Origin of the sequence: Paraburkholderia polaris, assembly GCF_012927345.1 — a bacterium.
GTDB lineage: Bacteria > Pseudomonadota > Gammaproteobacteria > Burkholderiales > Burkholderiaceae > Paraburkholderia > Paraburkholderia polaris.
Genome location: NZ_JABBGJ010000016.1, coordinates 57429 through 111963, shown reverse-complemented (window position 1 = coordinate 111963; position 54535 = coordinate 57429). Strand labels below are relative to the sequence as shown.

The window sequence follows — 54535 nt, the reverse complement described above, 5'->3', positions numbered from 1 at the left end:
TGCCGGTTGGGCAAGCCTTTGATGTTGTTTCGACGTTTCGAACCACTTTAGCTACTTAAGAGCTACTTGGTTGCGGGGGTAGGATTTGAACCTACGACCTTCGGGTTATGAGCCCGACGAGCTGCCAGACTGCTCCACCCCGCGTCCGTCGAAGAAAAGATTATAGGACAAAGCGGCGACCAACGCAATAGCTATTTAAGAACCGGCTTCAATACATGCCAATGCGACGCGGCCTCCACAGCGCGGCGCTTGCCAACGTCGCGGCGCGCATTGCCGGCGTCGCATACCGGAAGGCACTCGTAAGGCGCTGCGCTAGAATCCAGATTCTCTTCGCGCACCGGGATGCATGTGCAACGGCCTGCGCTTCACTTCTTACCTTGCTCTGAACTCCATGGATATCGCTCACGATCTACAGGTGATTGCCGCTCAGGAACATGCGCTGGTGTTCCCGCAATTCGATGCCGACCGCGCATGGCAGGTCGGTGCCTACCTGCACGATGTTGCCAAGGCACGCGGCATCGCCGCCGCCATCGACGTGCGCACGTTCGGCCAGCCGCTGTTCTTCAGCTTGCTCCACGGAGCGACGCCGGACAACGTCGACTGGGCGCGCCGCAAGGGCAACACGGTCGCGCATTTTCGGCGCAGTTCGTACGCGATCGGTTTGAAGATGCAACAGGCGGGTAGCACGCTCGCCGACAAGCACGGCTTGCCGGTCACGGAATATGCGTCCCATGGCGGTGCATTTCCGTTGACGGTAGCGGGCGCCGGCGTGATCGGCTCGATCACGGTATCCGGTTTGCCGCAGCGTGCGGATCACGAATTGGTGGTGGAGGCGCTGTGCGCTCACCTCGGCCACGACTACAGCAAGCTTGCGCTTGCAAAGGCCTGAGGCGATGCGGATGCCTCCTTATGCATTGCTCGCCATTGCGATCGTTGCCGAAGTCATCGCGACCTCCGCAATGCGGGCGTCGGAAGGTTTTTCGCGACTGTTGCCGGCAACAGTCGTGGTGATTGGCTACGGCATCGCGTTCTATTGCCTGTCGCTCACGCTCAAAAGTATTCCGGTGGGCATCGTCTACGCGGTATGGTCCGGCGCCGGCATCGTGCTGATTACGCTGGTCGCGCTCGTGCTGTACCGGCAAGTGCCTGACGTGCCGGCCATCATCGGGCTTGGGCTGATCGTTGCCGGGGTCGCCGTGTTGAACATGTTCTCGAAGATGCAGGCGCACTGAGCGTTACTTGCAGCGCACGATCATCGAACGGTTTTTCACGTTGGCCGAGACGACGTTCGTGACGCTGCCGCCCGCGGCGCCGCCTTCATCGTTGTCTTTCGACACGATGTCGTAGCCGGTCGCGCCACATGCGTTGCCGGCCTGCACGTAGCACGAGGCCCAACTGGAAGCGGCGTCGGCGCCGCTGCAGTTCACAGCAAAGCCCGTCTGACCGTTCGGCAGATTGATCAGCGACGTGGTGTTCGACGATGCGCAGCCGGCGAGACCCGCGCCGAGCAGCATGGCGGCGGGCAGGGCAACAGACAGGGACGCCCTGCGGACGAGAGCAAGCGCGGCGCTGCTAGGTCGGAAGCGGCCGGAGCGGCGCAATTGCGTCATGAAATGCATCGTGATGTTTCCTTTCAAATAGGTATCGAGACTCGCCACGCACACCGGAAGTGTGCCCTACAGGGGCTAAGGCGTTTCGATCGTGATGCCCGCCGCGCTAACCAGTTGGCGGCTTTGCGCGCCGCTTTCGGTTGCCGCGTCTTCCCAGATGCTGATGGCTTTCGGAATGTCGATGCCGTGGCTTTCGGCGTACGCAAACCATTTGTTTGCCGCATCCGGCTCAGGCAGTTCGTGGTTCTGCAGAAAATATTTTCCCATATTGCGCTCGGTGAACTCGAAATGGCGTCACTGCGTCGGCACAGATCGTGCCGGTGAACCGGTTCGACAGAGGCTGGCGGCACAAGTGCAATTCTGCGTATCGATCCGCCTGCAGAACTTATCTGCCCGGGGCGCGCGACATCGAGCAGGAGGGCGAAGGAGGCTGGACCGCGGTCCAGCCGCGCGAGTACTATAGCGGGCATGTCCGGGGGTGGCCGGTTATCGCCGGTGTCCCTTTGCTGCTGGATACTTCTGATGAGGCGACCATGGAAATTCGGTTTCCCGCGGATGCGCCTGCTTACCGCGACTCCAATCTGACGGTTGTGTTTCCCGCGCTCGTGGACGGCGAACCGGTGCCGTGCGCGATCTCGGTCGAGGCGCTCGAGGATCACTTCGGCGCGTACTCAGAGGATCTCGAAGGCTGGATGCGCGCGTTCGACGCCGGGCGTCCGCACATCGAGGCGGTTGCGCGCGAACATTTGCAGATCAGCAATGGCACGCCCGTGCTGCTCAAGAGCGGCCATTTCCCACCAGGCAACGTGGCGGCCTGATCCGGCTCGTATCGCTGACGCGCGGATAACCTCCTTCAAACTCACTCGCTTGCGAAAGCCGTCCTCAGTCAGTCTGTTTTCGCGGCGCCCAGTGCGTGTCGGCGCTCGCCGATGCCGCCTCGCGCGCTGCGTCGAAAGCATGACGGATACCTTCCTCGTATCCTTATTTCCGAGCGCGCCGCTGGATACGGTGGTGGGCGTCGCACTGGATGCCTGGCTGGGCACGCAAGACGCCGGGCAGCCGCGAGGCGTCACGAGTGCTTCCCGCGCGCGGAAAAAAAGTCTGCTGAAGCGCCGGTTGAATCGTACGACGAATGGTACGACGAACCGGCCACGCGGCCATCTCAGCCATCTCAGCCATCTCAGCCATCTCAGCCATCTCAGCCATCTCAGCCATCTCAGCCATCCGCGCCGTCGGGCAAAAAGTCCACCAGGTCGCCTGAGCCATCGGCCGTCGAACCCGCCACCGAGGCGGATACCAACCGCGCCATCAAAGCGGACACCGAACCCGCTACCAAGCCCAAAGCCGCGAGTGCGTGATAACGTTCAGTTCCGACTCATTTCGCGCCATCGCGCTTAGCTCTCCATGTCCATTTCCGCCTCGCCCGCCGTCAGCGACGAAGTCGCGACTTACGTAGCCAACCGCATCGGTTTCATCGAACTGGAAAGACCAAAGGCGCTCAACGCGCTGTCGACCGGCATGATTCGCGCGATGCACGCGGCGCTCGATCAGTGGCGCGAAAATCCGGACGTGCTCGCCGTGGTGGTGCGCAGCGCGCATCCGCGCGCATTCTGTGCGGGCGGCGATATCCGCTTTCTGTACGAGTCGGCACAGCGCGGCGAGCACGACGCGCGCGACACGTTTTTCACCGAGGAATACCGGCTCAATCACGCGATCTTCACCTACCCGAAGCCGTACATCGCGTTGATGAATGGCGTCGTGATGGGCGGCGGCATGGGGATTTCGCAGGGCGCGCATCGTACCGGCGGCCTGCGTGTTGTGACCAATTCGACGAAGATGGCGATGCCCGAGACCCGCATCGGGCTCTTTCCCGATGTCGGTGCGAGCTGGTTTCTGGCGCGCACACCCGGCGCGCTCGGCCGTTATCTGGCGGTCACCGGCGAAACGATCGGCTCAGCCGATGCGCTCTACGCAGGCCTCGCCGACGCCTATATCGACGACGCGGCATTGCCCGCGCTAGTCGATACGGTGCGCTCCGAACTGTTCGAACGTGGCGCAGACGTGGTGGCGTGCATCGAGCGCGAGACGGCTGCGCATCACGTCGTGCCGGCACCCGATGCTTCGCTGCTGGCGAGCGCACGTGCGTTGATCGACCGGCATTTCGCGTTGCCCGACATGACGCAGATTCTCGCTTCGCTGGAGCAGGAACGGGAACATGGAGATGAGGCCGCCGATTGGGCCGAGCAGACGATTGCCGTGTTGCGCGAACGTTCGCCGTTGTCGATGGCCGTGTCGCTGGAAGTGGTGACGCGCGCCGAGGGGTCGATGGCCGATGTGTTGCGCTGCGATCTCGATCTGACGCGCACGAGCTTTGCGCAGGGCGACACGATCGAAGGGATTCGCGCGCGCATCATCGACAAGGACAACGCGCCGCGCTGGCGTTTTGCGCGCATTGAAGACGTGAGCGCCGCCGATGTGGCGAAGATGTTCGAAAGCCCGTGGCCGGCAAACGAACACCCGTTGCGCGATCTGCGGGCTTGAGCAAGACCGGGCAACAGTGACGATAGCAGCAGAGGCTATGCCGGTTGCCGGTTGCCGGATCGCCGGATCGCCGGATCGCCCGATCAGCATAGCTCGCGAGCCGGCGTCAAGACGCTCAGTCCTCGTCTTCGCTCGCCATGAATGCGCGCATGAACACCAGCGCGCCCCAGCCCCACATCGCGTTCGCCGCGAAACCCACTGCGAGGCGCGGCAGCATATTGCCGCTCGGCCAGATGCCGCGCAGCGGATCGACCACGAACACGCTCGCCGCCGTCAACGCAATGCCGCCGAATACAAAGGCGGGCACCCATGGCGCGCGCCGCCCTGGCGCGACGCGCAACAGCCACGCCATCAGTACCGCCCAGCACGCGCTCCAGATTGCGTTCGCAATGAACTCGGGCAGCCCGAGCGGCAAAAACGGTGCGGTCGAAAAACCGGTTGGGTCGATCAGCCCGGCTGCGTGCAGCAGCGCCAGGGTCGATTCATGAAAGAACAGGGAAGCCAGAAAACCGGCGACGAACGGCAGGATGAGTTTTTGCATGCATTGCACCGCGAGAGCTCAGGCGGCGTGGTTCGCGCGGCCTGCACCGGATTATTGGAAACGTGGCGCCATTATATATAGGGGCAACCCGCTTCCAGCGTCGGTGAGGCGCAACATCCGTATGCTTTAGCGTCGGGCTAATCACGAAAGTGGAAAACCTAAGCTAAAAAAAATCGTTCAAAAGCCGCGCCCCGATCCATAGACTGTTTCTCCATGCAGACGGCGTTTGCCGCCGTCGCCTGTTTAATCGAGCGCATCACGCGCACATTTGGTCGAGGGAAGCCGTCGCGATGTCCTGCCTGATGCCGATCTTCAACTGTTCCATGACCCACGCGCGTTCGTGGATGCGCTGTCGGAACTAATCCACAACTAGTTCGCACTTCACCGCGGTAGTTCCGTCCTTCTTAGCGTTTCCATCTCCGGCTCTCGTGCCGGATGGATGTGCGCGACCAGCGGCGCGCGGCTTGCGGCGCGCGACCAGCGTGCGCGCTTTCACTCGACGCACCGTCGTTACACACGTCTCCATTTCAATCCAGTTTCGAACAAGCAGGAGCAGCAAATGAATGTGTTCTGGTTCATTCCGACTCACGGCGACAGCCGCTATCTCGGTACGTCCCAAGGCGCACGCGCAGCCGATTTCGACTACTTCCAGCAGGTCGCCGTCGCCGCCGATACGCTCGGCTACGAAGGCGTGTTGCTGCCGACCGGCCGTTCGTGCGAAGACGCCTGGGTCGTCGCATCGAGCCTGATCGCCGCGACCAAACGCCTGAAGTTTCTGGTAGCGATCCGTCCAGGCCTTTCTTCGCCGGGTCTGGCGGCGCGCATGGCGGCCACTTTCGATCGTTTGTCGAACGGGCGTTTGCTGATCAATGTGGTGACCGGTGGTGCTCCGGCCGAACTGGAAGGCGACGGTATATTCGTCGACCACGACACGCGTTATGAAATCACTGACGAATTCCTGCACATCTGGCGCAAGCTACTGACCGCCGCGCACACCAACGATTCGATCGAATTCAACGGCAAGCATCTGATCTCGAAGGGCGGCAAGTCGCTGTATCCGCCGGTGCAGAACCCGCATCCGCCGCTGTGGTTCGGCGGTTCGTCGGCTGCGGCGCACGATATCGCGGCCGATCACATCGACACGTATCTGACGTGGGGCGAGCCGCCCGCAGCCATCGCGAAGAAGATCTCCGACATTCGCGCCCGCGCTGAAGCGCGCGGCCGCCAGATCAAGTTCGGCATTCGCCTTCACGTGATCGTGCGCGAAACCGAAGAGGAAGCATGGGCCGCCGCCGACAAGCTGATCAGCAAGCTCGACGACGAAACGATTGCTCGTGCGCAAGCGTCGTTCTCGAAGATGGATTCGGAAGGGCAGCGGCGCATGGCTGCCTTGCACGGCGGCAAGCGCGGCGGCCGCGCGGAACTCGAGGTCTATCCGCATCTGTGGGCGGGCGTGGGTCTCGTGCGCGGAGGCGCGGGCACGGCGCTGGTCGGTAATCCCGAACAGGTGGCCGCGCTAATGAAGGAATACGCCGAACTTGGTATCGACACGTTCATCCTGTCGGGCTATCCGCATCTTGAAGAGTCGTATCGCTTCGCCGAACTGGTGTTTCCGCTGCTGCCGGGCCATCAAACCAAGAAGGCCCGTGGCCCGCTCTCGGGTCCGTTCGGCGAGATCGTCGGCAACGAGTATCTGCCGAAGGCGACAAGCTCGAGCTGAGCAGGTTCGCCCGGTTCGTCAACGACGCCCATCGATAGGCAACGAGGAAATCATCATGGCTCAATCCACTGTGCGTGCGGAACGAGGCACGAACGCGGGCGCGGCTCCTGGCGCGGGCCAAGGCGCGGGTCTCGCCGTATTGCGCCGCATCGGTGCGCATCTTGCACCGTGGCTCGCGCCGCTGGCGATTCTGCTGGCGTGGGAATTCGCGGCGCGTAGCGGCATTCTCTCGACGCGTGTGCTGCCCGAACCGCTTGCGGTCGTGAAGGCCGCGTGGTCGCTGATCCAGTCCGGCGAAATGTGGGCGGACGTGAAAGTCAGCACGTGGCGCGCGGTGTCCGGCTTTGCGATCGGCGGCGGTATTGGGCTCGTGCTCGGCCTCGCGACGGGTCTTTTCAAACCCGCCGAAATCGCGCTCGATTCGACCGTGCAGATGGTCCGCAACATTCCCGCGCTGGCGATGATCCCGCTCGTCATCCTGTGGTTCGGTATCGAGGAAGAAGCGAAGGTGTTTCTCGTCGCGCTGGGCGTGTTTTTCCCGATCTACGTGAACACGTTTCACGGCATCCGTTCGGTCGATGCCAATCTGATCGAAATGGCGCGCAGTTACGGCGTGAAGGGTTTCGCACTGTACCGGCACGTGGTCCTGCCGGGCGCGTTGCCGTCGATTCTGGTCGGCGTGCGTTTCGCGTTCGGGCTGATGTGGGTCACGCTGATCGTCGCTGAAACCATTTCCGCGCAGTCGGGCATCGGCTACATGACGATGAACGCACGCGAATTCCTGCAAACCGATGTCGTGGTGGTGGGCATCCTGCTGTACGCGGCGCTCGGCAAACTCGCCGACGTGCTGGCCAAGACACTCGAGCGCGTGTCGCTGCGTTGGCATCCGGCCTATCAACGAGGAGCGAAAGTATGAGCGCAACGACATTGTCGGCGTCATTCGGCGGTATCGTGGGCAGCGACCTCGAAGCCGAACTGGCGCAACCGCGCACCGTCGATCACGACGCAGATGAGGCCGCCGGCTTCGACCGCGCAGATCCGGCGCACGATTACCCTCGCGTGGGCGGCGTGCCCTCGGCGGCGGGTGCCTTGGCGCGCAACGACGCACGCCGGTCCGCCGATTATTCCGTCGAGTTACGCGGCGTCGGCAAGCAGTACGGCGAGCGCAAGGTGTTGTCCGATTTTGATCTGTCGATCGAGCGCGGCAGCTTCGTGGCGATTGTCGGCCGCAGCGGCTGCGGGAAATCGACCTTGTTGCGACTGGTCGCGGGTCTGGAGAAGACCACGTCGGGCGTGCTCGAAAAGCGCACCGAAGACGGTCAGCCGCTCGATACCCGCATTATGTTTCAGGACGCGCGGCTCTTGCCCTGGAAGAGCGTGCTGCAAAACGTGATGCTTGGCCTCGGCCGCAGCGCGCGTGAAGATGCGCGCGCCGTGCTCGACGAAGTCGGCTTGCTGGAGCGCGCCAACGATTGGCCCGCGCAGCTCTCCGGCGGTCAGCGTCAGCGTGTGGCGTTGGCGCGTGCGCTGGTGCATCGGCCGCAATTATTGCTGCTGGACGAGCCGCTCGGCGCGCTCGACGCCTTGACGCGCATCGAGATGCACGCGCTGATCGAACGCCTGTGGCGCGAACATCAATTCACCGCGCTGCTGGTGACGCACGATGTGCACGAAGCCGTCGCGCTAGGCGACCGGATTCTGCTGATCGAAGAAGGTCGCATTGCGCTCGATCAGCCGGTGCCGCTTGCGCGCCCGCGGGCGCGTGCGTCGGCCGGTTTTGCCGCGCTGGAAGAACATGTGTTGCAACGCGTACTGAAGACGGCGCCGAATGACGACGCGCTGTCCCATCGCGCTTACGACGCACGTGACGAGGGCCGCCTCAGGCGGCCGACAGACGTCCGTTGGGCCGTCTGAGATCCCTTGACTGACTGTTTTCAATCGCTTTTCTGGAGTCACTCGATATGACCATTTCCGCAATCAATGTACGCAATCAGTTCAAAGGCAAGGTCAAGGAAATCATCCGCGGACCGGTGGTGTCCGAGGTCGATGTGGACACGCCGTTCGGTATCGTCACCTCGGTGATCACCACACGTTCGGTCGACGAACTCGACTTGAAGGTCGGCTCGGAAGTGGTCGCGCTGGTGAAGTCGACGGAGGTGTCGATCGCGCGTCTGTAAGCCCGACCGCACTATTCGCACCGTTTGCACCATTCGTACCGCCCCGCGCGCCGACGCTATTTTGCGTTGGCGGCGCTGGCGGGCGGCTCGTGCATCATCTTGTCGTTGGTCGGTTTGTCTGGACGCTTGATCGGCATATTGTCGGGATTGCTCGAACCGCCTGAGCCCGAGGCTGCTTCGGGCGGCTTTACCATCGATGCGCCGCCATTCTGCGGCGCTGCCTGTGTCTTTTGCGCCGGACTCGACGCTTGTCCGAACGCCAAGGTGACGCTTGCGCTGAACGCCGCGAGCGCGCCGCATGCCTTCATCGCTGCTATTCTGCTTCGCTCCATCTCGTCCTCCTTTCCGATGCCGCTTGCTGGATTTGCTGCCGCCACGCTCGTGGGATAGACCCAGTGCTGCGCGCAAATTCGCGGATTGCGCTGCGTTCAGATATCGGCTCGCCTAAATACGCCAATGCCGTGCACGCAGCGGCGCGCAAACAATGCCGGCGCGCAACGCCGGGCACGCCCCCATCCAAACGGCACGCAACGTCCATGCCGCGACGCGCCCCTGCGTGCTCCCGCGAAACTTGCTACGATGAATTGAGCATCACGACGGAGACGGCCATGTCGAAGTCATTAAGTCCGGAAGCGGTTGAAGCATTGCGGCGCCTGAACGATGTCGGCGTCGGACAGCCCATGCCGAAGTTTGCGCAATCCGTCACGGCGGAATTGCTGTCGAACGGGCTCGCCGCCGAAGCGAGCGGCGGCGAAGTCGAAATCACCTGCAGCGGCCGGCAGTACCTTTCTGGCGATTGCGACTGATCGTCAGATGAGGGCCGAGCCGGTGCATGCTCCGAGCCGCGACGACGGCCCGGTGGAGAGGTATGGCCGCGGATTTTCGCGAGGAACACGGAGAGACAACAAGGAGGCGATCATGGAGCCGAAGGGCCTCGACATGGGCGACTACCAGGAGCGCTATCAGGTCTACGACATCGAAGTTGCGGTCGAACAGGTGCTCACCGGCGTCAAGGCGCACTTTCGGGTGTTGCGCGACGACGCGGTGGTGGTCGATTGGCGGCTCGTGCACATCGACACCCTGTGGTCCACCGAGCACGCCGCGGCCCAGGCAGGCTTCACGGCGGCGCGCGAAACGATCGATGCCGGCCTCGCCGCATAGTCACAAGCGCGTGAGCTGGCAAGCGCATTCGATTAAGCTGACGATCTTTCGACTTGCTGGAGACCGCTGTGCACCTGGCACCTGCCATTCCGATCATCCGTATCTTTTCTGAAGAGAAAGCCAGGGAGTTTTACGTGGACTTTCTCGGCTTCACCATTGACTGGGAACACCGCTTCGACGCCAATTTTCCCCTCTACGCGCAGGTGCGCCGCTCCGAGCTGATTTTGCACTTGAGCGAGCATCATGGCGACGCAACGCCGGGTTCGACGATTTTCGTGCCGGTGCGGGACATCGACGCGTTGCATGCCGAACTTCAGCGCAAAGACTACAAGTACGGGAAACCGGGTGTTGAAGCGTTGCCGTGGGGAAAAGTGCTGGAGACGGTCGATCCGTTCGGTAACCGGATTCGTTTTTGCGAATCGGCGAAAGAGGATATGCGCGGGGCGTAATGAGCCCGTGGTCGGGGCTTGATACCGTAGGCGCGGCCGCCGTGTAAACGGGACTGGGCGCCGGCATGCATTGCTGCATGCGCGGCGCCCAGTTCGGCTGCCGTCTTGTGGACGGCAACCTTCAACGGCAACAGATTAGTGGCCGAAGAAAACCGATTGCGGGCCCGACGAAGCCGGTGCACGCGTACCCGATTGCGACGACACGTTGTTCACGCCACCGTATGCGTTCGATTCGGCGCTAGCGCGTTCAGCCGCGACGGTTTGCGAGTTCTGGCCTTGTTGCGAAGCCGGTGCGCCGACCGACGGACGATAGAACGGTGCCGGGCCGTAGCCGCTAGCGAATGCGGGAGCAGCGATCGAGGCAGAAACAGCAACCAACAGGGCGGCGATAAGCTTGGTCTTCATGGTGTGACTCCGATAACGTTTCGACTTCATTTCAGGAAGGCGTCGCAGGGGCCGGTGAGGTGTGTCTGCAACGTCGATGGAATGCAGTGTATACCCCTACTATCAAGAATTTGTGCCGATAATCTGAAATTACTGTTCTCGTTATTGAAATAATCGGTCTGACGTATATGGGACAGGTGTTAGCGGTGGACTGACCCCGTCTGTCAAGTGTTTTCGACGTTGAAAGACCCGCTTGGCAGGGCGGGTTATCGGCGGGATTTGCGGGAATTCCTCGCTCGTCACAAGCGTTTCAGGGGCATTTGGCTACTTGCGGTAAAATTGCGGTTTGATTCAAGCCGTCTGGCCGCCCCATGTCTTCAGCTCAAACTCCCAGTCCACGCCGCGTGAGCGTCGCGCCCATGATGGACTGGACCGATCGTCACTGCCGCTCGCTGCATCGCGTGATATCGCGCCATACATGGCTCTACACCGAAATGGTCACGACCGGCGCGTTGCTGCACGGCGATGTGCCGCGCCATCTGGCGTTTACGCCCGAAGAAGCGCCGGTTGCTTTGCAACTCGGCGGCAGTGAGCCTGACGACCTTGCGCGTTCGGCTAAGCTGGGTGAGCAATGGGGCTATGACGAGATCAATCTGAACTGCGGCTGCCCGTCTGAGCGTGTGCAGCGCGGTGCGTTCGGCGCTTGCCTGATGAACGAGCCGCAACTCGTCGCTGATTGCGTGAAGGCAATGCGCGATGCCGTCTCGGTACCGGTCACGGTCAAGCACCGGATTGGCGTCGATGCGGTCGAGGAATATGGCTTTGTGCGCGATTTCGTCGGCACGGTCGCCGATGCCGGTTGCAACGTGTTCGTCGTGCACGCGCGCAACGCGATTCTTAAGGGCTTGAGCCCGAAAGAGAACCGCGAGATTCCGCCACTCAAATACGATTACGCGTATCAGTTGAAGCGCGATTTCCCGCATCTGGAGATCATCATCAATGGCGGCATCAAGACGCTTGATGAGGTGGAGACGCATCTTCAGCACATCGATGGTGTGATGCTTGGCCGCGAGGCTTATCACAACCCTTATGTGCTGGCCGATGTCGACGCACGCTTTTATGGCTCAACGGATGCGCCGCTCACGCGCGAGCAGGTCGAGGCGAAGCTGATCGAATATTGCGCGGCTGAAATGGCTCGCGGCACGTACCTTGGTTCGATCACGCGTCATGCGCTCGGCCTCTATCGCGGTGAGGCAGGTGCACGTGGATGGCGTCGCGTTTTGTCCGATAGCAAACGTCTGGCGGCGCGCGATCTGAGCATCTTCGACGAGGCAAGGCAGCATCTGCGTGAGCCCGTCGAAATTTTTGAATAAAGGACTAGGCAAACGAGATTCTTGTTCGTATAATCTCGTTTCTTCATCGACGAGCCAAGTTTCTCAGCAACGAGTTACTTAGCAAGTCAAGCAGATGTCAGTGGTGGCTGTAGCTCAGTTGGTAGAGTCCAGGATTGTGATTCCTGTTGTCGTGGGTTCGAGCCCCATCAGCCACCCCAAAGAATTCAAGCAGTAAAAGTTTGCGAAAGTTTGACCGAACGGCGTTGTGAGAAATCACAACGCCGTTTTTGCTTTTGCCTTTGCAAAACGCTGCGCGATGCAGCGTCGTCTCGTCAGTCGATACCTGGTTCGATTGGCCTGCGCCTTGCGCAGCGGCGTCAATGCCCGTGCCCGCCCTGGCTGCCGCCACTGCTCCACGAACTGCCGCCACCGCCACCACCGTGGCCGCCACCACCGCCGTGCCAGCCGCCGCCTCCGTGCCACCCTCCGCCGTGCCACCCTTGGCCATGCCAATACCCACCACCCCCACGGTAGTAACAGCACGGGCCACCCCAGCCGCCCCAGATGTTGATCGCACCGTAAGCCGGTCCATACACCGGCCCGTAGGCATAACCGTAGGGGGGGTAATAGGGCTGCGCATAGGCGTAGTCGTAGCCAGGCGCGACCACGCACCCGGTGAGACTTGCCGCCACGGCCAACATCGCGACTGATGCAATGAGCCTGCTCACGATTTTCTCCCGCGTATAAGAATGAGAAAAACGGCGTGCCTCGGAGTTCAGCCTGATTTGTGTCCGCAAATTACGGCTTGGATGCGCCGGCGCGCTTCCATGAGGCCCGCGCGGCGATCCAACGGCATAGCGGCCGCGCATTGCGGCAGCCCTCCAAACTATGACGGATTCATCACGCTGTAACAGTTCGTTAAATCTTCGAAACGTAACTGTAGGGCGCGCCTGATACTTTCCCGTCAGACAATTTCCTTTTGAATCCAGGCCCATGCTTGTGCTGACGCTGGACGAAGAAGAACGCATTCCACATTGCCGGGCCGCCTGAGGCGAAGCCTGCAAAAACCTGGCCGTCAATGAAGCACGATCCACAGCCTGCGACCGCATCAGAATGGTGCGCCAAAGGCGACGCCTGCGCCGCTCGCGGCGAACTCCAGGCCGCACTCCAATGTTTCGAAGCAGCGCGCGCGCTCGATCCCGTCGACGCCGTCGTCCATGAGCGCCTCGCCGCGACGCTCAGCGCGCTGAACCGCTTTTCCGAAGCGGTCGTCCGCTATCACGAAGCAATCGCATTCGATCCGCTGAACGCCGATTTGCGTCACGGCCTCGGCTGGTCGCTTGAGCAGATGCACCGGCTCGAGCACGCAGTAGACGCCTATCGCGAAGCAGTCCGATTGAATCCGAAAGCCGACGGCTCGTACAACAACACGGGCAACTGCCTGCAGGCACTCGGTCGTTTCGATGAGGCGCACGAAGCCTATCGCCGCGCGATCGACGCTGCCCCGCAGGTGCCGCTGTATTACCGCAACTTCGTGCAATCCAAGCGCCTTACCGCCGACGATCCGGTGTTCGTCGCGCTCGAGCAATTCGCCGGCGTTGCCGCTTCGCTCACGCCCGCCAATCAGGCGGAGATTCACTTCGCGTATGGGCAGGCGCTGTCCGATGTGGGCCGCAACGACGCGTCGTTCGACCACTTCCTGAAGGGCAACGCATTGCACCGCGCCGGCGTGCATTATGACGAAGCCGCGTCACTCGGCCTGTTCGCACATTTGCCCGAGCTCCTGAGCTCAGAGGTGCTGGCGGCCAAACGCGGTCTGGGTGACCCATCGGCCGCACCGATTTTTATCGTCGGTATGCCGCGCTCCGGTTCGACCCTGATCGAGCAGATTCTTGCGAGTCATCCGCAAGTTTTCGGCGCGGGTGAGCGCACGGAGTTCGGCGAGGCACTGGTGAATAGCATCGGCCGCAATGTAGGTGACCCGTTGCGTATCAACTTCGAGGCATTGCAGGGCCTCGGTGCCGCGCAATTGCGCACGCTCGGCGCCGACTATTTGCGCCGCATGTATACGTCGCTGCCGGAAATGCAAACCGGAGCGCCGGGCTACACGCGTTTCACCGACAAATATCCGTTCAATTTCATCAACGTCGGGCTGATTCATCTGGCGTTGCCGAATGCGCGCTTCATTCATAGCAGCCGCTCGCCGTTGCAGAGCTGCCTGTCGATTTTTTCTCGAATTTTCCACGACGTGCCGTTCAGTTACGATCTCGGTGAACTGGGCCGCTACTATCGCGCGTACGACGCGCTGATGGCACATTGGCAACGCGTGTTGCCTGAGGGCACGATGATCGAAATCAAATACGAAGAGCTGGTCGAAGATCTCGAAGGCAATGTCCGGCGTTTGCTCGCGCATTGTGGACTCGACTGGGACGAGCGCTGTCTATCGTTCCACCAGACCAGGCGGCAGGTGAACACGGCAAGCGCGGCACAGGTGCGCCGCCCGCTCTACAAGACATCGCTGCAGCGCTGGCAGCCGCAGCAGGCGTTGCTGCAACCCTTGTTCGAGGGGTTGGGACCGGCGCTGGCGCCGGCTGGCAGCTTCAGCGCGCACGAGCGTGCGTCGCTGGCAGATGCCGGCACGGCGACTACTGGCACGGAGCGGAAGTCATGAGCGCCATCCGCGGGGCCGTCATATGGATGACCGGTTTGTCCGGCGCCGGTAAATCGACCTTGGCCGACGCGTTGCATCAGCGTCTGAAAGAAGCCGGGCATGCCTCGATCGTGCTCGACGGCGACGTGCTGCGACGCGGCTTGACCGCGGGCCTCGGCTTCACACCCGAAGACCGCGCTGAAAATCTGCGGCGGGTCGCGCACGTCGCGGCGCTGTTCATGCAACAGGGCTTCATCGCGATTGCCGCGGTGATCTCGCCCGCGCATGAGCATCGGCGCATGGCTCGGGAGATCATCGGCGACGGTTTCGTCGAAGTGTTTGTGAATGCGCCGCTGACGGTGTGCGAAGGGCGCGATGTCAAAGGCCTCTATGCGCGTGCGCGGCGCGGCGAGATTCCCCATTTCACCGGTATTTCCGGGCCGTTCGATGTGCCGCTCGACCCCGATGTCATGATCGAAACCGATCGCGTCTCGATCGAAGAAGCGGTAGACCGCCTGCTTGTGCATCTGACCGCGATGGGTTGCCTGCCGAGGGAAAGCGGGCTCGGCAAGCCTCGACTCGCGAAATAGTCAGCGCGAGACCCATACCGCTTTTCGCGCCGGCGCATTCATCGTGGTGGTCGCGCGGCGCGCCGGCTTGCCGGCGGGCGTCGCCGCATTGGCCGGCGGCGCGGTGTGTGTCATCTTGCGCGTGCTCGCCGTCACCTATGGCTGGCATCTGCCGCAGGCGTCGCTCTCAGCGCTTGCGTAAAGGCTCGATCAGCGACGACAAACCGTTGTGATCGATCTCGTGCATCAACGCCAGCAGACGGCCGATTTCGCCCGGCGGAAAGCCCTGGCTCGCAAACCAGTTCAGATAGTGACCCGGCAGATCCGCGATCAGCCGGCCTTTATATTTTCCGTAAGGCATCACGCGCGTGACCAGTAATTCGAGGTGTTCGGGATTCATCGCAGATGGGTCGACGGAAAATTCATTGAGCGCGGCGGTGTGAGCGCCTGCTGAAGCAGCATTTTAGCCGCGCTGCAGGCATTGCGCCGACATGGTAACGTCAGCGCTTTCCCTTTACACACAACAGGACAGGTTCGATGGAATACCGCAGACTCGGCGACTCGGATGTGAAGGTTAGCCTGATCGGTCTCGGCACCATGACGTGGGGCGAGCAGAACACCGAGCAGGAAGCGCACGCACAGATCGACTACGCGCTCGACCACGGTGTCAATCTGATCGACGCCGCGGAAATGTACCCGGTGCCGCCGCGTCCCGAGACGCAAGGCTCGACCGAGCGCTATATCGGCACATGGATCGCGCAGCATCGCAGCGCGCGCGAGAAGATCGTGCTTGCCACCAAGATCGCCGGCCCGGCGCGTCAACCGCACAATCCGCGCCATATTCGTGGCGAGGGCAACCAGTTCGATCGCAAGAACCTGACCGAAGCGCTCAACGATAGCCTGAAGCGCCTGCAAACAGACTACGTCGATCTGTACCAGTTGCACTGGCCGGATCGCAGCACGATGACGTTCGGCCGTCCCGCCTATCCGTGGGTCGACGACGCATACACGGTGCCGATCGAAGAAACGCTGTCGGTGCTCGCCGAATTCGTCAAGGCAGGCAAGATTCGCCATATCGGCGTGTCGAACGAAACGCCATGGGGCGTCGCGCAGTTTCTGCGCGCGGCGGAAAAGCTCGGCTTGCCGCGCATCGTCAGCATCCAGAATCCGTATAGCCTGTTGAACCGCACGTACGAAGTAGGTCTGTCCGAGTACGCGCATCGCGACAACATCGGCTTGCTTGCGTATTCGCCGCTGGCCTTTGGTTGGCTGTCGGGCAAGTATGAAGGCGGCGCGCGTCCGGCAGGCGCGCGCATTTCGCTGTTCGAGCGCTTTCAACGCTACAGCAAGCCGCAAGCGGTTCAGGCAACCACGCGCTATGTGGAACTGGCGAAGCGTCACGGTTTGTCGCCCGCGCAGTTCGCGTTGGCCTTCGTCAACAGCCGGCCGTTCCTGACGAGCAATCTGATTGGCGCCACGTCGCTCGATCAGCTGAAGGAAAACATCGCCAGCGCCGAGGTGAAACTCTCGCCGGAAGTGCTCGCGGAGATCGACAAGCTGCATGAACTGCAGCCTAATCCAGCGCCTTGACGCAGTTGCTGGGGCGGCAAGGCGAGCTGATCCGCCTTGCCCACATCAAACTCGCTCAGCGAATCTTCAGCTTCGAACGTACCGCATAGAGCGCCAGCAAACTCGCTACCGCGCAGAACATCAGATAAAAGCCGGGCGCGAGTTTATTGCCGCTCGCGTCAATCAGCCAGGTGATCACGAAGGGCGCAAAACCGCCGAACACCGTCACGCCGATGTTGTAGCTGACCGCGAGACCGGTCGCGCGTGTCTGCGTCGGGAAAATCTCCGACATCAGCGCGGGCAGCGCGCCGAAGTACGTGGCCTTCAATACGCCGATCCAGATCAACGCCAGCAGCATCGTGGCGAACGACGGATGCGCATTCATATATACGAAGGTCGGATAGACCGTCAGCAGCATCAACGTTGCCGCAGCCGCCATGATGCGGATCCGTCCCGCGCTATCGGACAAGTGGCCGGCGAACGGCGTCAGCACCGTCAGTACGATTCCCGTTGCGAGCGTGGCCGCGAAGCCGGTCGAAGCGGGTAAGTGCAGCTGCTTGATCGCGTAGGTCGGCATGTACAGAATCATGTAGTTGGCCGCGGTCGAAATGACTAGTGAACCGACCGCGAGCAGCATGCGGACCTTCTGTGTGCCGAACAGATCGCGCAGCGGCGTACGCGTTTTGGGCTCCGTGTTGAACTCGGCGCCTTCGTCCACGTAGCGGCGAATATAGAAGCCCACCGGGCCGATCGCGAGGCCGAACAGAAACGGAATGCGCCAGCCCCACGATTCGAGTTGCGCCGTTGTGAGCTGGCTCGTCAGCAACGCGCCGAAGCCGGAGGCGAGCAGCGTCGCGAGGCCTTGGCTCGCGAACTGCCAGCTGCCCATGAAGCCGCGCCGCTCGGGTGCATGCTCGACCAGAAACGCGGTGGAAGCGCCGAACTCGCCGCCCGCCGAGAATCCCTGGACGAGTCGCGACAGCATGATGCCGGCCGGCGCCCACAAACCGATCGCGGCATACGGCGGCATCACGGCAATCGTCAAAGTGCCGATCATCATCAAGCCGATCGACAGCAGCAGCGACACCTTGCGCCCCGCACGATCCGCGAGCGAGCCGAGTACGAGTCCGCCGAGCGGCCGGATCATGTACGAGATGCCGAAGGTGCCGAGCGTGAGCATCAACGAAATCGCTTCGGTACGGGCAGGGAAGAACAGCTTCGCGATCGTGACCGCGAAAAATCCATAGACGACGAGGTCGAACCATTCGAGCGCATTGCCGATCGACGCCGCGAGAATGATGCGATGGAACTTCGCGGCGGACGGCCGCGCGGCGCTGGCTGGCAGGGTGGACGTGATCATCGTGGACGTGCCTCGTGGCGGATGCGGGTGACGGTGAACTGCGCGCGTGATGCGGGCGTGCTGCGTTGATCGCTCAGGCCGCGGCTTCTGGTGTCGTCGCGCTTGCGTGCGGTGAGTTCTCGCCGAGATCCCAGAACAGTCCCGCCATGATCTGCAGACCCTCGCGCACCACCGGTCCGAGCAGATGCTCGTTCGGCGCGTGTTGCGAGCAGGCCGGGTATGAATGCGGCACCCAGATGGTCGGCAGGCCGAGCGTGTCGGCGAACACTTCGTTGGGCAGCGTGCCGCCGAGATTCGGCAGCACGGCGGTTTTCTTGCCGGTGGTCTGTTCGAGCGAGGCGATGGCCCACGTGACCCACGGGTCGTCGGGATTCAGACGTGTGGCCGGCGCACCGCGCTCGACGCTGATCTCGACCAGCGAAAAACCATGCGCATTCAGATGCGCGCGCAGATGCTGCGCCAGCTTTTCCCAGTCGGTGCCGACCACGAAGCGCAACTGGCAATGCGCGAACGCCGAGGACGGAATGGCATTGACCGGGTTCTCGGGATTGCCCGCCTTGAAGGCCAGCACTTCGAAGCTGTTCCAGCCGAACACACGCTCCGGCGGCGTGAGACCGGGCTCGCCCCAGTTATCGTCGACGGCCGGATCGCCCGGGCCGCCGCCTACCGTGATATCGGCCAGTGCACGACGCACCGCCTCGGGAATCGGCGGCGGACGCAAGCCGTCGACGGCGATCACGCCGCGTGCATCGACCAGACTCGCGAGTGCGTTCGCCAGCACGGTGGCCGGGTTGCGCAACAGACCGCCCCAATTGCCCGAGTGGTGCGCGCCGTCACGCAGATTCAGCGAGAGCTTGAAGTTCACCGAGCCGCGCGAGCCGAGGAAGACGGTGGGGCGGCGCGCGGCGAGGCGCGGACCGTCGGACGCGATCAGCACGTCCGCGGCCAGTTCCTGCTTGTGTGTGTGGCAGATCGCGTCGAGGCCCGGCGAGCCGGTTTCCTCGCCCATTTCGATCAGCAGTTTCGCGTTAAAGCCGAGCTTGCCGCCGCGCGCTGCCAGCACGCTCGCAAGCGCGGCGAGATTGATGGAGTGCTGGCCCTTGTTGTCCGCGGTGCCACGGCCATACCAGCGTTCGCCTTCGACCGTCACGGCCCAGGGCGTCAGCGGCGCGCGCCACTGGCTGTCGTAGCCGCGCACGACGTCGCCGTGGCCATAGATCAGTACGGTGGGCAGACGGTCGTCTTCGTGACGATTGGCGAACAGGAACGGCCCGAAACCTTCCGCCGGGTTATCGACGATGCGCGTGCTGAAGCCGAGTCCTTCGACTTCGGGCGCAATTTCCTCAGTCAGATACGAGAGCAGCGTGGCGGCACGGTCGCTTTCCTGACTCTCGGTGCGAAATCCGACGCGCCGGTTGAGGTTCTCAAGAAAGGCGCCTGATTCGAAATGGTGCGTCGCGTGTTCGATGGCCTGGTTGCGGCTCATTGTTGTCTCCGGTGCGGGGTGCGGGGGATGGCGGCGACGCGGCGTCGCGCGTGGCATGTCTGGTTCGCGGCCATCAGCTTCGAAACGATTCTAGGAGGCCGTTATTTTTGTCACAATGATCGTATTTCGAAGCTTGCGTTGCCAGAAAGGCAAAGCTAGACCCTCCCGCACGCGGCTCCATACGCTCGTAGGTTCACTCGCATAGGCATCGCTTATGGCACTTTCATTACACGGCATTGCATTGCGCTATTTTGTTGAGGTGGCTCGCACCGGCTCGATCAGCGACGCGTCCGCGCGGCTGCATGTGGCCGTCTCGGCGATCAGCCGGCAGATCGCGCGGCTCGAGAGCGATCTCGGCGTCGCGCTGTTCGAGCGGCGCCCGCGCGGCATGTCGCTCTCCGAGGCGGGCGAGCGCCTGCTGGCCTACGCGCAGCGCAGCCTGCTCGAGGCGGAGCACGTGATGAAGGAAATCGGCGGCCTCGAGGCGTTGCACGGCAGCATGATCAAGGTTGCCAGTTCGGAGGGGTTCGCCGCGGACTTCCTGCCCAGTGCAATGGCGGCGTTCCGCAGCCACTATCCGGGGATCGACTTCACGCTCTCCGTCGTGCCACCGGGCGAGGCGACTCGCCGGGTGCGCGACGGCGACGCCGATCTCGCGCTGACGTTCAGTCTTGCGCCGGAAAAGGGTGTCAAGGTCGAACACACCGAGCGTGCACCGGTGCTGGCACTGCTGCGTGCCGATCATCCGCTGGCCGCGCGCGCGAAGGTGTCGCTTGCCGACCTGCAGCGCTATCCGCTGGTGCTGCCGGAGCCTGGTACGACGATTCGGCAGCTGATCGACATCACCTGCGCGCTCGAAGGTGTCCTGCTCGAGCCCGATCTCACCTGCAACAATAGCGGCGCGATGTACCGTTACGCGCAGAAGTCAGGGGCGGTCATGTTCACGGGGCTGCTGTCGGTGCGCGACCGTTACGCCGGCGACGGCTTCGTCGCGATACCGTTGACGCATCCGCAGATGCGCCAGCGCAGCATCCAGGTGCAGACGATGGCCGGACGGGAGTTGCCACCGTCGGTGAAAGCGTTCCGCGACCATCTGATCGCGGAGATCGGCGGCGCGAAGCCCAGCGATGCTGCGTCGCCGAAGCCGGCTCGAAAGCGCGGCCCGACCCATTGATCGCATTGAAAGGCAAATCTCCCTGCCGGACGGCAAATCACGACCTAAACTGTGGGGACGGGGCGGGCTGGTCGGCCTCTACTGCGCGGCTGACGATGCTGCGGCCCACACCAGTGGTAGGATTCAGCCCGAAAAATGGAGAGCGGCACGCGATGAATGGGCGTGCCGTCCACAACAGAGCGATAGGACTCAGGACATCGAATGGCGCAACAAAAAACAAACCCAAAACTTGAGCAGGCGCTGACGCGCGGGGATCTTGCAATTCGCCAGGCCAACTCGGCGCGGGCGACCGCGTTGCTGCGGGCGTTGGGCAAGATGATCATCGACGCGTCGGCGACGATCGGTGTGGAGGCATTCACGCTGATTCCGGACGGCGACAAGATTTACGATCCCACCGATGGACTGTGGCCACAGGAATTGCAGGTTTCGCTCGACGGCCCCGTCGAGGAAGCGGATCCGGACGAAGTTCGAACTGTGCGTTTGATTGCCGATGATCCTGCCACGGTGTTCAGGGTTGAATGGCAGCGGGCAGATGGCAAGATCGGACGTCAGGATGGGGGGCCGTTTGCGACGGTGGCCTTTATTTCTGATGTGGATATTCCCTGGACGGATGACGAGGATTGAGTAAGGGTTTTGCGCGCAGCGGATGAAGGGGTTTGGGGCTTCGCGCAAAAACCCATCCATTCGCCACGCAAAAAAAACCTGGCCAGAGGCCCCCAACCCTATTTCATCATCCTGCGTCGAAACAAAACCGCCGAAACAACAAACCCACCCACCGCATAAGCCACCAGCACGGCAACGTGCAACACAGCCCCGTCGACAGGCCGCCCAAGCATAGCCGGCCGGATCAGATCGACAGCGTGCGCCAAAGGCAAAAGTTCAGTCACGACCCGCGCCGCGGCAGGCAATTGTGAAACAGGAAAGAACACACCGGACAGCAGCAACATCGGCGTCAACACCAACGTCTGGTAAAACATAAAGAAGTCATACGACGGAGCGAGCGCGGTGACCACCATCGCGACACTCGCGAATGCGAGCCCCGTCAGCACGATCACGGGCAACGCCAGCAGCATCGACGGAAAACTCGCGTAGCCCAGGCCCCCCGCGACCAGCATGATCGCCGCGCCCGATAGCATTGACTTGCTGCCTGCCCACATCACCTCGCCGAGCACGATGTCGCCGAGCGTCAGCGGCGTGTGCATGATCGCCTCCCACGTGCGCTGTACGTGCATGCGCGAAAAACCCGAATACATCGACTCGAAACTGGCCGACATCATCACGCTCGATGCCACCGTGCCCGCAGCGAGAAACGCGATATACGACACGCCGTCGACATGCCCGACCATCAGTCCAAGCCCGAAGCCCAGGCCGAACAGATAGATCATCGGATCGGCGAGATTGCCGAACATCGAGGCAATCGCGAGCTTCTTCCAGACCAGATAGTTGCGGCGCCACACCGCCATCCAGTTGACGGCGTTGGCGGGGAAAGCGGCGAAAGTTTCCTGCTTCGGCGGTATCTCGCCGTGGGGTTCGTAAGTGCGTGCGTCCATTGCGTGTCTCTTGCCGTGTCGTTATAGCTGTAGAGGGTTGCGACCGAGCCGATGTCGATTCGCGTCAGTCCTGCATCTCGCGCCCGGTCAGACGAAGGAACACATCTTCCAGATTCGCCGGGCGATGCAGATAGCGCAGATCGGCGCGTTGCTTGAGCCGGGCATGCACCGGCTGGGCGTCGTTCACATAGCAGAAGAGCGTCTCGCCGCTAATCTCGGTGCGCTCGACAAGCGGCGCCAATTCATCACGCAACGCAACCGGATCGGGTCCAAAGATTTCGATCACATCGCAGCCGATCTCGGATGCGATCAACTCGCGCGGCGCACCTTCGGCGATCTTGCGTCCTTCCTCGATCACGCACAGGCGGTGGCACAGCCGTTCGGCTTCTTCCATGAAGTGTGTGGTCAGCAGAATGGTCTTGCCGCGCGCGAGCAGCGAGCGCAGCCGCTCCCAGATCAGATGGCGCGCTTGAGGATCGAGACCGGTGGTCGGCTCATCCATGATCAGCACGTCGGGATCGTTGACGAGTGCGCGAGCCAGCGTGAGGCGCCGCTTCATGCCACCCGACAGTTCGCTCACGCGAGCATCCGCCTTGCTCTCGAGGCGCGCAAATTCAAGCAACGACGGCACCATCGCGCGACATTGCGCGGCGCTCAGACCGAAGTAGCGCCCGAACACCAGCAGGTTTTCGCGGACCGTGAAATCGGGATCGAGATTGTCGAACTGCGGCACGACGCCGACGCGCGCTCGCGCCACGCGCGCGCGGCCGGGAATCGGCTCGCCGCACAGGCGGATCGTGCCGGCGTCCGGGGCGGCGATGCCGAGCAGCATGCGCAAGGTGGTGGTCTTGCCTGCGCCGTTTGGGCCGAGCAGGCCGAAACATTCGCCGACGTTGACATGAAACGACAGTCCGTCGACGACCGTCTTTTCGCCGTAACTTTTTTTAACCTGGTGGAATTCAATGGCGGCTTCAGACATGGATCGATCGAGGCTCCGGGAAAAGACGTAAATGGCCGGTAAGGCCGCTCATTCTATGGCATCGGCAGCGAGGTGTTGATCGCCGCCGGATGTGCCGAACGGCATTTCTTGCGCTGCCGCATAGGTTCACGGGTGACCGGAACCCCGCTTGAATCCAGCACGCACCGGTTTAGGGCGCACTTAGCGTTTTCCATCCCTTGCAACCTGAATTGCGGCGCACCATGATTCATTCAGACCGCGTTCCTCGCGGGATGGGAGAAAAATCATGGCGAGCTACCAAAAAATTCTGTTGTGCTATGACGGCTCGCGCGAAGGCCGCAAAGCGTTGCGTTGCGGCGCCGACCTGGCGTTGGATCTAAAGGCGGAAACGCACTTACTGTCAGTGGTTGACATGCGATCGAGCATCGCGCAAAGCGCGGGCCTGCTGACCGATGTGGCCTGTGGCAGCTTCGAAAAAACAGCCCGCGACATTCTGCAGGAAGGAGTGGACTGGCTCACCGAACGCGGCGTGACCGCGCAAGGGCATTTTGCGTTTGGCCATCCGATCGACGAGATCGCCAACCTCGCCAACGAATTGCAAGTCGATCTCGTGGTGGTCGGTCACCGTTGCCGCACCGGTCTGTCACGATGGTGGATGGGCGCGGGGAATACTCCGCTGCTCGATCGGGTCTCGTGCAGCATTCTGGTGGCGTGTTCTTCCGCGCAGGAGCAGCAGCAAGCGGCGGCTTGACGCACGGCGGGGTGGAAGGCGTGGACGGGGCTTAGTAGGCTGAATGGGCCACATGCGCCGAACGGTCGCTCGTTCAGGGCGACCGCATCAGCCATTCGGTGATTCGCTCAAGTCGATAATGCTCGCCAGACGATCACTCGTTCAGATTGACCGCGGCAAGCTTCCATGTGAACAAACCTTCGCGCCGCAAGATCGCCGAGTAGCGCGCGTCACCCGCACCATGCTGATAGGTGACGACAAACTCATTGAGGCCGCGATAGCCCGCAGTGGTTTGGGGCGGTTGCGGTGGCGTTGCACTGTTCACGCTATTAGCTGGGCCGTTAGCCGTATTGCCGGCAACAGAGGGTGCGGGTTCTGCCGGTGCAGGCGCCGCTGGGGCAGGCGGAACAGGCGGCCGTTCGCCCGGGTTGCCGCGCGGCGGCATGCCGTTCAGCAATGCCGCAACACCGTCGGGTGTCGCATAAGCGTCGACCAGCGGACCAATCAAGGCCACGCCGATCATTGCACCAATCGCCGCGAACGGATTGCCGTTGCCATGCGCGTCGAGCCGACGTGTTAACACGCCGGTGACCTGCTGCTTCAGGCTTTCGCGCAACGCGGGAAAGTCGACGTACTCGTTGACGGTTTGGGTATCACGCGCATCCGCCGCACGTTTGAGATTATTCAGCGCCATGTAGGGCGACGCGTAACCGAACCCCAACGCGGCGATCACCGCAATCACAATTAAAGTGACGATCAGCGGCCGGGTGGCGCTGCGCTTCGTGCGAGTTGAAACTGCCATCGGGTGGGACTCTCCATCAGGTGTGATCTAACGTGGACCACGGCCACGTGAAAACGATCCCAGGCGATGCGAAATCCGAGAAGGAGTAGGCGGCCAAAGACTTTACGTCGGGCGTCGCACGTCGGGCGTCGCCAGTTGCACACCGCCCGGCGCACGCCGCACCACAACCGCGGAGTGCAGCGCACGCGCAGTCTAGCTTATGACTCGAACACCGCGCCGTGCACGTTGGCTTCTTCGGCGATGCAACGATCGATCATGCGGCACACGGCGTCTACTGTGCCGACCATGATCAGCCGCGACGACCCGTGATAGACGCGCACCGGCGCACGACGCGCAGGTTCAGCCGTATTCAGCCCGGAATTCAACGACACGCGAGCAAAAGCTGGCAGCGAAGACGGCAACCCCGATACGGCGGCGGGCGCGTCGAATAGCGATGGAGTCATGGCCGGGGACGCCTCGATCAGTGAGCAGGGCACCAGCTTGCGCAGATGGCGCAAACGACCGAACTGGCGAAAAGGCAGCAGGCGGGCAAGGCGTTCCATGAGTCTCTCCAGGCGATTCAACGTTGGGGCAGCTTTGGGTTGGCGGACAAGCGGGTGGTTAGAACTCGCCCGGGCGGATTAGCCCGACGGCGATACCCTCGAGCGCGAACTCCGCACTGCCGGTTTCAACGAAGATGTTGTCGTAATCGGGGTTCTCGGCGATCAGCTCGATACCGTTGGGCCGGCGCTTCAGGCGCTTGACCGTCACGTCGTCGCCAAGGCGCGCGATGATGATCTGGCCGTCTTTGGCTTCACTTTTCTTCTGCACCGCGAGCAGGTCGCCGTCGAAGATGCCCGCGTCGCGCATGGACAGCCCGCGCACCTTCAGCAGGTAGTCCGGCTTGCTCGAGAACAGCGCCGGGTCGCACGCGTAGTGCTGCGAGATATGTTCCTGCGCGAGGATCGGGCTACCCGCTGCAACGCGGCCGATCAGCGGCAGCGACAGTTGCATGATGCTGGCATGCGGCAGCGTGAACTGGTACGGCGAATCTTCCGGACCCGTCAGCAGGCGAATGCCGCGGGATGCACCGGCCGCGAGTTCGATCACACCTTTGCGAGCCAGCGCCCGCAAATGTTCTTCTGCCGAGTTGGCCGAACTGAAACCCAGCTCGGCGGCGATCTCCGCGCGGGTGGGCGGAAAGCCGGTGCGTTCGATGGCCCGGCGGATCAGATCGAAAACCTGCTGCTGTCGTGCGGTGAGTTTGGTCATGGCGCCACTGTATGTATGAACAGGTGACTGTATTTTTATACAGTATTCCGCGCAATTCAAGCTTTACTTTAAGTTCGTGGCCTGGGGCGGCGTTCCAGCGCCGCAAATGGACGTTCCAACACCTGTTTTCGCGTCGCAACGCCTTATCCGGCCGTCATTACCACTTTTGCGTATTAAAGAATGAGGAAACATTATTTTTAATGATGAAAGCTCTTCGATAGACTGCCCTTCGAGTTGGCGCTCATGTGCACGTGACCGCGACGCAAAACAACACCACACGCTGTTTCAGCGGACCACAACGCGGAGAAAGTTGGCATGAACCATCAGGGCACGGGGCTGGCAGGCAGGACCAGAAAACTCATCGCGGCGCTCGCATTCGGCGCAGTCGGCACGATCACCGCGGTCGGCGTCATGGCGCAGGCACATGCCGCCGAGACGACACTGCTGAACGTGTCGTACGACCCGACACGCGAGTTGTACCAGGACGTCAACCAGGCATTCGGCAAGGAATGGAAGGCGAAAACGGGCGAGGCGATCACCTTCAAGCAGTCGCACGGCGGCTCGGGTGCACAAGCGCGTTCGGTGCTGGATGGTTTGCAGGCGGACGTCGTGACGCTGGCTCTCGCCTACGACATCGACGCGCTGGCTAACAAGGGTCTGCTCGACAAAGGCTGGCAAAAGCGTTTGCCGGACAACGCTTCGCCGTACACCTCGACGATCGTGTTTCTCGTGCGCAAGGGCAACCCGAAGCACATCAAGGATTGGGACGATCTGATCAAGCCGGGTGTGTCGATCGTCACGCCGAATCCGAAGACCTCGGGCGGCGCGCGCTGGAACTACCTGGCGGCATGGGCCTATGCCGAACATCAGCCGGGCGGCAACGATCAGAAGGCCAAGGAGTTCGTTGGCAAGCTTTATAAGAATGCCGGCGTGCTGGATTCGGGCGCGCGTGGCGCGACCACCAGCTTCGTACAACGCGGGATCGGCGACGTGCTGATCGCGTGGGAAAACGAAGCGTTCCTGTCGCTGAAGGAATTCGGTCCGGACAAGTTTGAAATCGTCGTGCCGTCGGTGAGCATTCTGGCCGAGCCGCCGGTTGCGGTGGTGGACAAAGTGGTCGACAAGCACGGCTCGCGCAAGCTGGCGGAAGCGTATCTGAACTTCCTGTACAGCGAGCAAGGTCAGGAAATCGCGGCGAAAAACTTCTACCGTCCGCGTTCGAACAAGGTGCCGGCCGAGCTGACCGCGAAGTTTCCGAAGCTGAAGCTGTACACGGTGGACGATTCGTTCGGCGGTTGGGCGAACGCGCAGAAGACGCACTTTGCCGACGGCGGCGTGTTCGATTCGATTTACTCGCCGCAGTAACGGGCACTCAGCCGGACGAGATGCGTAGTTAGACACGCTAGTCACACCTCGCCAAAAAGCGCGCCCGCGAGGCGCGCTTTTTGGCCAGCCAGGCGGCCGGAAAAAGAGCCGCCGGCCTCAACCCTGAAAGAGTACTGAGCATGACGACGTTGACCTTCCGAAAACCGAGCGCGTTGCCCGGTTTTGGCCTGACACTCGGCATCACGGTGGCTTATCTGAGCCTCGTGGTGCTGATTCCGCTTGCGGCGACCTTTCTTAAGACCGCGACGCTCGACTGGGCTCAGTTCGTGCGCGCGGTGAGTTCGCCGCGCGTGCTCGCGTCGTATCGCCTCACGTTTTTCTCGGCCCTCGGCGGCGCGCTGATCAACGCGGTGTTCGGTTTTCTGGTCGCGTGGGTGCTGGTGCGTTATACGTTTCCGTTCAAGCGTATCGTCGATGCGGTGGTCGATCTGCCGTTTGCTTTGCCGACGTCCGTGGCCGGTATTTCGCTCGCGGCGGTGTATGCGGGCAACGGCTGGATCGGACAGTTTCTCGAACCGCTCGGCATCAAGATCGCCTTCACGCCGGCCGGTGTGCTGGTCGCGCTGACCTTCATCGGCTTGCCGTTCGTCGTGCGGACCGTGCAGCCGGTGCTCGAAGAGTTCGAGCGCGAACAGGAAGAAGCGGCCGCCTGCCTCGGCGCGTCGCGTTGGCTGACATTTCGCCGCGTGGTGCTGCCGGCCGTGTTCCCGGCCTTGCTGACAGGCTTCGCCCTGGCGTTCGCGCGGGCGCTCGGCGAATACGGCTCGGTGATTTTCATCGCCGGTAACGTGCCGATGAAATCGGAAATCACGTCGCTGCTGATCATTACCAAGCTCGAACAATACGACTACGCCGGCGCCACTGCCATCGCGGTCGTGATGCTGGTGGTGTCGTTCCTGATGCTGTTGTTGATCAATACGCTGCAGTGGTATCTGCAGCGTCGCACGGGTCGTGGCGGAGCGGGTCCTGCGCCTGCTGCTGCGAGCGTCGCGGCGATCGGTGTCGGCGGGGGTGCGCAATGAGCCACGATTCCGTGAAGCGTGCCGGTGCTGCCGCGGTCGCCGTGGCCCCACGCGCGCCGCTTAACGCCGCGCGCCGGCCCGATCCGGTCACCGAACCGCCCGTCGTGCGCTGGGTTCTGACTGGCGTCGCGTTGCTGTTTCTCGCGCTGTTCCTCGTCGTGCCGCTCGTCGCCGTGTTCTATCAGGCCTTGGCGAAGGGCATCGGCTTCTATCTGGAGTCGCTTGCCGATCCTGATGCGTTGTCGGCAATCAAGCTCACCGTGATTACGGCCGCGATCGCGGTGCCGCTGAATCTCGTATTCGGTCTCGCCGCGTCATGGTGTATCGCCAAGTTCGAGTTCCGCGGCAAGGCATTGCTGACCACGTTGATCGATCTGCCGTTCTCGGTCTCGCCGGTGATTTCCGGCTTGATCTACGTGCTGATGTTCGGCGCGCAGGGCTGGTTCGGTCCGTGGCTGCAGGACCACAACGTGCAGATCATCTTCGCGGTGCCGGGCATCGTGCTGGCGACGATCTTCGTCACGTTCCCGTTCGTCGCGCGTGAACTGATTCCGCTGATGCAGGCGCAAGGCAACGACGAAGAAGAAGCCGCGCACGTGCTCGGCGCGTCGGGTTGGCAGATCTTTCGGCGCGTCACGCTGCCGAACGTCAAATGGGGCCTGCTGTACGGCGTGATTCTGTGTAACGCGCGGGCGATGGGCGAGTTCGGCGCGGTGTCGGTGGTGTCCGGCCACATTCGCGGCCAGACCGACACGATGCCGCTGCACGTCGAAATTCTCTATAACGAATACAACTTCTCGGCGGCGTTCGCCGTGGCGTCGGTGCTGGCCTTATTGGCCCTCGTGACGCTCGGTCTGAAACTGCTCGCCGAGCGCCATATGTCGGCGGAACTGTCTGCCGCGCGCGATGTGCCGGCGTGTGCTGGGCCTGTCACGCTGACGCCCGCTTCACAGTTCACCTCACAGTCTGTCAATGCAACGCATGTGTCGCAGCAACACCCGCTCAAGCAAGGAGAGCTGTAATGGGTATCACCGTTCGTAACCTGCAAAAGCGCTTCGGCGATTTCGTCGCGCTCGATAACGTTTCGCTCGACTTTCCGCCGGGTGAACTGGTTGCGCTGCTCGGGCCGTCGGGTTGTGGCAAGACCACCTTGTTGCGCGTGATCGCCGGCCTCGAATACGCGGACGGCGGCCAGGTCGTGCTGCAAGGCCAGGACGTCGCGACGGTCGGCGCGCGTGAACGTGAAGTGGGTTTCGTGTTCCAGCATTACGCTTTGTTCCGTCATATGACGGTGTTCGAGAATGTCGCGTTCGGCTTGCGTGTGAAACCACGCAAGGAGCGGCCTTCGGAAGCGGTGATTCGCGAGAAGGTCCATGAACTGCTGAAGCTCGTGCAACTCGACTGGCTCGCGCAACGCTATCCGTCGGAACTGTCGGGTGGTCAGCGGCAGCGGATTGCTTTGGCGCGCGCGCTGGCTGTCGAGCCGAAGGTCCTGCTGCTCGACGAACCGTTCGGCGCGCTGGACGCGAAGGTGCGCAAGGAGTTGCGCAGCTGGCTGCGTCGTTTGCATGACGATCTGCATATCTCGACGATTTTTGTTACGCACGATCAGGAAGAAGCGCTTGAAGTGGCCGATCGGATCGTCGTGTTGAATCGTGGGCATGTGGAGCAGGTGGGCAGTCCGCAGGACGTGTACGACCATCCGCAAACCTCGTTCGTCTACGAGTTTCTCGGCGCGGCGAACCGTCTGCATGGCAACGTGGATGCGAGCGGCTTCGTGGTCGACGGCGCGGCGTTGCCGGTCGCGATCACGGCCGGTTTCAGCGGGCCGGCGTTCGCCTATGTGCGGCCGCACGATCTGCAGTTGTATCCGCAAGCGTCTGGCCACCGCGAAGGCATTGTGGTCGACGTGCGGCGCGTGGTGACGCTCGGCGGCTCGGTGCGTGTGGAACTGGCGGGCCGTGAGGGTAACGTGCTCGAGGCGGAACTCGACCGCGAATCGTGGCGCGATCTGCAACTGGCGGTTGGCGATGGTGTGACGGCCGTGCCGCGCGCGTTGCGCGTATTTCCCGCGCAATAGGTGCGCCACTAGCGCCACTAGCGACACTATAAGTAGCGCGACAACACTCGGCGTTTCAATCAAACTCTAATAACTCAACTCTGGCTCAACCGGAGACATACAGATGAACTTTCAGCAATTGCGCTTCGTGCGCGAAGCCGTGCGTCAGAACATGAATCTGACTGAGGTGGCGAACGTGTTGTACACGTCGCAGTCGGGCGTATCGAAACAGATCAAGGATCTGGAAGACGAGCTCGGCGTCGATATTTTCATTCGACGCGGCAAGCGTCTGACGGGGCTCACCGAGCCGGGCAAGGCGGTGCATCAGCTGATCGAGCGGATGTTGCTCGATGCGGAGAATCTGCGCCGCGTCGCGCGCCAATACGCCGATCAGGATAGCGGCCACCTGGTCGTCGCGACGACTCACACGCAGGCGCGTTACGCGCTGCCGAAGGTGATTCGTCAATTCACCGAGGTGTTCCCGAAGGTGCATCTGGCATTGCGCCAGGGCAGCCCGCAACAGATCGCGCAGATGATCATCAACGGCGAAGCGGATATCGGCATTTCGACCGAGGCGCTCGACCGCTTCCCGGATATCGTCACGTTCCCGTGCTATTCGTGGCACCACATTGTGGTGGTGCCGAAGGGCCATCCGCTGGTTGGGCGCGAGAACCTGACGCTCGATGAGATCGCCGAATTCCCGATCGTCACGTACGACCAGGACTTCACGGGCCGCTCACACATCGACCAGGCATTCGCGAAAGCGGGCGCATTGCCCGATGTCGTGTTGACCGCGATCGATGCCGACGTGATCAAGACTTACGTCGAACTCGGTATGGGCATCGGCGTGGTCGCGGCTATGGCCTACGATCCGAAGCGCGACACGGAACTGGTCGCGCTGGATACGCAGCATCTGTTCGAAGCGAGCACGACGCGGGTTGGCTTGCGCAAGGGCGCGTTCCTGCGTGCGTATGCGTACCGGCTGATCGAAATGTTTGCACCGCAGTTGAATGAGGCGGACATCGCCGCACAACTGCGCGAGGCGGTTTGAGGCACGTGCCCGAACCCAAAAGGAACGGGCATCCGTTTTTTCACGCATGGCGGCGCGCTGCGCATCGCTTACAATCGCCGCCATGAATACTTTGACTTCCTCCTCCCCGGCGCCTTCCGGCGAAGGCGCAACGCCCCAACTACCGCGCATCGCCGTGCTGGCAACCGGCGGCACGATCGCCGGGGCGGCCGCAGACGCTACTAACACTTCCGGCTACCAGGCGGGCGTGGTCGGCGTCGATCAATTGCTGGCCGTGGTGCCGGCTTTGTCCACGGTCGCGCGGATTGCGCCCGAACAGATTGCCAGCGTCGACAGTAAAGACATGGCGATGCCGCTATGGACCACGCTCGCGCAACGCATCAACACGCTGCTCGCTGAAGATGACATTGACGGCGTGGTGGTCACGCATGGCACCGATACACTCGAAGAAACCGCCTGGCTGCTGCATCTGACGATCAAGTCGGATAAGCCGGTCGTGCTGACCGCGGCAATGCGCCCGGCATCGGCGCTGTCCGCCGATGGTCCGTTGAATCTGCTGAATGCCGTTACGGTCGCGGCGAACGCGGGCTCGCGCGGGCAGGGCGTGCTGGTGGCTTTCAACAACAGGATTCACAGCGCACGTGACGTGGTCAAGACGAGCACGTATGCCGTCGATGCCTTCCACTCGCCGGAAATCGGCGCGCTCGGCTGGGTGCAGGACGGCCGCGTCGAATTCCAGCGCAACGTGGTGCGCCCGCATACGCTTGCCACCGAGTTCGTGATCGGCGCGAAGTGGCCGCATGTGGAGGTCGTCGTGAGCTATGCAGGCGTCTCGCGGATCGCCGTGGATGCGCTAGTGGCGGCCGGCGTGCGCGGCATCGTGGTGGCGGGCACGGGTAATGGCTCGATCCACGCTTCCATGCAACAGGCATTGGCCGATGCGGCCTCGCAAGGCGTGGCGGTGGTGCGTTCGTCGCGCGTGGGTTCGGGGCATGTGATGCGCAACGGCGCGGCCGCCGACGACGCACTCGGTTTCATCAGCGCGGGTTCGCTGAATCCGTACAAGGCGCGGGTGCTGCTGATGCTGGCATTGGCCGCGGGCGGCACGGGGCCGGTTGCGTTGCAGAAGACTTTTGATACGTACTGATTGATTTAGCGCGGACGGCCCGGTTCAAAGTCAGAACCGTGTCCCGCATGTGAAGCTTGAATGACAACGCGGCGCCCAGGTCATCGACCCGAGCGCCGCGTTGTCGTTTCAGCTTAAGGTTTATCGCTATCGCCGGAACCAGGCGAGGCTCGCAAGCCGTTAGGAGGCCAGATCCGGAGGCAACTTCCCGCCGTTCGCCGCCAGCGCTTGCATCACCTGTTTGTGCAACCAGATGTTCATGCTCGCCGAATCGTTCGTGTCGCCGGTGTACTTCAACTCCTGTGCGAGCTGCTTGCGATGCTCGAGGCTGCTGTCGACGCCGAGCGCTTTCAGCGTGTCGACGATCGACGTGCGCCAGTTCAACGTTTGCCCGCTTTCACTCACGAACTGGTCCATGACGGCCGCGACGTCGACATCGGCCAGCGGCGGGGGCGCCGGTGTAGCCTCCGGTGCAGCAGCTTGTGCCGCTGCCGGATCCGGTGTCGGCTCAACCGCAGGCGCAGGCTGGTCGGGCTTCGCTTTGCCGAAGAGCTTGTTTACGATGTCACCAAAGATGCTCATTCTGAATCCTTTGCAGATGGGTTACTGGCGCAAGCACATTCCGCTTACGGGTTGAACACTGGTTGGGAATCGGGCGAATGAAACCGAGGACATGCTTTGCTACGATCGGCAAGCCGCTCTTGAACGCTGATACGCCCGCAACCAGACTCAACGAGTGTAGGAGAAAAGCGCGGACCGATGTGTCAAAAAAGGTCGTGCCGCGGGCGCGGAGTTGCAAGCAAATGCAAGCGGACTTGCGAGCGGACTTGCGAGCGGACTTGCGAGCGGACTTGCGAGCGCACGTGCGCGGAGACCTGCAAAGAGACAAGCAGGCAGGCGGCATGCATGATGCAGCCGCTGCGAGAGATTGGCGGAAAACGCATAACTTTGAATCCGACAGCCGGACACCCGACGACGACGTCTGACCGACCAAGGCTTCCCCGGCGCCGCCGGGTGCCGCTGCGGACCCCACTTGCCGCTCTCAGCCCAGAGCGGCACGATTTGCCCTTGGCGCCGTGCATGCTGCACGACGCCAAGGGCGCCCCACCTGCGATTGCCATGACGTTGAAGATGCAACGATCACGGCAACCTATGTTGCTGTTTAAGCTGCCTTCGCTTCGCTATCCGGCGCTTGCGCGACTTCGTAGTTCGCCATGATTTCGAGTGCGCGCACCATGGCCGAGTGATCCCATGCCTTGCCGCCGTTTGCTGCACACACGCTGAACAGTTGCTGGGCACTTGCGGTATGCGGCAGGGCGATGCCCAGCTTGCGTGCGCCGTCCAATGCGAGGTTCAGATCCTTCTGGTGCAGTTCGATGCGGAAGCCCGGATCGAATTTGCGCTTGGTCATGCGCTCGCCGTGCACTTCGAGAATGCGCGACGAAGCGAAGCCACCCATCAATGCCTTGCGCACACGTTCCGGATCGGCGCCCGAGCGCGAAGCGAACAGCAGTGCTTCAGCAACCGCTTCGATGTTCAGCGCGACGATGATCTGGTTCGCGACCTTGCAGGTTTGACCCGCGCCGTTGTCGCCGATTAGCGAGATGTTCTTGCCCATCAGTTCGAACAGCGGCTTGGCGAGTGTGAAGGCCTTTTCCGGGCCGCCGACCATGATCGTCAGCGACGCTTCACGTGCGCCGACTTCGCCGCCGGACACCGGCGCATCGAGGTAGTCGGCGCCGAGCGCGTTGATCTTCTTCGCGAAGGCTTGCGTGTCGAGCGGCGAGATCGAGCTCATGTCGATCACGAGTTTGCCCTGCGTGAGGCCGGCGGCGACGCCGTCGTCGGCGAACAGCACGTTGGCGACGTCAGGCGTGTCCGGCACCATGATGATGACGATGTCGGCGGCTTGTGCGACAGCGGTCGAATTAGCGACGACGTTCGTCGTCTTGCTCAGATCTTCCGGCACCGGGTACGCGCCATTCACGAACAGCGTGTGGCCGCCCTTGATGAGGTTGCGCGCCATGTGCGCGCCCATGATGCCGAGGCCGATAAAACCGATCTTTGCCATGTGTCTAAATCTCCAGTGTTGTTTGGGGTCCCGCAGGGGGACGTCCTTCGGGGCGTGAGCTGCCTGATTCGACTAATGCGTCAATCAGGCAGCGGCGTGGGCTGCGCCGCGCGCTTGCCCGGCCACGCTCTGCACCCAGCCGAGGCCGGCGGCGGTGGTCGTGCGCGGCTTGTATTCGCAACCGATGTAGCCTTCGTAGCCGAGCGAATCGAGCAGGTCGAACAGGAACGGGTAGTTGATTTCGCCGGTGCCCGGTTCATTGCGGCCCGGATTGTCGGCGAGCTGGATGTGCGCGATCTGCGGCAGGTTCTTCTTGATCGTCGCCGCGAGTTCGCCTTCCATCCGTTGCATGTGATAGATGTCGTATTGCAGGAACAGATTGTCCGAACCCACCGCGCGAATCACGTCGAGGCCTTCGCCCGAACGGTTCAGCGCGAAGCCCGGGATGTCATACGAATTGCACGGCTCGACCAGCAGTTTGATGCCGGCTTTCTTCAGTTCGCCCGCGGCGAAGCGCAGGTTGTCGACGATCGTCGAGCGCGCCTTGTCCGCATCGACGCCTGCAGTCGGAATGCCGACGAGGCAGTTCAATTGCGGTACCTTCAGGGCCGTCGCGTATTCGATCGCGCGGCCGACACCTTCCTGAAACTCGCCCACGCGATCCGGCAGGCACGCGATGCCGCGTTCACCCGCTTCCCAGTTGCCCGCGGGCAGGTTGTGCAACACGAGCTTGAGACGGTTCTGCTGCAGACGTTCGCTCAATTCAGCGATCTGATACGGATACGGAAACAGGAATTCGACGGCGTTGAAGCCCGCGTCCGCTGCTGCCGCAAAGCGGTCGAGGAACGGGACTTCGTTGAACAGCATGGTGAGATTCGCTGCAAATTTCGGCATGGTGCTTGTGTCTCGCTGGTCGGTCAGTGGAATAACTTCATGAGGCGATCCAGTTGCGTCGAATTGCTACGCGGCTGAATCGCGCTCATCTACTGCAAAATCAGGAAGCTCAGTCGAGCATGCTGATGGCGGTCGGCGCGTCTTCGCGCTTCTCAGCCAGTTCTTCGAACTCGTTGATCGCGTCGATCTCGGTGCCCATCGAAATGTTGGTCACACGTTCGAGGATCACTTCGACGATCACCGGCACGTTGAACTCGGAGAGCATCGATTGCGCTTTCAACAGCGCCGGCTTCAGTTCTTCCGGTTTGAACACGCGGATCGCCTTGCAACCCAGGCCTTCAGCAACTGCGACGTGGTCCACGCCGTAGCCGTTCATTTCCGGCGCGTTGATGTTCTCGAAGCCGAGTTGCACGCAGAAGTCCATATCGAACGCGCGCTGTGCCTGACGGATCAAACCGAGGTACGAGTTGTTCACCACCACGTGCACGTACGGCAGCTTGAATTGCGCGCCGGCCGCCAGTTCTTCGATCATGAACTGGAAGTCGTAGTCGCCCGAGAGCGCGACGATCGGACGTTGCGGATCTGCTGCACGCACACCGAGCGCTGCCGGAATCGTCCAGCCGAGCGGGCCTGCCTGGCCGCAGTTGATCCAGTTGCGCGCCTTGTAGACGTGCAGGAACTGTGCGCCGGCGATCTGCGACAAGCCGATCGTGCTCACGTAGCACGTATCGCGGCCGAATACCTGGTTCATCTCTTCGTACACGCGCTGCGGCTTCATCGGCACCTTGTCGAAGTGCGTCTTGCGCAGCATCGTCTTCTTGCGTTGCTGGCAGTCGGCGACCCATGCGCTGCGGTCCTTCAGCTTGCCGGCGGCCTTCCATTCCTTGGCCACTTCAACGAACAGTTCGAGCGCGGCTTTCGCGTCCGATACGATGCCGAGGTCCGGGCCGAACACGCGGCCGATCTGCGTCGGCTCGATGTCCACATGCACGAACTTACGGCCCTTGGTATAAACCTCGACGCTGCCCGTGTGACGGTTCGCCCAACGGTTGCCGATGCCGAGCACGAAGTCGGAGGCGAGCATCGTCGCGTTGCCGTAGCGGTGCGAGGTTTGCAAGCCGACCATGCCGGCCATCAGCGGATGGTCGTCAGGAATCGCGCCCCACGACATCAGCGTCGGGATCACCGGCACGCCGACGGTTTCGGCGAATTCGACCAGCAGGTCTTCAGCGGCTGCGTTCAGCACGCCGCCACCCGAGACGATCAACGGCTTTTCAGCGTCATTCAAAAACTTCAACGCGGCTTCGATCTGCTTCCTCGTCGCTTTCGGCTTGTAGACCGGCAGCGGCTCATACGTGTCGATGTCGAATTCGATTTCGGCGAGCTGCACGTCGATCGGCAGGTCGACCAGCACCGGACCCGGACGGCCCGAGCGCATCAAATGGAATGCCTGCTGGAACACGCGCGGCACCAGCGCCGGTTCGCGCACGGTGACCGCCCACTTGGTGACCGGCTTGGCGATCGATTCGATATCGACGGCCTGGAAGTCTTCCTTGTACAGACGCGCACGCGGCGCCTGGCCCGTGATAGCCAGAATAGGAATCGAGTCAGCCTGAGCGGAGTACAAACCGGTGATCATGTCGGTGCCGGCAGGGCCCGAGGTGCCGATACACACGCCGATGTTGCCCGGCTGGGCGCGCGTATAGCCTTCGGCCATGTGCGACGCACCTTCGACGTGACGCGCCAGCACGTGGCTGATGCTGCCTGCCTTGCGCATGGCCGAGTAGAACGGGTTGATTGCTGCGCCCGGAACGCCGAATGCGGTGTTGATGCCTTCTTTTTCGAGCACCAGCACGGCTGCGTCGACGGCTCTCATCTTGGCCATGAATGTCTCCTGAAATGTCTTGGATGGGCGAATGGGTTGGCTAACGCATTCGCTGACGGATGTGCAAACCAAAAGGTGTTGATCGAACTGTAGGCCTCACCTAAAGGTTTGATAAGATCAGTTCGGGTCGCTTATTTCGAAACAAAAAGTATGGAGTGGCGCGTGGCTTGCCTGTCTGGATGGGCGGGTGCGGCGCGTGACGCCTGGGGCGCGGCAAGCAGAGGGCGGCCGGCGCCCGTGAAGCCGGGGCGGGAAGCGCTGAACCCTGAGCCGTTGGCCTCGGGGCGCGAGAGGGGCGCAGCGATGCTGCATGGGGCGGCAGTAAGTGCTCTGCATAGGACCCGAGTAGCGCGCTAAAGCGCGAACTCTGGTCGACTGCTAAAGCGCTAACACCGGTCGACCGCTCTGCATGGGACCGGAGTAAGCGCTAAAGCGCTAACTCCGGTCGACAGGAGACAAAAAATGGACCGCTTCAAACAAATCGAAACTTTCGTGCGCGTCGCCGACGCGGGCAGTCTCGCGGCGGCCGCGCTGGAAGAGGGCGTGTCGCCGGTGATTCTCGGGCGCCGCATCGACGCGCTGGAAAAGCGTCTCGGCGTGAAGCTGATGTACCGCTCGACGCGGCGCCTCGTGGTCAGCGAAGACGGCGCGGCGTTTCTCGAGCGCTGCCGCGGCCTGCTGACCGAATGGGACCAGGCGGAAAACGAACTGAGCGCCGGACGGCGCGCGGTGAACGGCCATCTGATCGTGTCGGCGCCGGCCGCGTTCGGGCGCAAGCACGTCGCACCGCTTGCGCCGGCTTTTCTCGCCGACAAACCGGAATTGCAGGTGTCGTTCAACCTGACCGACCGGGTTGTGGATCTGGTGCGCGAGGGTTATGACCTGTCGATCCGGATCGGCGGCGCAGTCGATCCAAATTTCGTCGCGGTGAAGCTGGCGTCGAACCGGCGCGTGGTCTGCGGCACGCCGGAATATTTCCGCCAATACGGCAAGCCGAAAACGCTGGAGGACCTGCCGCAGCACAACTGCCTCGCATTCAACCTGCAAGGCGGGCAGAACCGCGGCTGGTACTTCCGCCGCAACGGCAAGCTGGCGACGGTGCGGGTAGGCGGCACGCTCGACTGCAACGACGGCGAGCTGCTGCATCGCTGGGTGTCCGAAGGGCTCGGGCTCGGCTGGCGCTCCACGTGGGAAATCCAGCAGCAACTGGCGCGTGGCGAACTGGAAACCGTGCTGGATGAATTCGCGCTGCCCGACTACGACATTCTGGCGGTCTATCCGCAGCAGCGTTATGTGCCGGCCAAGGTGCGCTACTTCATCGACTATCTGAAAGAGGTGTATGCCAGCGAGGATTACTGGAATCGCCCGACTTATTAGCGGCTGGCGTAGGCCGCGACGGCGCCAGGGGGATGCGGCCTGGCAAGTGCCGGCGGCGTGGTTCCTCACTTATATATTCGGATTCAAGGCCCAGGCGGGAATAAACTCGGCATGTGACCGGTTATGCGTGATGAGCGAGTGAAAACGAGTTACACAGCCTAGCCGCAATGCCCTGGAGGGCCCAGGTGGTCCAAACCGATTCAGACGCCGCCCGCGCACACGTCAATGCCGACGCCGATGCAGCGAGGAGCCGCCGTTTCCAGCAACTGGCGCTGCCGCACCTCGACGCCGCGTACAACCTTGCGCGCTGGCTTTGCGGCAACGCCAACGACGCCGACGACGTGGTGCAGGAAGCGTTCATGCGCGCGTTTCGTTTCTTCGACACCTTCCGTGGCGACTCGGCGCGGCCGTGGCTGCTCGCGATCGTGCGCCGCACCTGGTACACGGAGTGGCGGCGGCGCGCGTCGTCGCACGAGGTGGTCGAGTTCGACGACACCATGGACGACGCGACCTTCGAAGGCTGGAGCGCGGGCGGTGCGGATCCGCAGACGCTCCTGATCCGCAACGAGGATACGAAGCTCGTGCACGATGCGCTCGCGCAGTTGCCGGTCGAATACCGCGAGGTGCTGATCCTGCGGGAGCTTGAAGAAATGGGTTATCGCGAGATCGCGATGGTGGCCGATGTGCCGATCGGCACGGTGATGTCGCGGCTCGCGCGGGGCAGGCGCAAGCTGGCCGCGCTGCTGACGGCGAAGCAAGGAGGGGGCGGTTCGCCTCGAGCCACAATGCCGGGCGCCGGCACGACGCCCACGGCGTCCGTAACGCCACTCCGGGCGGCCTCCAACGGCCGTCCATCCAACAACCCCGGCGCCAGCGCTGCCGGCTTAGCTCAGGAGACGCCAGATGGACTGTAACGAAGCGCGGCCGCTCCTCGATGCGAACGCCGACCACGAATTGACCGCGCCGGATGCTCAGCGCGTCCAGCAGCACATCGAGAGCTGCGACGCCTGCCGGCGCGAAAGTGAAAACCTGCATGCGTTGAGCGAGTCGCTGCGCATGGCGCCGTATCACCGCGCGCCGGCGTCGCTGCGGGCCCGTATCCTCGCGGGACTGCCTGGAACGGACGATGCCGTCGCCGAGACGCAGGCTCCGGCCGGCGCGGCCGTTAAACCGCCGCCACGTCAGCGGCGCTGGCTTGCGTGGGTCGATAGCTGGCTGAACGGCTGGCGGGGTCCGCAGGGCGGCTTTGGCGGCCTGGGCGCCGCCGTCGGCTCGAACAGACTGATTGCGCAAGGCTGGCTGGCCGCACTGGTCGTCGCGCTAGGCGCCGTGGCCGCGGGCGTCACGCTGAGTCTGCATCGCCCGGCGGAGTTCCCGCCGTTCGCCGACGAACTGGTCGAGAGCCACGTGCGCGCGCAGGTGTCGGGGCGCGATATCGACGTGATTTCGACCGACAAGCATACGGTCAAGCCGTGGTTCAACGGCCGGCTCGATTATTCGCCGCCGGTCGAAGATCTGGCGGCGAGCGGCTTCGCACTGGAGGGCGGGCGGCTGGATTACCTCGCGCATCAGCGGGTGGCCGTGCTGGTGTACCGCTACCGCAAGCATGTAATCGACGTGTACGTGTTTCCGGAGGCCGGCTCGGGCGGAACGGGCCGCAGCGCGGATGGCGCGGTCCCCGCGACACTTGCCCGCGAAGGCTATTCGATCTCGCACTGGAACGCGGAAGGCATGACCTGGTGGGCGATCACGGACGCTGCGCCTGATGCGCTGAGTGGGCTGGAAGCGGCGCTGAAGGCACGCCTGCAAGGCGGCAGCGAGCGCACGGAAGGCGGCTGACAGATTCGGGAATGCCGCGCTCTGTCGCGGCTCGAGAATGCGGCCGACAGGGTCTCGAAAGGCTCCGGAGGGGCCGTTACGACCGCTAAATGGCCTGCCAACGGCAGCGCAAAGAGAAGTCGCGGCGGCGGCCATCACGTTTTCGGTTCTGGCCGCAGCCTAAACCCTTGAAAACACACCCGATTCACGTGCCGCATTAACGGGATATCTTGCAACCCGGCCCTAATCGGGTTACACTCTTTGGCTTCTCACTTGCCACACCGGTTCCGACGCCCGGGTGGCTTTAATCCACAAGGAGTGAATATGCGTCATTACGAAATCGTATTTATCGTGCACCCGGATCAAAGCGAGCAAGTGCCCGCAATGATCGAGCGTTACAAGTCCACGATCACCTCGCACGGTGGCCAGATCCACCGTATCGAAGACTGGGGCCGTCGCCAACTGGCCTACATGATCGAGAAACTCGCTAAGGCTCATTACGTCTGCATGAACATCGAATGCGACCAAGCCACGCTCGACGAGCTGGAACACGCATTCAAGTTCAACGACGCTGTTCTGCGTCACCTGATCGTCAAGATGAAGAAGGCCGAAACGGCCCCGTCGCCGATGATGAAGGAAGTGCAGCGCGAAGAAGCCAAGAAGTCGGCTGCTACGCAACCGTCCGAAGCGCAGGCTTAAGACACACTATTTAAGCTACCAGATCAAGCGTCGCTTTCGCCAAAGGCTACATGAATCGGCTGCAACTTACGGCCAGCGTCGTCGAACGCGAACCGGTGCGGTATACCCCCGCCGGCGTTCCGATTGCAGGCTGCACGTTGCACCACCGCACGGAAGTCGTCGAAGCCGGCATTGCCCGGCAAGTCGAACTGACCATGCAGGCGGTGGCCGCGGGCGAGGTGAGCGGTAAGCTGGAAGGTCGTCAGATGGGCGTGGAAACGCTCTTCACAGGCTTTCTGGCAAAAAAGCACCGCAACGCAAGAACTCTGGTATTTCACATCACAGAATTGCAGGACATTGGAAAGGACTGAACATGCCCCGCCCGACTGGTAAGAAATTCGACAAGCGTCGTCAGCAACAAAATCCGCTCTTCAAGCGCAAGAAGTTCTGCCGTTTCACGGCCGCTAACGTCGATCATATCGACTACAAGGACCTCGAAACGCTGAAGGACTTCATCGGCGAAAACGGCAAGATCACGCCGGCGCGTCTCACGGGTACGAAGTCGCACTATCAACGCCAGCTGGATACGGCAATCAAGCGCGCACGTTTCCTCGCGCTGGTGCCGTACACCGACCAGCACAAGGCCTAACCCGACGACGCGATAAGGAGTATCCGAATGCAAATTATTCTTCTGGAAAAAGTCGTCAATCTGGGTAACCTGGGCGACATCGTGAAGGTCAAGGACGGTTACGCACGTAACTTCCTGATCCCGAACAAGCAAGCTCGCCGTGCAACGAAGGAAGCCCTGGCTGAATTCGAAGTTCGCCGCGCTGAACTCGAAAAGACCGCCGCTGAAAAGCTGGCTGCTGCTCAAGCTCAAGGCGAAAAGCTGGCAGGCTCGACGGTTCAGATCAATCAGAAGGCTGGCGTTGACGGCCGTCTGTTCGGTTCGGTGACGAACGCGGACATCGCTGACGCACTGGTTAAGCAAGGCTTTGCAGTGGAAAAGGCGCAAGTGCGTCTGCCGGAAGGCCCGCTGAAGCTGGTTGGCGACCACGCTGTGCAGATCTCGTTGCACACCGACGTTCTCGTCGACGTGAACGTGGCTGTGATCGGCGAACACGTCTAAGCATCAGTAAGCATCTGCCAGGACGTTGCTGGCAAGGGGCAGGGGCCGGGTGACCGGCCCCTGCCTTTTTTTGTGCCCGGTTTTTAGTTTTTCCGCCGCCCGCGCGCGCTCGATTTACCCGATAATTCCTCTCCATGAACGCACCGTCCAAAGATCCCCAAATCGAGTCGCTGAAAGTCCCGCCGCATTCGATCGAAGCCGAGCAGTCGGTGCTGGGCGGCCTGCTGCTCGACAACGCGGCATGGGACCGCATCGCCGACTTCCTGTCGCAGAGCGATTTTTACCGATACGACCACCGCATCATTTTCGAACACATCGGCAAGCTGATCGCGGCGACGCGTCCGGCCGACGTGATTACCGTGTACGAGGCGCTCGGCACCTCGGGCAAGGCGGAAGAGGTCGGCGGTCTCGCTTACCTGAACGCACTGGCGCAGAACACGCCGAGCGCGGCCAATATCCGCCGCTACGCGGAAATCGTGCGCGATCGTGCGGTACTGCGTCGCCTCGTGTCCGTGGCCGACGAAATTTCCGCCGACGCTTTCAACCCGCAGGGTAAGGAAGTCCGCCAGTTGCTGGACGAGGCCGAATCGAAGGTGTTTTCGATCGCTGAAGACGGCGCGCGTGGCACGCAGGGTTTCCTGGAAATCGGGCCGCTCTTGACCGAGGTGGTCGAGCGGATCGACACGCTGTATCACACCGCCAATCCGAGCGACGTGACCGGCACGCCGACTGGCTTCGTCGACCTGGACCGCATGACGTCCGGTATGCACGGCGGCGAGCTGATCATCGTGGCGGGCCGCCCGTCGATGGGTAAAACGGCGTTTTCGATGAACGTTGGTGAATACGTGGCGGTCGAGTATGGTCTGCCGGTCGCGGTGTTCTCGATGGAAATGCCGGGCTCGCAACTCACCATGCGTATGCTCGGCTCGGTCGGCAGGCTTGACCAACACCGCATGCGGACTGGGCGTCTGACTGACGAGGATTGGCCGAAGCTCACGCACGCGGTGCAGAAAATGAGCGAGGCGCAGATTTTCATCGACGAAACCGGCGGCTTGAACCCGATGGAATTGCGCTCACGCGCGCGTCGGCTGTCACGCCAGTGCGGCAAGCTCGGCCTGATCATCATCGACTATTTGCAGCTGATGAGCGGTTCGTCGTCGGGTGAAAACCGTGCGACCGAAATCTCGGAAATCTCGCGTTCGCTAAAGAGTCTCGCCAAAGAACTCGACGTACCCGTGATCGCGTTGTCGCAGCTCAACCGGGGTCTCGAACAGCGCCCGAACAAGCGGCCGATCATGTCCGACTTGCGTGAATCCGGCGCTATCGAACAGGATGCGGACGTCATTCTGTTCATCTATCGCGATGAGGTGTACAACCCGGACAGCCCGGACAAGGGTACGGCGGAGATTATCATCGGTAAGCAACGGAATGGTCCGATCGGCCCTGTTCGCCTCACGTTCCATGGCCAATTCACGAAGTTCGATAATTTTGCCGGCGCGCAGAATTTCTACAGCGAGTAAAGAGATAACTGCTGGGCCTGTTGTAACGACGCTTTCAAAAGTGCGACATCGATCCTGGAACGGTACAATGTGGCGGTTTTATGTCAGCCATTATGTGACCAATTTCCGGGATCCCAATGTTCGGTCGATTCATGCCCACCGAGGGCAAGTTCTTTGAAATCTTCAATGCGCACGCTAAGTGCATCGTCTCGGCGAGCCACGAACTCGAGCTGCTGATCGACAATCTACAGGACGCCGAGACTCATAAGCAAAACGTGCAGAAGGCCGAGAAGGCCGCAGACAAGCTCACGCACGAAACCATCGACCTGCTGCACAAGACCTTCATCACGCCGCTCGACCGCGACGAGATCCACAAGCTGATCACCACGATGGACGACATCCTCGATCTGATGGAGGACGTCGCCACCGCTATCTCACTGTACGACGTGCAGGCGGTGACCTCCGAAGCGAGCCAGCTGGCGCACATCTGCACGGCCACCTCCGAGCGCGTGCAGTTCGCCGTCAGCCTGCTGTCCGACATGAAGCAGGCGAGCCAGATTCTGAAGGCGTGCGAGGAAATCGACCGTCTGGAATCGGAAGCCGACCGCGTGCTGCGCTCGGCCATGTCGAAACTTTTCCGCGAAGAAGACAACGTCAAGACGCTGATCAAGCTGAAGGCCATTTACGAACTGCTCGAAACGATCACCGACAAGTGTGAGGACGTGGCGAACATCATCGAAGGCATCGTGCTGGAAAACGCATAATGCAATCGATACAACTCGCTATCTGGGTCGTCGCCGGCCTGGTCGCCGTCGCGCTGATTTTCGACTTCATGAATGGCTTCCACGACGCGGCGAATTCGATCGCCACGGTCGTGTCGACTGGCGTGCTAAAGCCGCAGCAGGCCGTGGCCTTCGCGGCGGCTTTCAACGTTATCGCGTATTTCGTGTTCCACCTGAAAGTGGCGCAGACGGTCGGCAAGGGCACGATCGATCCGAATATCGTCGATCACTACGTCATTTTTGGTGCGCTGGTCGGCGCGATCGGCTGGAACATCATCACGTGGCATTACGGTATTCCGTCCAGCTCGTCGCATGCGCTGATCGGCGGCCTGGTGGGCGCAGCGCTTGCCAAGTCGGGCTGGGGTTCGTTGAATTTCGACGGATTGATGAAGACGGTGGCGTTCATTTTCATCTCGCCGCTGCTCGGTTTCGTGCTCGGGTCGTTCTTTATGCTGGCGGTGTCGTGGATCTATTTCCGCACGCCACCCAGCAAGGTCGACCGGCGTTTCCGGCGTCTGCAACTGGTCTCCGCGGGCTTGTATAGCCTCGGCCACGGCGGCAACGACGCGCAGAAAACCATCGGCATTATCTGGATGCTGCTGATCGCGACCGGCTACGCGTCGTCGATCGCCGATGCACCGCCGCTGTGGGTGATCGGCGGTTGCTATCTGTCGATGGGGATCGGCACGCTGTTCGGCGGCTGGCGGATTGTCCGCACGATGGGGCAGAAGATCACCAAGCTCAAGCCGGTTGGCGGCTTTTGCGCCGAGGCAGGCGGGGCGATCACGCTGTTTACCGCTTCGTGGCTCGGCATTCCAGTGTCCACCACACATACGATTACCGGCGCGATTGTCGGCGTCGGCGCTACGCAGAAGCTGAGCGCCGTTCGCTGGGGCGTAGCCGGCAACATCGTATGGGCCTGGATTCTGACGATTCCGGCCTCCGCAGCGCTCTCCGCGGCAGCCTGGTGGCTCGGTCACCGCCTCCTGTAAGCGCCGCGGACGGCGAGGCTGTCCGCGCTGTAAAACGATAAATCTTTGAAGTAAAGCGCGCCGCTCAGATCAGTGGCGCGCTGCCTCCATCCATCGGGACGATTGCGCCCGTCACATAGCTCGCGCGGCGGCTCGCCAGAAACAGCGCGACGTCAGCGATTTCCTCCGGTTTTGCATAGCGTCCGAGCGGCACTTTAGCCTGCCCGCGCGCCAACGCGTCCGCGCTTTCGATGCCTTGCTGCGACGCCTCCAGTTTGACCGCTTCTTCGACGCGCTCGGTCAGCGTCGCACCCGGATTGATCGCGTTGATACGAATGCCGTAACGCGCGTAGTAGTGGGCGAGGCCGACGGTGGCGAGCATCAGCGCGGCATTGGCGGCGCCGCCGGCGATATGGATATCGCTCGCGATCTTGCCGCCCATGCCGATGATGTTGACGATTGTGCCGGGAGCGGCGCTGTCGCCGGCCTTCACGCGCTCGGCCATGCGCCGCAGCACTTCCTGCTGCGGGTAGATGTAGGGGAAATACTTCGCTTCCATGGTCGCGCGGAACGCATCGGCGTCCAGCGTTTCCGGGTCATAGCGGCGGGCGGCGCCGGCGCTGTTGATCAGCACGTCGATGGGGCCGACCGCGGTGCTGACTTCCTCGACGATGTCCGCTGCGCTGTGTGGTTCGTGCAGATCGGCGCGGGTCCGATGCACGTGCAGGCCTTCCTGCTTCAATTGTTCGTAAGCGCGCGCGAGATTGGCGGGGTCGCGCGAAACGATCGCGACCTTCGCACCCTCGAGGGCGAACGCCCGGGCGCAGGCGAGCCCGATTCCTTTGCTGCCGCCCGTGATCAACACCACCTTGTCTTTCAGCCCGAGATCCATCGTCATCACCCGCTGTTAGAAGAATATCGATGACGATAGCAGATCGGCAGCGCCGCGGGGATGCACTGGCTCGAGGTGTGGGGTGTGGGCGCCGCCGCGCGACTGATCTTGGGTGGCACGGCGACGAGCCACGGACTACGGACTACGGACTACGGACTACGGACTACGGCCACGAGCTACGGCTACCGCCACGAGCTACGGCTACGGCTACGGCTACGGCTACGGCTACGGCTACGGCTACGGCTACGGCTACGGCTACGGCTACGGCTACGGCTACGGCTACGGCTACGGCTACGGCCACGAGCCACGAGCCACGAGCCACGAGCCACGAGCCACCGGTCACGACCCGCGCCTCACCGTTAGAAATTGCCGTTGGCGAAGCGTGCGATTGGGTCGTCGGTGGTTTGCGTGGGGGCAGGGATGCCACGTGACGCGGTCGAGGCGCGCATGATCTGCACGCCTGTGTTCCCATCGGCTTGCTGAGCTTGTTGAGCCTGGCGCGCGGCGACTGAAGCGGGTGGTGGCGGCTCGAATGCATCGGCAGCGGCGTCGATCGGGTCCGGCGCGCGGGCCGTAACCGTTGGCGGTTCAGCGCGCGCAGCCGCCGTCTGCTGATTCGTAGCGCCTGCAGCGGCGTCGTACGCACTCGCTTGAGCGGCTGGCAGGGGCACCGGAGACACTGCGCCTGCTGCGCGCGCCTGCATCTGCGCGGCGCTCATGCCCGGCGGCGGCGGTTCGAACGGATCAGCTTGTGGCGCCGACGCCGCAGCCGTGGCTGCCGTAGGCTGGCCGCTCGCAGTCAGCGGCGCACGAATGGTTGCCGCGACACGCGCCGTTTGTTGCGGACCCGCCGGGTTCACGGCATAGCCCGAAGCTTGCGACGCGACAGGGACCGCCGCGTAGCCTGAAGGCCGCGTCGCCGCAGAGTTCGCCGCGTAGCCCAAAGATTGCGGCGCCACCGCGGCGCCCGCATTAACCGGCACTGTCTGAGCCTCCGGTGCGATGCGTTCAGGCTGCGGCGCCGCAGCCTGATAGCTCGGTGTATCGAACGGCGCCGGTGTCGCAGCCGGCGCTGCCACGCGGCGAATGCCGTCGAACCGCTTGGCCCAATAGGGATTGGTCAGATAGTCGAGCCGTACGGTGCCGCCCGTCGACGGCGCGTTGACAAAGCGCAGTTTGCCCACATAAATGCCGACGTGCGAATGCGCACGCCCGGTGGTGTTGAAGAAAATCAGATCGCCCGGCGCGATTTCGTCTGGTTCGATCGATTCGCCGCGGCCGCTCATATCGGCGGTAGTACGCGGCAGATTCACGGAAGCGGCGCGCGATACAACGTAGCGAACTAATCCGCTGCAATCGAAACCGCTATCGGGCGTATTACCACCCCAACGGTATGGAATACCAACCAGACTCATCGCCTGGATTGAGATTTCCTCACGGCCGATGCTGTGGTCGACGAAATTCGGGAAGCCCGGCGGTGGCGCATGATAAGCGCCGTTCGTGACCACGACCGATGAACCCGGCCCGCGCGACGTCTTTTGCGGCGCGCCGGCGCAAGCGGCGAGCAGCAAAACGGTCAGCAGCGAGAAGGCGAGTCGGCGCATGAACACGGAGTGAGCGATAAACGCTCGTTTAATGGCGGACGATTTCGGGATGGTAGCCCGTCGAACATGGCTCGGGCAAGAATTCCTGACAACTTACTTGAAGTTTGCGCGCTAAGTGTTGCCCATCGGGAACGCGTGCCGAATAAAAAAGCCGCGTCCGGGATGACCCGGGCGCGGCTTCTGGTTGAAGCTAGAGCGTTGAAACTTAAAGAATTTCCGAAGCGTAATCCGCGAGACGCGAACGCTCGCCGCGTGCCAGCGTCACATGCCCGCTGTGCGCCCAGCCTTTGAAGCGGTCGACCACGTACGTCAGACCCGAGCTGCCTTCCGTCAGGTAAGGCGTATCGATCTGCGCGATATTGCCCAGGCAGATGATTTTCGTGCCCGGACCAGCTCGCGTGACCAGCGTCTTCATCTGCTTCGGCGTCAGGTTTTGCGCCTCGTCGATGATCAGATACTTGTCCACGAAGGTACGGCCGCGCATGAAGTTCATGCTCTTGACCTTCAGGCGCGAGCGGATCAGTTCCTGCGTCGCGGCGCGGCCCCATTCGCCGGCGGCGTCGTCGGTTTTCTGCAGGACTTCGAGGTTGTCGTCGAATGCACCCATCCATGGCTGCATTTTTTCCTCTTCCGTACCCGGCAGGAAGCCGATGTCTTCACCGACCGGCACCGTTGCACGCGTTACGATGATCTCGTTGTAGCGCTTGTCGTCGAGCACCTGAGCAAGGCCCGCCGCGAGCGCGACGAGCGTCTTGCCGGTACCGGCCTGACCCAGCAGCGTGACGAAGTCGATCTCCGGATTCATCAACAGGTTCAGTGCGAAGTTCTGCTCGCGATTGCGCGCCGTGATGCCCCACACGTTGTTCTTGTGGTGGCCATAGTCACGCAAGGTTTGCAGCAGCGCCGTTTTGCCGTTCAGTTCGCGCACCAGCGCATGAAAGGTCGGCTCGCCGTTCTGCGGTTCCAGATAGACGAACTCGTTGACCAGCATCGAGGCGCACAGCGGACCCGTCACGCGGTAATACGTGGTGCCGGTTTTGGTGTCCTGCCAGCTTTCCATGCCCTTCGCGTGCTTGGTCCAGAAATCCTGCGGCAGCGCGCGGATGCCCGAGTACAGCAGATCGCTGTCTTCGAGCACCTGGTCGTTGAAGTAGTCTTCCGCGGGCAGGCCAAGCGCATGAGCCTTGATGCGCATGTTGATGTCTTTCGACACCAGCACGACCTGGCGATCCATCCGGTCGCGCTGCAGCGCGCGCACCACGCCGAGAATCTGGTTGTCGGCTTTGCCTTCCGGCAGACCTTCGACCGGCTCGATGGCGGTGAGCTTGGTCTGGAAGTACAGGCGCCCGGACGCCTCACGGCTGCCGAGACGCGCAAGCGAGATGCCGTCAGACATGTTGCCGGCGTTCGCCACCAGCGCGTCCAGCGTGCGGCTCACCTGGCGAGCGTTACGCGCGACTTCGGACATGCCCTTCTTGTGGTTGTCGAGTTCTTCCAACGTCATCATCGGCAGATAGACGTCGTGTTCCTCGAAACGGAACAGGCAGCTTGGATCATGCATCAGCACGTTCGTGTCGAGCACGAAGAGCTTCTGCATTTCGAGCGGGTCGGTGGACGCGCCACGCTTCTTGCTGGTGCCACGTGTGCTGGGTGCTACGGCTGCAGGCGTGCTTGCGGCCGGATCTTTCGCGCTTGGCGCGCGCGCGACGGCCGGCTGCGATTTGGTAGCAGGTGTGGCAGCCGGTACAGCAGAAGCGGCCGGCTCGGCTTGTGGACGGGCAGCGGGAACCGGTTGCAGCAATGCGGCGGTCTGCTTCGATTTGCGGCTGCGCGCCGGTGCAGCTTGCTCGGCAGATGCGGACGCAACAGAAGAGGCCGACGAGGCCGGCACGGGCCGCAAAGTGGTCGCGGCATTGGCGGCGTGCGCCATCGGCGTGGCGACGTTCGCGCGGCCGTAATCGGCCGATTCTGCGGATTCCCCTTCGACTGCCTGTTTCTTCGCGGCGGAGCGCGCCGGCGCGGCGGCTTTGGCCTTGTATTCGTCAGGCGGCAGGAGATTGCCGAGCTTGCTGGGGGGGGTAGGCAAAGGCATGGTTTCCCTCGAAATAATCGGGTCACATTTCGTGCGCCGCCTGTCGCATTCTGCCGGTGCCAGTGGGTGCGCACGCAGTTTGCGCCCGGAGGCGCGCATTCGGTCTAGAGATGCCGGTTCGCCTGGTCTTCGATCGGCTCCTTAACGGAAACGCGTGGCCGAGTGAACGAACGGCTGCGCGCAATTAAAAAAGCCGCCGCCCCGGCGTACGGGACAAGCGGCTCGCCTTCGGTTATCGCGTTGCGCCTCATGACTTCGACGGCACCGACGAAACGGCCGTCAAGTCTGGCGCAGCTGCGAAAAGTGTGGGGTGGACAGGCACTCATTGGAACCCAATATAACGCGCCTCAAAGCGCTTGTACAGCCTCCAGAATGTCATCGACATGCCCTGGCACTTTCACGCCGCGCCACTCCTGGCGCAGCACGCCTTCGGCGTCGATCAGGAACGTGGAGCGTTCGATCCCACGTACTTCTTTGCCATACATTTTCTTCAATTTCATGACGCCGAAGAGCGCACACAAGGTTTCTTCGGGGTCCGAGACCAACGGAAACGGCAGTTCGAGCTTTGCCTTGAAATTGTCATGGGAGCGCAGGCTGTCGCGCGACACACCAAGAATTTCCGCGCCGGCTTTTTTGAACTTCGGATAGAGATCGCGAAACTGCAGACCTTCGGTCGTGCAGCCCGGCGTGTTGTCCTTCGGATAGAAATACAGCACCACCTTCTTGCCCCGCAGCTTGGACAGCGTGATCTCGCCACCGGTAGCGGGGGCGGTAAAGTCGGGGACGGGTTGGTCGACTGCGATGGGCACGAGGTTCTCCGGTTGTTATGGCCGTCGCCACAGTACTTGCACTTGCAACTGCTGCGGCATCGGCCTGGCATCGAGGCTTTTGGGGAGGGCGACTCGCGCGTGGTCTACGCTCGCGCGGCGCTCGGGTCGTCACGGCCGGCTGTAGCTTGGCCAGTCAGGGCTGGACAATCAACTCGCCGGAGCGGCCTGGAATTTCGCCCCACGTAACAGGGTACGATGGCAGCGTGCTGCGGTCTAGCGTGGCGTAGTAATCACCCATGGTCGCGAAGGTATGGCCTTGCGCGCGCCAGCCCTCCAGCAGTTGTTCGAAAATCGGCGCGAGCTTTTGTCCTTCGAGCTCCGCGTGCAGCGTGAACACCTGATCGTGCGGATTGTTTTCGGTGTGCTTCAACATCCATGCGGCGACGTTGTGTTCATCGACACCATCCACGCCCAGTACTTCGTCGAGCGTGGGCAGCGTGGTGGGCATCTGCACATGCGATAGTTGCCTGCCGCCGACCACCGGCAGATACGGCGAGTGGCCGCGCCCGTCGGACGCGTACCGCATGCCCCACGCGTCGATCTGCTCAAACGCATGGCCGTTCATCTGCCAGCCCGCCGCACCGTGTGTGGCGGGCGACGTGCCGAAGATCGCGATGAAGCGGTTGAAGCTCTTCTGCATCTGCTTCTCGGTCCACTCGCGGTCTTGCGAACGCACGTTGTCCTGCCAGTAAACGTGGTCCCACGTGTGAATGCCGCATTCGAAACCGGCTTCATGAATCGCGCGCATTTCCGCGGCGGTCTTCACGCCGATGTCCGGCCCCGGTAGCAGCACGCCGTACATCAGTTGCTTGATGCCGTAATGTTCAACCACCGACGTGCGCGACACTTTCTTCAGAAAGCCCGGCCGCAACACGCGGCGCATCGCCCAACCGGTGTGGTCGGGACCGAGGCTGAAGAGGAAAGTGGCGCGCGCCTTGAAGCGGTCGAAGATGCGCGCAAGATTCGGCACGCCTTCGCGGGTGCCGCGCAGCGTGTCGACGTCGATCTTCAGGACGATACGAGCCAAGGATCAGGCCTTATTGTTGTTCGACGAGGGCGCGCGCTTCGGCGACGTGGCCGCGATACGCTTCGAAAATCTTGCGCAGCGCTTCGTCGAAGGTCGACTTCGGCGCCCAGCCGAGTTCCTGCATCGTGTTGTCGATCTTCGGTACGCGGTTCTGCACGTCCTGGTAGCCCGCACCGTAGTACGCGCCCGAGGACGTTTCGACCAGCTGCACCTTCTTCGCTAGGTCGGCATATTCCGGGAATTCGGCGGCCAGCGTCAGCATCTTGTGCGCGAGCTCGCGCACCGAGAAGTTGTTGGTCGGGTTGCCGATGTTGTAGATCTTGCCCGTGGCGACGCCGTCCTTGTTCTCGATGATCTTCATCAGCGCGCCGATGCCGTCGTCGATATCCGTGAACGCGCGCTTTTGTGCGCCGCCGTCCACGAGGCTGATGTTCTCGCCGCGCACAATGTGGCCGAGGAACTGCGTGACCACGCGCGAGCTGCCTTCCTTCGGCGTATAGATCGAATCGAGGCCCGGGCCGATCCAGTTGAACGGACGGAACAGCGTGAAGTTCAGGCCTTCCATGCCGTAACCCCAGATCACGCGGTCCATCAGCTGCTTGGAGCACGCGTAGATCCAGCGCGGCTTGTTGATCGGGCCGTACGACAGTTGCGACTCTTCCGGATCGAACTGCTCGTCCGTGCACATGCCGTAGACCTCGGAGGTGGACGGGAACACGAGGTGCTTGCCGTACTTGACGGCCGAACGCACGATCGGCAGGTTCGCTTCGAAGTCGAGTTCGAACACGCGCAGCGGCTGCTTCACATACGTGGCGGGCGTGGCGATCGCGACCAGCGGCAGGATCACGTCGCACTTCTTGATGTGGTACTCGACCCACTCCTTGTTGATCGTGATGTCACCTTCGAAGAAGTGCATCCGCTCATGGTTGATCAGGTCACCCAGACGTTCGGTCTGCATGTCCATCCCGAAGACTTCCCAATCGGTCGTTTCGAGAATGCGTTTGGACAGGTGATGGCCGATGAAGCCGTTCACACCCAGAATCAGGACTTTTTTCATGAATGACGGGGAGTTTCGAGGGGAGTTTGGATGAGCCGGGCGAATTCGTCAGCGGTAACGACGGTTTCGTGGCCGTCATGCTGGTGCCGCAATTCGTGGATGGCGATCGCGCGACCGTCGCCGCATATCGCGAAAACGCCATTATCGCTTACGTGCAGGCCCGGCGGCAAATCCGAGCGAAGCGCGCCGGGCGCAGCCAGGCGCGCACTGGCGATGATGAAACGGTGATCTGCGATATCGGTAAACGCGCCGGGATAGGGCGGCGCAACCGCGCGGATCAGGTTGTAGACCTGCTGCGCGGATTGCGTCCAGTCGATCCGGCCGTCTTCCGGCTTGCGCCCGCCATAGTAGCTACCGTGCGACAGATCATTCGGCAGATGGGGCGCTTCGCCCGCGAGCAGAGCCGGGAGCACGCGCCACAGGGTTTGTTCGGCGGCCACCGTGACCTTGTCGAACACTTGCGCGGCGGTGTCGTCGGGCAGGATCGGCACCGGCGTTTGCGCGATGATCGCGCCCGCGTCGGGTTTGGCGGCCATTTCGTGGAGCGTCGCGCCGGTTTCGGTTTCGCCGTGGATCACCGCCCAGTTGGTCGGCACGCGGCCACGGTACTTCGGCAGAAGCGAGCCGTGCATGTTGTAAGCGCCCCGTGCGGCGAGCGCCAGCAGGTCGACCGGCAACATGTGACGGTAGTAAAACGAGAAGATGAAGTCCGGGCGCGCGGCGCTGACCGCGGCGCGCAGTTCCGGGCTTTTCGGATCGGCCGGCGTGACAACCGGAATGCCGTGCCCGGCCGCCACCGAGGCGACGCTGCCGAACCAGATGTTCTCGGTAGGGCTGTCCTCATGCGTGACGACCAGCGCCACGTCGACGCCGCGCGCGAGCAGCACCTGCAGGCAGCGCACGCCGACGTTGTGATACGCGAATACGACGGCGCGCGGCTTCATGGATTCGGGCCCTGATCGATCAGCGGCGCGGCCTGCACCGCCTGCACGACCGCCTGACGCGGTGCTTCGGTCACGGTGGTGCCGTCGCGCTGTTCGAGAATCGTCTGCACCAGATAACGCGGACGCGCGCGCACCTGCTGGTAAATCCGGCCGATGTATTCACCCAGCAGGCCCAACGCGAAGATGATCACGCCAAGCAGGAAGAAGATGACAGCGAACAGCGTGAACACACCTTGCACTTCCGCGCCGATGATGAAGCGCCGAATCAGCAGCAGCACGAATAGCGCCGCGGATCCGAGCGACAGGATCACGCCGATGAACGACAGCCATTGCAGCGGCACGACCG

At 62.3% G+C, this 54535-nt stretch carries 61 protein-coding genes and 2 tRNA genes (1 of these 63 running past the window's edge); 36 read left to right on the top strand and 27 right to left on the bottom strand.

Going from position 1 to position 54535, the window contains the following annotated elements; all coding sequences use genetic code 11:
* Positions 1-67 precede the first annotated feature (67 nt).
* A tRNA-Met gene (locus HHL24_RS16645) sits at positions 68-144 on the bottom strand.
* 247 nt (positions 145-391) lie between these two features.
* On the opposite strand from HHL24_RS16645, the gene HHL24_RS16640 reads away from it, so the two are divergent.
* Both HHL24_RS16640 and HHL24_RS16635 read left to right on the top strand, forming a co-directional pair.
* The gene (locus HHL24_RS16640) at positions 392-889 is read left to right on the top strand and encodes a heme-degrading domain-containing protein (RefSeq protein WP_169486539.1); all 498 of its coding nucleotides are present in this window, start codon (positions 392-394) and stop codon (positions 887-889) included.
* A 10-nt stretch (positions 890-899) separates the two neighbouring features.
* Positions 900-1232, top strand: a complete 333-nt coding sequence (locus HHL24_RS16635; protein WP_407947509.1) for a DMT family transporter — start codon at positions 900-902, stop codon at positions 1230-1232.
* Between the two features lie 3 nt (positions 1233-1235).
* Here HHL24_RS16635 and HHL24_RS16630 read toward each other — a convergent pair whose 3' ends face one another.
* Together HHL24_RS16630 and HHL24_RS16625 are read right to left on the bottom strand one after the other, a co-directional pair.
* Positions 1236-1619, bottom strand: a complete 384-nt coding sequence (locus HHL24_RS16630; RefSeq protein WP_169486537.1) for a hypothetical protein — start codon at positions 1617-1619, stop codon at positions 1236-1238.
* Positions 1620-1685: 66 nt separating this feature from the next.
* A complete protein-coding gene (locus tag HHL24_RS16625; protein ID WP_169486536.1) occupies positions 1686-1877 on the bottom strand; it encodes a hypothetical protein in 192 nt (63 codons plus the stop codon).
* 266 nt (positions 1878-2143) lie between these two features.
* On the opposite strand from HHL24_RS16625, the gene HHL24_RS16620 reads away from it, so the two are divergent.
* Together HHL24_RS16620 and HHL24_RS16615 are read left to right on the top strand one after the other, a co-directional pair.
* Entirely contained in the window at positions 2144-2428 is a 285-nt protein-coding gene (locus HHL24_RS16620; RefSeq protein ID WP_169486535.1) for a DUF1488 family protein, read from the top strand.
* A 586-nt stretch (positions 2429-3014) separates the two neighbouring features.
* Positions 3015-4151 carry an enoyl-CoA hydratase/isomerase family protein gene (locus HHL24_RS16615; RefSeq protein WP_169486534.1) on the top strand — a complete coding sequence of 379 codons (1137 nt, stop codon included), beginning with the start codon at positions 3015-3017 and terminating at the stop codon, positions 4149-4151.
* A gap of 115 nt (positions 4152-4266) precedes the next feature.
* Here HHL24_RS16615 and HHL24_RS16610 read toward each other — a convergent pair whose 3' ends face one another.
* Entirely contained in the window at positions 4267-4692 is a 426-nt protein-coding gene (locus HHL24_RS16610) for a hypothetical protein (protein WP_169486533.1), read from the bottom strand.
* Positions 4693-5251: 559 nt separating this feature from the next.
* Here HHL24_RS16610 and ssuD point away from each other — a divergent pair.
* From ssuD to HHL24_RS16590, 4 genes are read left to right on the top strand one after another with little or no spacing between them, the layout of a single operon-like run.
* Positions 5252-6412 (top strand): FMNH2-dependent alkanesulfonate monooxygenase, encoded by a 1161-nt coding sequence (ssuD, locus tag HHL24_RS16605; protein WP_169486532.1) that lies wholly within the window; start codon positions 5252-5254, stop codon positions 6410-6412.
* 55 nt (positions 6413-6467) lie between these two features.
* Positions 6468-7328, top strand: a complete 861-nt coding sequence (ssuC, locus tag HHL24_RS16600) for an aliphatic sulfonate ABC transporter permease SsuC (protein ID WP_169486531.1) — start codon at positions 6468-6470, stop codon at positions 7326-7328.
* Complete coding sequence (locus HHL24_RS16595; protein ID WP_169486530.1) at positions 7325-8326, top strand: ATP-binding cassette domain-containing protein; 1002 nt, start codon at positions 7325-7327, stop codon at positions 8324-8326. The genes ssuC and HHL24_RS16595 overlap by 4 nt, the downstream gene beginning before the upstream one ends.
* A gap of 47 nt (positions 8327-8373) precedes the next feature.
* Complete coding sequence (locus tag HHL24_RS16590) at positions 8374-8589, top strand: TOBE domain-containing protein (protein WP_028198179.1); 216 nt, start codon at positions 8374-8376, stop codon at positions 8587-8589.
* A 56-nt stretch (positions 8590-8645) separates the two neighbouring features.
* On the opposite strand, the gene HHL24_RS16585 is transcribed toward HHL24_RS16590, so the two are convergent.
* Entirely contained in the window at positions 8646-8921 is a 276-nt protein-coding gene (locus HHL24_RS16585; RefSeq protein WP_169486529.1) for a hypothetical protein, read from the bottom strand.
* Between the two features lie 276 nt (positions 8922-9197).
* Between HHL24_RS16585 and HHL24_RS16580 the strand changes: the two genes are divergently transcribed.
* The 3 genes from HHL24_RS16580 to HHL24_RS16570 all read left to right on the top strand — a co-directional run bounded on the left by HHL24_RS16580 (position 9198) and on the right by HHL24_RS16570 (position 10199).
* Complete coding sequence (locus tag HHL24_RS16580) at positions 9198-9395, top strand: hypothetical protein (protein ID WP_169486528.1); 198 nt, start codon at positions 9198-9200, stop codon at positions 9393-9395.
* Between the two features lie 112 nt (positions 9396-9507).
* Positions 9508-9750, top strand: coding sequence for a DUF6566 family protein (locus HHL24_RS16575; protein ID WP_169486527.1), 243 nt, complete (start codon positions 9508-9510; stop codon positions 9748-9750).
* 68 nt (positions 9751-9818) lie between these two features.
* Positions 9819-10199, top strand: coding sequence for a glyoxalase superfamily protein (locus tag HHL24_RS16570; protein WP_169486591.1), 381 nt, complete (start codon positions 9819-9821; stop codon positions 10197-10199).
* Between the two features lie 135 nt (positions 10200-10334).
* Here HHL24_RS16570 and HHL24_RS16565 read toward each other — a convergent pair whose 3' ends face one another.
* A complete protein-coding gene (locus HHL24_RS16565) occupies positions 10335-10604 on the bottom strand; it encodes a hypothetical protein (RefSeq protein ID WP_169486526.1) in 270 nt (89 codons plus the stop codon).
* 350 nt (positions 10605-10954) lie between these two features.
* On the opposite strand from HHL24_RS16565, the gene dusA reads away from it, so the two are divergent.
* Complete coding sequence (gene dusA / locus HHL24_RS16560; RefSeq protein ID WP_169486525.1) at positions 10955-11956, top strand: tRNA dihydrouridine(20/20a) synthase DusA; 1002 nt, start codon at positions 10955-10957, stop codon at positions 11954-11956.
* Positions 11957-12059: 103 nt separating this feature from the next.
* Positions 12060-12135 (top strand) — tRNA-His (locus HHL24_RS16555).
* Positions 12136-12294: 159 nt separating this feature from the next.
* Here the strand turns inward: HHL24_RS16555 and HHL24_RS16550 are convergent.
* A complete protein-coding gene (locus tag HHL24_RS16550) occupies positions 12295-12645 on the bottom strand; it encodes a hypothetical protein (RefSeq protein ID WP_169486524.1) in 351 nt (116 codons plus the stop codon).
* A 350-nt stretch (positions 12646-12995) separates the two neighbouring features.
* On the opposite strand from HHL24_RS16550, the gene HHL24_RS16545 reads away from it, so the two are divergent.
* The 3 genes from HHL24_RS16545 to HHL24_RS16535 are packed head-to-tail and all read left to right on the top strand — an operon-like array spanning position 12996 to position 15338.
* The gene (locus tag HHL24_RS16545; protein WP_169486523.1) at positions 12996-14588 is read left to right on the top strand and encodes a tetratricopeptide repeat-containing sulfotransferase family protein; all 1593 of its coding nucleotides are present in this window, start codon (positions 12996-12998) and stop codon (positions 14586-14588) included.
* Positions 14585-15157, top strand: coding sequence for an adenylyl-sulfate kinase (gene cysC, locus HHL24_RS16540; protein ID WP_169486522.1), 573 nt, complete (start codon positions 14585-14587; stop codon positions 15155-15157). The genes HHL24_RS16545 and cysC overlap by 4 nt, the downstream gene beginning before the upstream one ends.
* Before the next feature lie 43 nt (positions 15158-15200).
* Entirely contained in the window at positions 15201-15338 is a 138-nt protein-coding gene (locus HHL24_RS16535; protein WP_206002887.1) for a hypothetical protein, read from the top strand.
* Here HHL24_RS16535 and HHL24_RS16530 read toward each other — a convergent pair.
* Complete coding sequence (locus tag HHL24_RS16530; RefSeq protein ID WP_006048800.1) at positions 15324-15536, bottom strand: DUF3820 family protein; 213 nt, start codon at positions 15534-15536, stop codon at positions 15324-15326. The genes HHL24_RS16535 and HHL24_RS16530 overlap by 15 nt on opposite strands.
* Positions 15537-15673: 137 nt before the next feature.
* On the opposite strand from HHL24_RS16530, the gene HHL24_RS16525 reads away from it, so the two are divergent.
* Positions 15674-16726 carry an NADP(H)-dependent aldo-keto reductase gene (locus tag HHL24_RS16525; protein WP_169486521.1) on the top strand — a complete coding sequence of 351 codons (1053 nt, stop codon included), beginning with the start codon at positions 15674-15676 and terminating at the stop codon, positions 16724-16726.
* A 55-nt stretch (positions 16727-16781) separates the two neighbouring features.
* Here the strand turns inward: HHL24_RS16525 and HHL24_RS16520 are convergent, their stop codons facing one another.
* Both HHL24_RS16520 and HHL24_RS16515 read right to left on the bottom strand, forming a co-directional pair.
* Positions 16782-18065 carry an MFS transporter gene (locus HHL24_RS16520; protein WP_169486520.1) on the bottom strand — a complete coding sequence of 428 codons (1284 nt, stop codon included), beginning with the start codon at positions 18063-18065 and terminating at the stop codon, positions 16782-16784.
* 73 nt (positions 18066-18138) lie between these two features.
* The gene (locus tag HHL24_RS16515; protein WP_169486519.1) at positions 18139-19551 is read right to left on the bottom strand and encodes a M20 family metallopeptidase; all 1413 of its coding nucleotides are present in this window, start codon (positions 19549-19551) and stop codon (positions 18139-18141) included.
* A gap of 214 nt (positions 19552-19765) precedes the next feature.
* Between HHL24_RS16515 and HHL24_RS16510 the strand changes: the two genes are divergently transcribed.
* The gene (locus HHL24_RS16510; protein ID WP_169486518.1) at positions 19766-20725 is read left to right on the top strand and encodes a LysR family transcriptional regulator; all 960 of its coding nucleotides are present in this window, start codon (positions 19766-19768) and stop codon (positions 20723-20725) included.
* A 201-nt stretch (positions 20726-20926) separates the two neighbouring features.
* Positions 20927-21349 (top strand): hypothetical protein, encoded by a 423-nt coding sequence (locus HHL24_RS16505; RefSeq protein ID WP_169486517.1) that lies wholly within the window; start codon positions 20927-20929, stop codon positions 21347-21349.
* A 98-nt stretch (positions 21350-21447) separates the two neighbouring features.
* Here HHL24_RS16505 and HHL24_RS16500 read toward each other — a convergent pair whose 3' ends face one another.
* Together HHL24_RS16500 and nodI are read right to left on the bottom strand one after the other, a co-directional pair.
* The gene (locus HHL24_RS16500; protein WP_169486516.1) at positions 21448-22275 is read right to left on the bottom strand and encodes an ABC transporter permease; all 828 of its coding nucleotides are present in this window, start codon (positions 22273-22275) and stop codon (positions 21448-21450) included.
* 64 nt (positions 22276-22339) lie between these two features.
* Positions 22340-23254, bottom strand: coding sequence for a nodulation factor ABC transporter ATP-binding protein NodI (nodI, locus tag HHL24_RS16495; protein WP_169486515.1), 915 nt, complete (start codon positions 23252-23254; stop codon positions 22340-22342).
* Between the two features lie 265 nt (positions 23255-23519).
* Between nodI and HHL24_RS16490 the strand changes: the two genes are divergently transcribed.
* Positions 23520-23984 (top strand): universal stress protein, encoded by a 465-nt coding sequence (locus tag HHL24_RS16490; protein ID WP_169486514.1) that lies wholly within the window; start codon positions 23520-23522, stop codon positions 23982-23984.
* A gap of 133 nt (positions 23985-24117) precedes the next feature.
* Here HHL24_RS16490 and HHL24_RS16485 read toward each other — a convergent pair whose 3' ends face one another.
* The 3 genes from HHL24_RS16485 to lexA form a co-directional block, all read right to left on the bottom strand.
* Complete coding sequence (locus tag HHL24_RS16485) at positions 24118-24765, bottom strand: DUF2939 domain-containing protein (protein WP_169486513.1); 648 nt, start codon at positions 24763-24765, stop codon at positions 24118-24120.
* 197 nt (positions 24766-24962) lie between these two features.
* Entirely contained in the window at positions 24963-25307 is a 345-nt protein-coding gene (locus HHL24_RS16480) for a hypothetical protein (protein ID WP_169486512.1), read from the bottom strand.
* A 58-nt stretch (positions 25308-25365) separates the two neighbouring features.
* On the bottom strand, positions 25366-26016 hold the full coding sequence (lexA, locus tag HHL24_RS16475; protein WP_169486511.1) for a transcriptional repressor LexA: 651 nt from the start codon (positions 26014-26016) through the stop codon (positions 25366-25368).
* Between the two features lie 315 nt (positions 26017-26331).
* Here lexA and HHL24_RS16470 point away from each other — a divergent pair, with 315 nt between their 5' ends.
* The 6 genes from HHL24_RS16470 (at position 26332) to HHL24_RS16445 (ending at position 32660) form a co-directional block, all read left to right on the top strand.
* Positions 26332-27381 carry a sulfate ABC transporter substrate-binding protein gene (locus HHL24_RS16470; RefSeq protein WP_169486510.1) on the top strand — a complete coding sequence of 350 codons (1050 nt, stop codon included), beginning with the start codon at positions 26332-26334 and terminating at the stop codon, positions 27379-27381.
* 140 nt (positions 27382-27521) lie between these two features.
* Positions 27522-28424, top strand: coding sequence for a sulfate ABC transporter permease subunit CysT (gene cysT, locus HHL24_RS16465; protein ID WP_169486509.1), 903 nt, complete (start codon positions 27522-27524; stop codon positions 28422-28424).
* A complete protein-coding gene (gene cysW, locus HHL24_RS16460; protein WP_169486508.1) occupies positions 28421-29446 on the top strand; it encodes a sulfate ABC transporter permease subunit CysW in 1026 nt (341 codons plus the stop codon). The genes cysT and cysW overlap by 4 nt, the downstream gene beginning before the upstream one ends.
* Positions 29446-30504: a sulfate/molybdate ABC transporter ATP-binding protein gene (locus tag HHL24_RS16455; protein WP_169486507.1), complete on the top strand. Its 1059-nt coding sequence runs from the start codon at positions 29446-29448 to the stop codon at positions 30502-30504. Before cysW ends, HHL24_RS16455 begins: the two co-directional genes overlap by 1 nt.
* 103 nt (positions 30505-30607) lie before the next feature.
* Positions 30608-31534: a CysB family HTH-type transcriptional regulator gene (locus HHL24_RS16450; protein ID WP_169486506.1), complete on the top strand. Its 927-nt coding sequence runs from the start codon at positions 30608-30610 to the stop codon at positions 31532-31534.
* Positions 31535-31616: 82 nt separating this feature from the next.
* Positions 31617-32660, top strand: coding sequence for an asparaginase (locus HHL24_RS16445; protein ID WP_169486505.1), 1044 nt, complete (start codon positions 31617-31619; stop codon positions 32658-32660).
* 159 nt (positions 32661-32819) lie between these two features.
* Here the strand turns inward: HHL24_RS16445 and HHL24_RS16440 are convergent, their stop codons facing one another.
* From HHL24_RS16440 to gcl, 4 genes are all read right to left on the bottom strand, one after another.
* Complete coding sequence (locus HHL24_RS16440; protein WP_169486504.1) at positions 32820-33221, bottom strand: DUF3597 domain-containing protein; 402 nt, start codon at positions 33219-33221, stop codon at positions 32820-32822.
* Between the two features lie 580 nt (positions 33222-33801).
* Positions 33802-34710 carry a 2-hydroxy-3-oxopropionate reductase gene (locus HHL24_RS16435; RefSeq protein ID WP_169486503.1) on the bottom strand — a complete coding sequence of 303 codons (909 nt, stop codon included), beginning with the start codon at positions 34708-34710 and terminating at the stop codon, positions 33802-33804.
* A gap of 84 nt (positions 34711-34794) precedes the next feature.
* Entirely contained in the window at positions 34795-35604 is an 810-nt protein-coding gene (hyi, locus tag HHL24_RS16430) for a hydroxypyruvate isomerase (protein WP_169486502.1), read from the bottom strand.
* 109 nt (positions 35605-35713) lie between these two features.
* A complete protein-coding gene (gene gcl, locus HHL24_RS16425; RefSeq protein ID WP_169486501.1) occupies positions 35714-37489 on the bottom strand; it encodes a glyoxylate carboligase in 1776 nt (591 codons plus the stop codon).
* 462 nt (positions 37490-37951) lie between these two features.
* Here gcl and HHL24_RS16420 point away from each other — a divergent pair, with 462 nt between their 5' ends.
* The 10 genes from HHL24_RS16420 to HHL24_RS16375 all read left to right on the top strand — a co-directional run bounded on the left by HHL24_RS16420 (position 37952) and on the right by HHL24_RS16375 (position 45764).
* Complete coding sequence (locus HHL24_RS16420; protein ID WP_169486500.1) at positions 37952-38866, top strand: LysR family transcriptional regulator; 915 nt, start codon at positions 37952-37954, stop codon at positions 38864-38866.
* 185 nt (positions 38867-39051) lie between these two features.
* Positions 39052-39780 carry an RNA polymerase sigma factor gene (locus HHL24_RS16415; protein WP_169486499.1) on the top strand — a complete coding sequence of 243 codons (729 nt, stop codon included), beginning with the start codon at positions 39052-39054 and terminating at the stop codon, positions 39778-39780.
* Entirely contained in the window at positions 39770-40705 is a 936-nt protein-coding gene (locus tag HHL24_RS16410; RefSeq protein WP_169486498.1) for an anti-sigma factor, read from the top strand. Before HHL24_RS16415 ends, HHL24_RS16410 begins: the two co-directional genes overlap by 11 nt.
* 303 nt (positions 40706-41008) lie before the next feature.
* Positions 41009-41383 (top strand): 30S ribosomal protein S6, encoded by a 375-nt coding sequence (rpsF, locus tag HHL24_RS16405; protein WP_169486497.1) that lies wholly within the window; start codon positions 41009-41011, stop codon positions 41381-41383.
* Between the two features lie 50 nt (positions 41384-41433).
* Complete coding sequence (priB, locus tag HHL24_RS16400; RefSeq protein ID WP_097392319.1) at positions 41434-41733, top strand: primosomal replication protein N; 300 nt, start codon at positions 41434-41436, stop codon at positions 41731-41733.
* 2 nt (positions 41734-41735) lie between these two features.
* On the top strand, positions 41736-42011 hold the full coding sequence (gene rpsR / locus HHL24_RS16395) for a 30S ribosomal protein S18 (RefSeq protein ID WP_012432802.1): 276 nt from the start codon (positions 41736-41738) through the stop codon (positions 42009-42011).
* A gap of 27 nt (positions 42012-42038) precedes the next feature.
* Complete coding sequence (gene rplI / locus HHL24_RS16390; RefSeq protein WP_169486496.1) at positions 42039-42491, top strand: 50S ribosomal protein L9; 453 nt, start codon at positions 42039-42041, stop codon at positions 42489-42491.
* 134 nt (positions 42492-42625) lie between these two features.
* Positions 42626-44011, top strand: coding sequence for a replicative DNA helicase (locus tag HHL24_RS16385; RefSeq protein ID WP_063495982.1), 1386 nt, complete (start codon positions 42626-42628; stop codon positions 44009-44011).
* A 116-nt stretch (positions 44012-44127) separates the two neighbouring features.
* Positions 44128-44754: a DUF47 domain-containing protein gene (locus HHL24_RS16380; RefSeq protein ID WP_073426820.1), complete on the top strand. Its 627-nt coding sequence runs from the start codon at positions 44128-44130 to the stop codon at positions 44752-44754.
* Positions 44754-45764, top strand: a complete 1011-nt coding sequence (locus tag HHL24_RS16375) for an inorganic phosphate transporter (protein WP_169486495.1) — start codon at positions 44754-44756, stop codon at positions 45762-45764. Before HHL24_RS16380 ends, HHL24_RS16375 begins: the two co-directional genes overlap by 1 nt.
* Before the next feature lie 64 nt (positions 45765-45828).
* Here HHL24_RS16375 and HHL24_RS16370 read toward each other — a convergent pair whose 3' ends face one another.
* From HHL24_RS16370 to HHL24_RS16335, 8 genes are all read right to left on the bottom strand, one after another.
* Positions 45829-46635 (bottom strand): SDR family oxidoreductase, encoded by an 807-nt coding sequence (locus HHL24_RS16370; protein WP_169486590.1) that lies wholly within the window; start codon positions 46633-46635, stop codon positions 45829-45831.
* Between the two features lie 359 nt (positions 46636-46994).
* Entirely contained in the window at positions 46995-48239 is a 1245-nt protein-coding gene (locus tag HHL24_RS16365; RefSeq protein WP_169486494.1) for a C40 family peptidase, read from the bottom strand.
* Positions 48240-48444: 205 nt separating this feature from the next.
* The gene (locus tag HHL24_RS16360) at positions 48445-50331 is read right to left on the bottom strand and encodes a PhoH family protein (protein ID WP_169486493.1); all 1887 of its coding nucleotides are present in this window, start codon (positions 50329-50331) and stop codon (positions 48445-48447) included.
* Positions 50332-50678: 347 nt separating this feature from the next.
* Positions 50679-51140 carry a peroxiredoxin gene (locus HHL24_RS16355; protein ID WP_169486492.1) on the bottom strand — a complete coding sequence of 154 codons (462 nt, stop codon included), beginning with the start codon at positions 51138-51140 and terminating at the stop codon, positions 50679-50681.
* Between the two features lie 154 nt (positions 51141-51294).
* Entirely contained in the window at positions 51295-52188 is an 894-nt protein-coding gene (locus HHL24_RS16350) for a polysaccharide deacetylase family protein (protein WP_169486491.1), read from the bottom strand.
* 10 nt (positions 52189-52198) lie between these two features.
* Positions 52199-53245, bottom strand: coding sequence for a bifunctional UDP-4-keto-pentose/UDP-xylose synthase (locus tag HHL24_RS16345; protein ID WP_169486490.1), 1047 nt, complete (start codon positions 53243-53245; stop codon positions 52199-52201).
* Positions 53242-54189: a formyltransferase gene (locus HHL24_RS16340; protein WP_169486489.1), complete on the bottom strand. Its 948-nt coding sequence runs from the start codon at positions 54187-54189 to the stop codon at positions 53242-53244. The genes HHL24_RS16345 and HHL24_RS16340 overlap by 4 nt, the downstream gene beginning before the upstream one ends.
* Positions 54186-54535: the end of a glycosyltransferase gene (locus tag HHL24_RS16335; protein WP_169486488.1), read on the bottom strand. Its footprint extends 694 nt past the window's final position; the window shows 350 of its 1044 coding nt (coding positions 695-1044); the start codon falls outside the window, past its right edge; it ends in the stop codon at positions 54186-54188. Before HHL24_RS16335 ends, HHL24_RS16340 begins: the two co-directional genes overlap by 4 nt.

Bases quoted from the DNA above. Each gene is read 5' to 3' on its own strand.
- HHL24_RS16640 (WP_169486539.1), top strand. From the start codon at position 392: ATGGATATCGCTCACGATCTACAGGTGATTGCCGCTCAGGAACATGCG.
- HHL24_RS16635 (WP_407947509.1), top strand. From the start codon at position 900: ATGCCTCCTTATGCATTGCTCGCCATTGCGATCGTTGCCGAAGTCATC.
- HHL24_RS16630 (WP_169486537.1), bottom strand. From the start codon at position 1,619: ATGCATTTCATGACGCAATTGCGCCGCTCCGGCCGCTTCCGACCTAGC.
- HHL24_RS16625 (WP_169486536.1), bottom strand. From the start codon at position 1,877: ATGGGAAAATATTTTCTGCAGAACCACGAACTGCCTGAGCCGGATGCG.
- HHL24_RS16620 (WP_169486535.1), top strand. From the start codon at position 2,144: ATGGAAATTCGGTTTCCCGCGGATGCGCCTGCTTACCGCGACTCCAAT.
- HHL24_RS16615 (WP_169486534.1), top strand. From the start codon at position 3,015: ATGTCCATTTCCGCCTCGCCCGCCGTCAGCGACGAAGTCGCGACTTAC.
- HHL24_RS16610 (WP_169486533.1), bottom strand. From the start codon at position 4,692: ATGCAAAAACTCATCCTGCCGTTCGTCGCCGGTTTTCTGGCTTCCCTG.
- ssuD (WP_169486532.1), top strand. From the start codon at position 5,252: ATGAATGTGTTCTGGTTCATTCCGACTCACGGCGACAGCCGCTATCTC.
- ssuC (WP_169486531.1), top strand. From the start codon at position 6,468: ATGGCTCAATCCACTGTGCGTGCGGAACGAGGCACGAACGCGGGCGCG.
- HHL24_RS16595 (WP_169486530.1), top strand. From the start codon at position 7,325: ATGAGCGCAACGACATTGTCGGCGTCATTCGGCGGTATCGTGGGCAGC.
- HHL24_RS16590 (WP_028198179.1), top strand. From the start codon at position 8,374: ATGACCATTTCCGCAATCAATGTACGCAATCAGTTCAAAGGCAAGGTC.
- HHL24_RS16585 (WP_169486529.1), bottom strand. From the start codon at position 8,921: ATGGAGCGAAGCAGAATAGCAGCGATGAAGGCATGCGGCGCGCTCGCG.
- HHL24_RS16580 (WP_169486528.1), top strand. From the start codon at position 9,198: ATGTCGAAGTCATTAAGTCCGGAAGCGGTTGAAGCATTGCGGCGCCTG.
- HHL24_RS16575 (WP_169486527.1), top strand. From the start codon at position 9,508: ATGGAGCCGAAGGGCCTCGACATGGGCGACTACCAGGAGCGCTATCAG.
- HHL24_RS16565 (WP_169486526.1), bottom strand. From the start codon at position 10,604: ATGAAGACCAAGCTTATCGCCGCCCTGTTGGTTGCTGTTTCTGCCTCG.
- dusA (WP_169486525.1), top strand. From the start codon at position 10,955: ATGTCTTCAGCTCAAACTCCCAGTCCACGCCGCGTGAGCGTCGCGCCC.
- HHL24_RS16545 (WP_169486523.1), top strand. From the start codon at position 12,996: ATGAAGCACGATCCACAGCCTGCGACCGCATCAGAATGGTGCGCCAAA.
- cysC (WP_169486522.1), top strand. From the start codon at position 14,585: ATGAGCGCCATCCGCGGGGCCGTCATATGGATGACCGGTTTGTCCGGC.
- HHL24_RS16530 (WP_006048800.1), bottom strand. From the start codon at position 15,536: ATGAATCCCGAACACCTCGAATTACTGGTCACGCGCGTGATGCCTTAC.
- HHL24_RS16525 (WP_169486521.1), top strand. From the start codon at position 15,674: ATGGAATACCGCAGACTCGGCGACTCGGATGTGAAGGTTAGCCTGATC.
- HHL24_RS16520 (WP_169486520.1), bottom strand. From the start codon at position 18,065: ATGATCACGTCCACCCTGCCAGCCAGCGCCGCGCGGCCGTCCGCCGCG.
- HHL24_RS16515 (WP_169486519.1), bottom strand. From the start codon at position 19,551: ATGAGCCGCAACCAGGCCATCGAACACGCGACGCACCATTTCGAATCA.
- HHL24_RS16510 (WP_169486518.1), top strand. From the start codon at position 19,766: ATGGCACTTTCATTACACGGCATTGCATTGCGCTATTTTGTTGAGGTG.
- HHL24_RS16505 (WP_169486517.1), top strand. From the start codon at position 20,927: ATGGCGCAACAAAAAACAAACCCAAAACTTGAGCAGGCGCTGACGCGC.
- HHL24_RS16500 (WP_169486516.1), bottom strand. From the start codon at position 22,275: ATGGACGCACGCACTTACGAACCCCACGGCGAGATACCGCCGAAGCAG.
- nodI (WP_169486515.1), bottom strand. From the start codon at position 23,254: ATGTCTGAAGCCGCCATTGAATTCCACCAGGTTAAAAAAAGTTACGGC.
- HHL24_RS16490 (WP_169486514.1), top strand. From the start codon at position 23,520: ATGGCGAGCTACCAAAAAATTCTGTTGTGCTATGACGGCTCGCGCGAA.
- HHL24_RS16485 (WP_169486513.1), bottom strand. From the start codon at position 24,765: ATGGCAGTTTCAACTCGCACGAAGCGCAGCGCCACCCGGCCGCTGATC.
- HHL24_RS16480 (WP_169486512.1), bottom strand. From the start codon at position 25,307: ATGGAACGCCTTGCCCGCCTGCTGCCTTTTCGCCAGTTCGGTCGTTTG.
- lexA (WP_169486511.1), bottom strand. From the start codon at position 26,016: ATGACCAAACTCACCGCACGACAGCAGCAGGTTTTCGATCTGATCCGC.
- HHL24_RS16470 (WP_169486510.1), top strand. From the start codon at position 26,332: ATGAACCATCAGGGCACGGGGCTGGCAGGCAGGACCAGAAAACTCATC.
- cysT (WP_169486509.1), top strand. From the start codon at position 27,522: ATGACGACGTTGACCTTCCGAAAACCGAGCGCGTTGCCCGGTTTTGGC.
- cysW (WP_169486508.1), top strand. From the start codon at position 28,421: ATGAGCCACGATTCCGTGAAGCGTGCCGGTGCTGCCGCGGTCGCCGTG.
- HHL24_RS16455 (WP_169486507.1), top strand. From the start codon at position 29,446: ATGGGTATCACCGTTCGTAACCTGCAAAAGCGCTTCGGCGATTTCGTC.
- HHL24_RS16450 (WP_169486506.1), top strand. From the start codon at position 30,608: ATGAACTTTCAGCAATTGCGCTTCGTGCGCGAAGCCGTGCGTCAGAAC.
- HHL24_RS16445 (WP_169486505.1), top strand. From the start codon at position 31,617: ATGAATACTTTGACTTCCTCCTCCCCGGCGCCTTCCGGCGAAGGCGCA.
- HHL24_RS16440 (WP_169486504.1), bottom strand. From the start codon at position 33,221: ATGAGCATCTTTGGTGACATCGTAAACAAGCTCTTCGGCAAAGCGAAG.
- HHL24_RS16435 (WP_169486503.1), bottom strand. From the start codon at position 34,710: ATGGCAAAGATCGGTTTTATCGGCCTCGGCATCATGGGCGCGCACATG.
- hyi (WP_169486502.1), bottom strand. From the start codon at position 35,604: ATGCCGAAATTTGCAGCGAATCTCACCATGCTGTTCAACGAAGTCCCG.
- gcl (WP_169486501.1), bottom strand. From the start codon at position 37,489: ATGGCCAAGATGAGAGCCGTCGACGCAGCCGTGCTGGTGCTCGAAAAA.
- HHL24_RS16420 (WP_169486500.1), top strand. From the start codon at position 37,952: ATGGACCGCTTCAAACAAATCGAAACTTTCGTGCGCGTCGCCGACGCG.
- HHL24_RS16410 (WP_169486498.1), top strand. From the start codon at position 39,770: ATGGACTGTAACGAAGCGCGGCCGCTCCTCGATGCGAACGCCGACCAC.
- rpsF (WP_169486497.1), top strand. From the start codon at position 41,009: ATGCGTCATTACGAAATCGTATTTATCGTGCACCCGGATCAAAGCGAG.
- priB (WP_097392319.1), top strand. From the start codon at position 41,434: ATGAATCGGCTGCAACTTACGGCCAGCGTCGTCGAACGCGAACCGGTG.
- rpsR (WP_012432802.1), top strand. From the start codon at position 41,736: ATGCCCCGCCCGACTGGTAAGAAATTCGACAAGCGTCGTCAGCAACAA.
- rplI (WP_169486496.1), top strand. From the start codon at position 42,039: ATGCAAATTATTCTTCTGGAAAAAGTCGTCAATCTGGGTAACCTGGGC.
- HHL24_RS16385 (WP_063495982.1), top strand. From the start codon at position 42,626: ATGAACGCACCGTCCAAAGATCCCCAAATCGAGTCGCTGAAAGTCCCG.
- HHL24_RS16380 (WP_073426820.1), top strand. From the start codon at position 44,128: ATGTTCGGTCGATTCATGCCCACCGAGGGCAAGTTCTTTGAAATCTTC.
- HHL24_RS16375 (WP_169486495.1), top strand. From the start codon at position 44,754: ATGCAATCGATACAACTCGCTATCTGGGTCGTCGCCGGCCTGGTCGCC.
- HHL24_RS16370 (WP_169486590.1), bottom strand. From the start codon at position 46,635: ATGGATCTCGGGCTGAAAGACAAGGTGGTGTTGATCACGGGCGGCAGC.
- HHL24_RS16365 (WP_169486494.1), bottom strand. From the start codon at position 48,239: ATGCGCCGACTCGCCTTCTCGCTGCTGACCGTTTTGCTGCTCGCCGCT.
- HHL24_RS16360 (WP_169486493.1), bottom strand. From the start codon at position 50,331: ATGCCTTTGCCTACCCCCCCCAGCAAGCTCGGCAATCTCCTGCCGCCT.
- HHL24_RS16345 (WP_169486490.1), bottom strand. From the start codon at position 53,245: ATGAAAAAAGTCCTGATTCTGGGTGTGAACGGCTTCATCGGCCATCAC.
- HHL24_RS16340 (WP_169486489.1), bottom strand. From the start codon at position 54,189: ATGAAGCCGCGCGCCGTCGTATTCGCGTATCACAACGTCGGCGTGCGC.